This is a genomic window from Methylobacterium sp. C33D (assembly GCF_053345825.1).
Genome location: NZ_JBKFAV010000022.1, coordinates 1 through 54,972, shown reverse-complemented (window position 1 = coordinate 54,972; position 54,972 = coordinate 1). Strand labels below are relative to the sequence as shown.

Annotated in this window: 53 protein-coding genes; 24 read left to right on the top strand and 29 right to left on the bottom strand. The window is 72.6% G+C overall.

The features are described from left to right. Positions 1-225 precede the first annotated feature (225 nt). Together ACLBXO_RS18505 and ACLBXO_RS18500 are read left to right on the top strand one after the other, a co-directional pair. On the top strand, positions 226-1,050 hold the full coding sequence (locus tag ACLBXO_RS18505) for a 2-keto-4-pentenoate hydratase (RefSeq protein WP_447686249.1): 825 nt from the start codon (positions 226-228) through the stop codon (positions 1,048-1,050). Positions 1,051-1,151: 101 nt separating this feature from the next. Then, a complete protein-coding gene (locus tag ACLBXO_RS18500) occupies positions 1,152-1,388 on the top strand; it encodes a hypothetical protein (protein ID WP_331313681.1) in 237 nt (78 codons plus the stop codon). A gap of 27 nt (positions 1,389-1,415) precedes the next feature. Here the strand turns inward: ACLBXO_RS18500 and ACLBXO_RS18495 are convergent, their stop codons facing one another. Together ACLBXO_RS18495 and ACLBXO_RS18490 are read right to left on the bottom strand one after the other, a co-directional pair. Next, positions 1,416-2,123, bottom strand: coding sequence for a response regulator (locus tag ACLBXO_RS18495; protein WP_331313682.1), 708 nt, complete (start codon positions 2,121-2,123; stop codon positions 1,416-1,418). Continuing rightward, a complete protein-coding gene (locus ACLBXO_RS18490) occupies positions 2,120-2,647 on the bottom strand; it encodes a MarR family winged helix-turn-helix transcriptional regulator (protein WP_331313709.1) in 528 nt (175 codons plus the stop codon). Before ACLBXO_RS18490 ends, ACLBXO_RS18495 begins: the two co-directional genes overlap by 4 nt. A 216-nt stretch (positions 2,648-2,863) precedes the next feature. Between ACLBXO_RS18490 and ACLBXO_RS18485 the strand changes: the two genes are divergently transcribed. Next, entirely contained in the window at positions 2,864-4,231 is a 1,368-nt protein-coding gene (locus tag ACLBXO_RS18485; RefSeq protein ID WP_447686248.1) for an 8-oxoguanine deaminase, read from the top strand. Between the two features lie 157 nt (positions 4,232-4,388). On the opposite strand, the gene ACLBXO_RS18480 is transcribed toward ACLBXO_RS18485, so the two are convergent. The 4 genes from ACLBXO_RS18480 to ACLBXO_RS18465 all read right to left on the bottom strand — a co-directional run bounded on the left by ACLBXO_RS18480 (position 4,389) and on the right by ACLBXO_RS18465 (position 11,280). After that, entirely contained in the window at positions 4,389-6,062 is a 1,674-nt protein-coding gene (locus tag ACLBXO_RS18480) for a formate--tetrahydrofolate ligase (protein WP_447686247.1), read from the bottom strand. 229 nt (positions 6,063-6,291) lie between these two features. Then, a complete protein-coding gene (locus tag ACLBXO_RS18475) occupies positions 6,292-7,251 on the bottom strand; it encodes an OmpA family protein (protein WP_447686246.1) in 960 nt (319 codons plus the stop codon). A gap of 207 nt (positions 7,252-7,458) precedes the next feature. Continuing rightward, the gene (locus ACLBXO_RS18470; RefSeq protein ID WP_331313686.1) at positions 7,459-9,327 is read right to left on the bottom strand and encodes a tetratricopeptide repeat protein; all 1,869 of its coding nucleotides are present in this window, start codon (positions 9,325-9,327) and stop codon (positions 7,459-7,461) included. 279 nt (positions 9,328-9,606) lie between these two features. Continuing rightward, positions 9,607-11,280, bottom strand: a complete 1,674-nt coding sequence (locus ACLBXO_RS18465) for an electron transfer flavoprotein-ubiquinone oxidoreductase (RefSeq protein WP_447686245.1) — start codon at positions 11,278-11,280, stop codon at positions 9,607-9,609. Positions 11,281-11,517: 237 nt separating this feature from the next. On the opposite strand from ACLBXO_RS18465, the gene ACLBXO_RS18460 reads away from it, so the two are divergent. Both ACLBXO_RS18460 and ypfJ read left to right on the top strand, forming a co-directional pair. Further along, the gene (locus ACLBXO_RS18460) at positions 11,518-12,426 is read left to right on the top strand and encodes a uracil-DNA glycosylase (protein WP_447686244.1); all 909 of its coding nucleotides are present in this window, start codon (positions 11,518-11,520) and stop codon (positions 12,424-12,426) included. Positions 12,427-12,569: 143 nt separating this feature from the next. Then, complete coding sequence (ypfJ, locus tag ACLBXO_RS18455; protein WP_331313688.1) at positions 12,570-13,481, top strand: KPN_02809 family neutral zinc metallopeptidase; 912 nt, start codon at positions 12,570-12,572, stop codon at positions 13,479-13,481. A 145-nt stretch (positions 13,482-13,626) separates the two neighbouring features. Here the strand turns inward: ypfJ and ACLBXO_RS18450 are convergent, their stop codons facing one another. After that, on the bottom strand, positions 13,627-13,887 hold the full coding sequence (locus tag ACLBXO_RS18450; RefSeq protein WP_020094308.1) for a hypothetical protein: 261 nt from the start codon (positions 13,885-13,887) through the stop codon (positions 13,627-13,629). A gap of 194 nt (positions 13,888-14,081) precedes the next feature. Here ACLBXO_RS18450 and ACLBXO_RS18445 point away from each other — a divergent pair, with 194 nt between their 5' ends. Further along, complete coding sequence (locus ACLBXO_RS18445; RefSeq protein ID WP_331313689.1) at positions 14,082-15,704, top strand: ABC-F family ATP-binding cassette domain-containing protein; 1,623 nt, start codon at positions 14,082-14,084, stop codon at positions 15,702-15,704. Positions 15,705-15,901: 197 nt separating this feature from the next. Continuing rightward, positions 15,902-16,381, top strand: coding sequence for a hypothetical protein (locus ACLBXO_RS18440; RefSeq protein ID WP_331313690.1), 480 nt, complete (start codon positions 15,902-15,904; stop codon positions 16,379-16,381). Between the two features lie 79 nt (positions 16,382-16,460). Here the strand turns inward: ACLBXO_RS18440 and mnmE are convergent, their stop codons facing one another. Continuing rightward, positions 16,461-17,786: a tRNA uridine-5-carboxymethylaminomethyl(34) synthesis GTPase MnmE gene (gene mnmE, locus ACLBXO_RS18435; protein WP_447686243.1), complete on the bottom strand. Its 1,326-nt coding sequence runs from the start codon at positions 17,784-17,786 to the stop codon at positions 16,461-16,463. 123 nt (positions 17,787-17,909) lie between these two features. On the opposite strand from mnmE, the gene bla reads away from it, so the two are divergent. The 5 genes from bla (at position 17,910) to ACLBXO_RS18410 (ending at position 22,076) form a co-directional block, all read left to right on the top strand. Continuing rightward, positions 17,910-18,788: a class A beta-lactamase gene (gene bla, locus ACLBXO_RS18430; RefSeq protein ID WP_447686242.1), complete on the top strand. Its 879-nt coding sequence runs from the start codon at positions 17,910-17,912 to the stop codon at positions 18,786-18,788. Positions 18,789-18,799: 11 nt separating this feature from the next. Then, the gene (locus ACLBXO_RS18425; protein ID WP_447686241.1) at positions 18,800-19,309 is read left to right on the top strand and encodes an aminoacyl-tRNA deacylase; all 510 of its coding nucleotides are present in this window, start codon (positions 18,800-18,802) and stop codon (positions 19,307-19,309) included. A gap of 75 nt (positions 19,310-19,384) precedes the next feature. Next, complete coding sequence (locus tag ACLBXO_RS18420; protein ID WP_331313693.1) at positions 19,385-19,741, top strand: hypothetical protein; 357 nt, start codon at positions 19,385-19,387, stop codon at positions 19,739-19,741. A gap of 97 nt (positions 19,742-19,838) precedes the next feature. Continuing rightward, complete coding sequence (gene panC, locus ACLBXO_RS18415) at positions 19,839-20,687, top strand: pantoate--beta-alanine ligase (RefSeq protein ID WP_447686240.1); 849 nt, start codon at positions 19,839-19,841, stop codon at positions 20,685-20,687. Between the two features lie 102 nt (positions 20,688-20,789). Beyond that, positions 20,790-22,076 carry an OprO/OprP family phosphate-selective porin gene (locus tag ACLBXO_RS18410; protein WP_447686239.1) on the top strand — a complete coding sequence of 429 codons (1,287 nt, stop codon included), beginning with the start codon at positions 20,790-20,792 and terminating at the stop codon, positions 22,074-22,076. Between the two features lie 76 nt (positions 22,077-22,152). On the opposite strand, the gene ACLBXO_RS18405 is transcribed toward ACLBXO_RS18410, so the two are convergent. Continuing rightward, entirely contained in the window at positions 22,153-23,667 is a 1,515-nt protein-coding gene (locus tag ACLBXO_RS18405; protein WP_447686238.1) for an EAL domain-containing protein, read from the bottom strand. Positions 23,668-23,907: 240 nt separating this feature from the next. Here ACLBXO_RS18405 and ACLBXO_RS18400 point away from each other — a divergent pair, with 240 nt between their 5' ends. Both ACLBXO_RS18400 and ACLBXO_RS18395 read left to right on the top strand, forming a co-directional pair. Next, a complete protein-coding gene (locus ACLBXO_RS18400) occupies positions 23,908-24,780 on the top strand; it encodes a MipA/OmpV family protein (protein WP_419539324.1) in 873 nt (290 codons plus the stop codon). Positions 24,781-24,848: 68 nt separating this feature from the next. Continuing rightward, positions 24,849-25,070: a heavy-metal-associated domain-containing protein gene (locus ACLBXO_RS18395; protein ID WP_331313698.1), complete on the top strand. Its 222-nt coding sequence runs from the start codon at positions 24,849-24,851 to the stop codon at positions 25,068-25,070. A 133-nt stretch (positions 25,071-25,203) separates the two neighbouring features. On the opposite strand, the gene ACLBXO_RS18390 is transcribed toward ACLBXO_RS18395, so the two are convergent. Then, the gene (locus ACLBXO_RS18390) at positions 25,204-25,353 is read right to left on the bottom strand and encodes a hypothetical protein (RefSeq protein ID WP_331313699.1); all 150 of its coding nucleotides are present in this window, start codon (positions 25,351-25,353) and stop codon (positions 25,204-25,206) included. Positions 25,354-25,746: 393 nt separating this feature from the next. Between ACLBXO_RS18390 and mnmG the strand changes: the two genes are divergently transcribed. From mnmG to ACLBXO_RS18370, 4 genes are all read left to right on the top strand, one after another. Next, positions 25,747-27,648, top strand: a complete 1,902-nt coding sequence (gene mnmG, locus ACLBXO_RS18385; protein WP_447686237.1) for a tRNA uridine-5-carboxymethylaminomethyl(34) synthesis enzyme MnmG — start codon at positions 25,747-25,749, stop codon at positions 27,646-27,648. Further along, a complete protein-coding gene (gene rsmG / locus ACLBXO_RS18380; RefSeq protein ID WP_331313701.1) occupies positions 27,645-28,280 on the top strand; it encodes a 16S rRNA (guanine(527)-N(7))-methyltransferase RsmG in 636 nt (211 codons plus the stop codon). The genes mnmG and rsmG overlap by 4 nt, the downstream gene beginning before the upstream one ends. Beyond that, a complete protein-coding gene (locus ACLBXO_RS18375) occupies positions 28,277-29,134 on the top strand; it encodes a ParA family protein (RefSeq protein ID WP_012321019.1) in 858 nt (285 codons plus the stop codon). The genes rsmG and ACLBXO_RS18375 overlap by 4 nt, the downstream gene beginning before the upstream one ends. A 61-nt stretch (positions 29,135-29,195) precedes the next feature. After that, on the top strand, positions 29,196-30,089 hold the full coding sequence (locus tag ACLBXO_RS18370; RefSeq protein ID WP_447686283.1) for a ParB/RepB/Spo0J family partition protein: 894 nt from the start codon (positions 29,196-29,198) through the stop codon (positions 30,087-30,089). Positions 30,090-30,363: 274 nt separating this feature from the next. On the opposite strand, the gene holA is transcribed toward ACLBXO_RS18370, so the two are convergent. The 5 genes from holA to ACLBXO_RS18345 form a co-directional block, all read right to left on the bottom strand. Further along, entirely contained in the window at positions 30,364-31,401 is a 1,038-nt protein-coding gene (holA, locus tag ACLBXO_RS18365; protein ID WP_447686236.1) for a DNA polymerase III subunit delta, read from the bottom strand. Between the two features lie 6 nt (positions 31,402-31,407). After that, positions 31,408-31,953: an LPS assembly lipoprotein LptE gene (lptE, locus tag ACLBXO_RS18360; RefSeq protein ID WP_149313280.1), complete on the bottom strand. Its 546-nt coding sequence runs from the start codon at positions 31,951-31,953 to the stop codon at positions 31,408-31,410. A 158-nt stretch (positions 31,954-32,111) separates the two neighbouring features. Further along, positions 32,112-33,071 carry an AEC family transporter gene (locus ACLBXO_RS18355; RefSeq protein ID WP_331313702.1) on the bottom strand — a complete coding sequence of 320 codons (960 nt, stop codon included), beginning with the start codon at positions 33,069-33,071 and terminating at the stop codon, positions 32,112-32,114. Between the two features lie 107 nt (positions 33,072-33,178). Continuing rightward, positions 33,179-35,422, bottom strand: coding sequence for a TonB-dependent siderophore receptor (locus ACLBXO_RS18350; RefSeq protein ID WP_447686235.1), 2,244 nt, complete (start codon positions 35,420-35,422; stop codon positions 33,179-33,181). Between the two features lie 130 nt (positions 35,423-35,552). Beyond that, entirely contained in the window at positions 35,553-36,431 is an 879-nt protein-coding gene (locus ACLBXO_RS18345; protein WP_447686234.1) for an acid phosphatase, read from the bottom strand. A gap of 307 nt (positions 36,432-36,738) precedes the next feature. On the opposite strand from ACLBXO_RS18345, the gene ACLBXO_RS18340 reads away from it, so the two are divergent. Beyond that, the gene (locus tag ACLBXO_RS18340; RefSeq protein ID WP_447686233.1) at positions 36,739-37,602 is read left to right on the top strand and encodes a hypothetical protein; all 864 of its coding nucleotides are present in this window, start codon (positions 36,739-36,741) and stop codon (positions 37,600-37,602) included. Between the two features lie 34 nt (positions 37,603-37,636). Here the strand turns inward: ACLBXO_RS18340 and ACLBXO_RS18335 are convergent, their stop codons facing one another. The 4 genes from ACLBXO_RS18335 to ACLBXO_RS18320 form a co-directional block, all read right to left on the bottom strand. Beyond that, positions 37,637-38,491, bottom strand: a complete 855-nt coding sequence (locus ACLBXO_RS18335; protein WP_447686232.1) for an alpha/beta fold hydrolase — start codon at positions 38,489-38,491, stop codon at positions 37,637-37,639. Between the two features lie 26 nt (positions 38,492-38,517). After that, complete coding sequence (gene dapD / locus ACLBXO_RS18330) at positions 38,518-39,393, bottom strand: 2,3,4,5-tetrahydropyridine-2,6-dicarboxylate N-succinyltransferase (protein ID WP_447686231.1); 876 nt, start codon at positions 39,391-39,393, stop codon at positions 38,518-38,520. A gap of 36 nt (positions 39,394-39,429) precedes the next feature. Continuing rightward, positions 39,430-39,921: a cyclic nucleotide-binding domain-containing protein gene (locus tag ACLBXO_RS18325; protein WP_331315045.1), complete on the bottom strand. Its 492-nt coding sequence runs from the start codon at positions 39,919-39,921 to the stop codon at positions 39,430-39,432. A gap of 65 nt (positions 39,922-39,986) precedes the next feature. Next, positions 39,987-40,673: a response regulator transcription factor gene (locus ACLBXO_RS18320; RefSeq protein WP_043346856.1), complete on the bottom strand. Its 687-nt coding sequence runs from the start codon at positions 40,671-40,673 to the stop codon at positions 39,987-39,989. Positions 40,674-41,044: 371 nt separating this feature from the next. Between ACLBXO_RS18320 and ACLBXO_RS18315 the strand changes: the two genes are divergently transcribed. Next, entirely contained in the window at positions 41,045-41,602 is a 558-nt protein-coding gene (locus ACLBXO_RS18315; RefSeq protein WP_331315039.1) for a L,D-transpeptidase family protein, read from the top strand. Positions 41,603-41,619: 17 nt separating this feature from the next. On the opposite strand, the gene ACLBXO_RS18310 is transcribed toward ACLBXO_RS18315, so the two are convergent. Further along, positions 41,620-42,327, bottom strand: coding sequence for a YggS family pyridoxal phosphate-dependent enzyme (locus tag ACLBXO_RS18310; protein ID WP_331315052.1), 708 nt, complete (start codon positions 42,325-42,327; stop codon positions 41,620-41,622). Between the two features lie 268 nt (positions 42,328-42,595). On the opposite strand from ACLBXO_RS18310, the gene leuS reads away from it, so the two are divergent. Beyond that, positions 42,596-45,181 carry a leucine--tRNA ligase gene (gene leuS, locus ACLBXO_RS18305; protein ID WP_447686230.1) on the top strand — a complete coding sequence of 862 codons (2,586 nt, stop codon included), beginning with the start codon at positions 42,596-42,598 and terminating at the stop codon, positions 45,179-45,181. 203 nt (positions 45,182-45,384) lie between these two features. Here leuS and ACLBXO_RS18300 read toward each other — a convergent pair whose 3' ends face one another. The 3 genes from ACLBXO_RS18300 to ACLBXO_RS18290 form a co-directional block, all read right to left on the bottom strand. Then, positions 45,385-46,104, bottom strand: coding sequence for an ABC transporter substrate-binding protein (locus tag ACLBXO_RS18300; RefSeq protein WP_331315036.1), 720 nt, complete (start codon positions 46,102-46,104; stop codon positions 45,385-45,387). A gap of 81 nt (positions 46,105-46,185) precedes the next feature. After that, a complete protein-coding gene (locus ACLBXO_RS18295) occupies positions 46,186-46,956 on the bottom strand; it encodes a TerC family protein (RefSeq protein WP_331315034.1) in 771 nt (256 codons plus the stop codon). Next, a complete protein-coding gene (locus ACLBXO_RS18290) occupies positions 46,953-47,906 on the bottom strand; it encodes a lipid kinase (RefSeq protein WP_331315032.1) in 954 nt (317 codons plus the stop codon). The genes ACLBXO_RS18295 and ACLBXO_RS18290 overlap by 4 nt, the downstream gene beginning before the upstream one ends. A gap of 297 nt (positions 47,907-48,203) precedes the next feature. On the opposite strand from ACLBXO_RS18290, the gene ACLBXO_RS18285 reads away from it, so the two are divergent. The 3 genes from ACLBXO_RS18285 (at position 48,204) to ACLBXO_RS18275 (ending at position 51,577) form a co-directional block, all read left to right on the top strand. Beyond that, positions 48,204-49,091 carry a hypothetical protein gene (locus tag ACLBXO_RS18285; protein WP_447686229.1) on the top strand — a complete coding sequence of 296 codons (888 nt, stop codon included), beginning with the start codon at positions 48,204-48,206 and terminating at the stop codon, positions 49,089-49,091. 157 nt (positions 49,092-49,248) lie between these two features. After that, positions 49,249-50,532, top strand: a complete 1,284-nt coding sequence (locus tag ACLBXO_RS18280) for a nuclease (RefSeq protein WP_447686228.1) — start codon at positions 49,249-49,251, stop codon at positions 50,530-50,532. A 4-nt stretch (positions 50,533-50,536) separates the two neighbouring features. Continuing rightward, positions 50,537-51,577, top strand: a complete 1,041-nt coding sequence (locus ACLBXO_RS18275; RefSeq protein ID WP_447686227.1) for an aldose epimerase family protein — start codon at positions 50,537-50,539, stop codon at positions 51,575-51,577. A gap of 63 nt (positions 51,578-51,640) precedes the next feature. Here ACLBXO_RS18275 and ACLBXO_RS18270 read toward each other — a convergent pair whose 3' ends face one another. From ACLBXO_RS18270 to ACLBXO_RS18245, 6 genes are all read right to left on the bottom strand, one after another. Continuing rightward, a complete protein-coding gene (locus tag ACLBXO_RS18270; protein WP_447686226.1) occupies positions 51,641-52,072 on the bottom strand; it encodes a hypothetical protein in 432 nt (143 codons plus the stop codon). Positions 52,073-52,095: 23 nt separating this feature from the next. Continuing rightward, positions 52,096-52,368, bottom strand: coding sequence for a hypothetical protein (locus tag ACLBXO_RS18265; protein WP_447686225.1), 273 nt, complete (start codon positions 52,366-52,368; stop codon positions 52,096-52,098). Between the two features lie 88 nt (positions 52,369-52,456). Next, positions 52,457-52,882 carry a hypothetical protein gene (locus tag ACLBXO_RS18260; protein ID WP_447686224.1) on the bottom strand — a complete coding sequence of 142 codons (426 nt, stop codon included), beginning with the start codon at positions 52,880-52,882 and terminating at the stop codon, positions 52,457-52,459. A gap of 128 nt (positions 52,883-53,010) precedes the next feature. Then, positions 53,011-53,529: an Hsp20/alpha crystallin family protein gene (locus tag ACLBXO_RS18255; protein WP_447686223.1), complete on the bottom strand. Its 519-nt coding sequence runs from the start codon at positions 53,527-53,529 to the stop codon at positions 53,011-53,013. 171 nt (positions 53,530-53,700) lie between these two features. Beyond that, positions 53,701-54,183 carry an Hsp20 family protein gene (locus ACLBXO_RS18250; RefSeq protein ID WP_331316595.1) on the bottom strand — a complete coding sequence of 161 codons (483 nt, stop codon included), beginning with the start codon at positions 54,181-54,183 and terminating at the stop codon, positions 53,701-53,703. Between the two features lie 366 nt (positions 54,184-54,549). Then, a partial coding sequence (locus ACLBXO_RS18245) for a DNA translocase FtsK (protein WP_447686222.1) occupies positions 54,550-54,972 on the bottom strand: 423 nt, incomplete at its 5' end.

Below are 54,972 nucleotides of genomic sequence, written 5' to 3'. Positions count from 1 at the left end.
GCGCGGCGCGGCCGGCCGGAACGCCCGGGACGACCGGGCAGAGAGCGTCGCCTCGGGAGCACCGCCTCGGGAGCGCCATGCTCGGCCGCGAGCCGTTGGGGTCGCCGGGCGCGCGGGGACAAATCGCGCGTTCCCGACGGGAAGGACCCCGCGTAGGATCGACGGCGCCGCGATCGACGCGGCCCGGCGCGGGTGCCGCCCCGTCGGCCCTCGCGCCGTCCGCCGATGACCGAGCCGATCTCCGCCGCGGCCCATGCCCGCACGATCCTCTCCGCGCACGAGCATCGCCGCCCGATCGCGCCGCTGACCGACTGGGATCCGACCCTCGACCTGCCGGCGGCCTACCGGGTGGCCGAGGCGGTCCGAGTCCTGCGCGGGGAGCGCGGCGAGCGGCCGGTCGGCTACAAGATCGGCTTCACCAACACGACTCTGTGGGAGCGCTACGGCGTCCGCGCGCCGATCTGGGGCCACGTCTACGACACGACCCTGCGCGATCGCGCCGCCCTGTCGGGGCCGGTCCCGCTCGCCGCCTTCGTCGAGCCGCGGATCGAGCCGGAGATCGTGTTCGGGCTGGCGCGCGCGCCCGAGCCCGGCATGGATGCCGCGGCGCTGATCGCTTGCCTCGACTGGGCGGCGAGCGGCTTCGAGATCGTGCAGTCGCTCTATCCCGGCTGGCGCTTCGCGGCGCCCGACACCGTCGCGGCCTTCGGCCTGCACGGGCTGCTGGTGGTGGGCGAGCGGGTGCGGATCGCCCCGGACGCGCGCTCGGCCTGGCTCGGCGACCTCGCGGGCTTCACCGTCGACCTGCTGCGGGACGGGGCCGTCGCCGACCGGGGCGGCGGCCGCTGCGTGCTCGGGACGGGGCCGCTCGCGGCCCTCGCGCACCTCGTCGATGCGCTGGCTAAAGATCCGGTGGCCCCACCGCTCGCGGCCGGGGCTGTCGTCACCACCGGCACGCTGACGGACCCGCTGCCCGTCGCCTCCGGCCAGCTCTGGCGCGCGCGGCTCGACGGGCTGGGGCTTCCCGGCATCGACCTTGCCCTGAGCTGAAAGGCCCGGCACGGGTTATCGTGCCGGGATCGTTCCGTTTCCCGGTCGGCTCCGAGACTCGGGCATTGGTGAAGGTTAGCCGACATGCCAAATGCTGGACCATGCCTGGACGCCCGCGGCGACGCCACACCACCTTCCTCGTCTCCGTCACCGCGGAGGGCGCCGGCCCGGCGCCCGGCGCCGCGGTCTACGCGGTGATGACGCCCAGCGCCGAGGAGGCGCTGGCGGCCGTCCGCGCCCTCGCCGACCCGTCGGCCAGCCTCGCCATCGTGGGGAGCCTGTCCACCCGGATCGCCAAGGCCCTCAAGCTGAAACCCGACGCGCCGCGGGTGATCTGAGCCGCCCGGTGCCGGACCGCACGCGGCTCAGTCGACCGCCAGCCGGTAGCCGACACCCCGCACCGTCTGCAGGAAGACCGGGTTGGCGGGATCGACCTCGGTCTTGCGGCGCAGGCGGTTGATCTGCACGTCGACGGTGCGCTCGGCCGCGGCGCCGCCCGGACCGGCGAGCTGCTCGCGCTCGACATTGGCGCCGCCCGCCGTCGCCAGGATCGTGAGGATCTCGCGCTCGCGCTCGGTGATGCGGATCAGCTCGTCGTCCCGGCGCAGCTCGCCCCGGTCGATCCGGAACGCGAACGGCCCGAAGGTCACCGCCTCCGCGGAGCCCGCGCCGGGCCGCGCGCTGCGCTTGATGATGTTGTTGAGCCGCAGCGTCAGCTCCCGCGGCTCGAACGGCTTCGGCAGGTAATCGTCCGCGCCGATCTCGAGCCCCATCACCCGGTCGTTCGGGTTGGAGCGGGCGGTGAGCATCAGGATCGGCACCCGCGAGGTCTCGCGCACGCTGCGGGCGTAGTCGAAGCCGTTCTCGCCGGGCATCATGACGTCGAGCACCATGGCGTCGAACACGACGCTCTGGGCCCGGGCGCGCGCCTCCGCGGCGCTCGCCGCCGCGGTGACCCGGAAGCCCTGATCGGTGAGGTAGCGGGCGAGCAATTCGCGCAGGCGGCGGTCGTCGTCGACCACGAGGACGTGGGGCGCCTCGTCGGGCAGGTCGGACCGGGCAGGGTGGCTCACGCGGGGTCCTCCGCGCCGACGCGCCCCTCGGCCCCACCCCCGCGCCGCGCCATCAGGCGCTGGACCGCCGGCCGGTCCTCCGGCTCGATCATCGCCATCAGGAAGTCCTCCGGGGAACCCCGGGCATCCGGCGCCGCGAGCGCCCGGGCGAGGCGGCGGGCCTGGACCCGCGTGAGGTCGGCGGCGAGCCCGGCCCCGGCCGCGGTGCAGTAGAGGAGGCGCTGGCGCCGGTCGCTGGAACCGGGCTTCTGCGCGACGTAGCCCTGCCCGATCAGGTCCTTGAGCACCCGGTTCAGGCTCTGCTTGGTGATGCGCAGGATGTCGAGGAGCTCGGCGATCGTCAGGCCCGGGTAGCGGTCGACGAAGTGCAGCACCCGGTGGTGGGCGCGGCCGAACCCGTAATCGGCCAGGATCCGGTCCGGATCGCCGACGAAATCCCGGTAGGCGAAGAACAGGAGCTCGATCAGGTCGTCGCTGCCGAGGGCGGCCGGCGCGGCGCCCGGGACGGGTTTCGGCGCGAACATCTGCTCGCGCGGGGCTGTCCGTGTCACGGCGCGGCCGCTCCCAACGGGTGATAGGTCAGTCCCCGTGACGTTTCTCAAGGCGGCCCGGGCCCGTCAACCCTGGCCGGGGCGGCCGGGGCGCCGACCGCCGCGGATCCTCAAGCGTGATCCCGCGGGATTGCCGCCGGTCCGGCACCTCCGCTACGCAGGCCCCTCGGGCGACGGGAGCGGACGCGCATGGCCGAGGCAGCTGAACCGGGACCGGGCCGCCTCTGGATCCGCGATCCCCGCGCCATCCTGGCCGCGGGCGCCGGGGGCGGGATCGTCGTGGCGGGCACCCGGATCGTCGAGTGCGTGCCGGCGGGCGCGCGGCCCGCCGCGCCCGTGGACGCGACCTTCGACGCGTCGCGCCACGTGGTCATCCCGGGGCTGATCAACACCCACCACCACGCCTTCCAGACGCTGACCCGCGCCCATCCGCTGGCGATCAACAAGCCGCTCTTCCCCTGGCTGAAGGCGCTCTACACCGTCTGGGGGCGGATCACCCCGGAGGCGTTCCGGCTCGCCACCCGGGTCGCCTTCACCGAGCTGCTGCTCTCGGGTTGCACCACGGCGGGCGACCACCACTACCTGTTCCCGAAGGGGCTGGAAGCGTCGATGGACATCCAGGTCGCGGAGGCGCGGAGCCTCGGGATCCGGGCCGCCATCACCCGCGGCTCCATGAGCCTGTCCGACCGGGAGGGCGGTCTGCCGCCCGAGAGCCTGACCCAGGACGACGACACGATCCTCGCCGATTGCGAGCGGGTGCTGAACCTGTTCCACGACCCCGACCCCGGCGCGATGGTGCAGGTCGCGCTCGCCCCCTGCTCGCCCTTCGCGGTGACCGGGCGCCTGATGCGCGAGAGCGCGGCGCTCGCGGCCCGGCACGGGTGCCGGCTGCACACCCATCTCGGCGAGACGCGGGACGAGGACGCCTACTGCCAGGAGATGTTCGGCTGCCGCCCGGTCGAGTACCTCGAAGAGGTCGGCTGGCTGAACGACCGGGTCTGGCTCGCCCACGGCATCCACTTCGACGATGCCGAGGTCGCGCGGCTCGGCAGGGCCGGCGTGGGCGTCTGCCACTGCCCGACCTCGAACATGACGCTGGCCTCCGGGCGCTGCCGCACCTGCGAGCTGGAGGCGGCGGGCGCCCCCGTGGGCCTCGGCGTCGACGGCTCGGCCTCGAACGACAGTTCGAACCTGATGGAGGGCGTGCGCCACGCCCTGATGATCAACCGGCTGACCTACGGGGCGGAGGCCGTGACGCACCTCGACGCCCTGCGCTGGGCGACCGAGGGCTCGGCCGCCTGCCTCGGCCGCTCCGATATCGGCCGGATCGCGCCGGGCCGCGAGGCGGATCTCGCCCTGTTCACCCTGGACGAGCTGCGTTTCTCCGGCGCCCACGACCCGCTGGCGGCCCTGGTCCTGTGCGGCGCCACCCGGGCCGACCGGGTGATGGTGGCGGGTCGGTGGCGGGTGGTCGACGGGCAGCCGCTCGGGGTCGATACCGGGATGCTGCGCGAGGCGCATTCCCGGCTGGCGGTGGACCTGTTCGGGGACGCGTAGGGGCGGCCCGTGATCCGACCTGCTCCGTCATCGCGAGCGCCAGCGAAGCGACCCAGGGCAGCGCGCGATCTCCGGATGCGGTGTGTCCCTGGGTTGCTTCGCTCCGCTCGCAAAGACGAGCGGCGGGACCCGCCCGTGGACGAACCCCGCGCGATCCTCAGAACAGCCCGTCGATCTGGCCGTTCGCGTCGAGGCGAATCGTGTCGGCGGCCGGCACCCGGGGCAGGCCCGGCATGGTCATGATCTCCCCGCAGATCGCCACCACGAAGCCGGCGCCGGCCGAGAGCCGGACGTCGCGCACGCCGACGATGTGGCCCTCGGGGGCGCCCATCAGGGTCGGGTCGGTGGAGAACGAGTACTGGGTCTTGGCCATGCAGATCGGCAGGTGGCCGTAGCCGTCCTTCTCGAAGGTGGCGAGCTTTCCGGCGGCCTTGGTCTCGATCTGGATGTCGGCGGCGCCGTACAGCTTGGTGGCGATCGCCCGGATCTTGTCGGTGAGGCGGCTCTCGGTCTCGTAGGCGTGGCGGATCGGCGCCGGCTCGGCCTGGCTGAGCTTCACCACCGCGCGGGCGAGGTCCTCGGCGCCGGCGCCGCCCTCGGCCCAGTGGCGGCAGGTGATCGCCTCGACGTCGAGCCGCTCGCGGCACAGCTCCTTCAGCTTGGCGTGCTCGGCGTCGGTGTCGGCGTAGAAGTGGTTGACGCCGACCACCACCGGCAGGCCGAAGCCGCGCAGGTTGGTGACGTGCCGGGCGAGGTTGGCGAAGCCCTTCTCCAGGGCGTCGATGTTCTCGGCCCCGAGGTTCTTCTTGTCGACGCCGCCGTGCATCTTGAGGGCGCGGATCGTGGCCACCACCACCACGGCCGAGGGGGTCAGGCCTGCCTGCCGGCACTTGATGTCCAAAAACTTCTCGGCGCCGAGATCGGCGCCGAAGCCCGCTTCCGTCACCGTGTAGTCGGCGAGTCGCAGGCCGGCCCGGGTCGCGATCACCGAGTTGCAGCCGTGGGCGATGTTGGCGAAGGGTCCGCCGTGGATCAGCGCCGGGTTGCCCTCGAGCGTCTGCACGAGGTTCGGCTGCAGGGCGTCCTTGAGCAGCACCGTCATGGCGCCCGTCGCCTTCACGTCCTTGAGGGTGACGAGCTTGCGGTCGCGGGTCTCGGCGATGACGATCCGGCCGAGGCGCTCCTCCAGGTCGGCCAGGTCCTTGGCGAGGCAGAACACCGCCATCACCTCGGAGGCCACCGTGATGTCGAACCCGTCCTCGCGGGGGAAGCCGTTGGCGACGCCGCCCAGCGACTGGGTGATCTGGCGCAAAGCCCGGTCGTTCATGTCGACGACGCGGCGCCAGTGGATGCGGCGCACGTCGATGTTGAGCTCGTTCGCCCAGTAGACGTGGTTGTCGATCAGCGCGGCCGCGAGGCTGTGGGCCGCCGTGATGGCGTGGAAGTCGCCGGTGAAGTGCAGGTTGATCTGCTCCATCGGCACGACCTGCGCCTTGCCGCCGCCGGCCGCGCCGCCCTTCATGCCGAAGCACGGCCCGAGCGAGGGCTCGCGCAGGCAGATCATGGTCTTCTCGCCGATCCGGTTCAGGGCGTCGCCCAGGCCCACCGTGGTGGTGGTCTTGCCCTCGCCCGCGGGCGTCGGGGAGATCGCCGTCACCAGCACGAGCTTGCCGGGCTTCCGGCTCTCCAGCCCGGCGATGTAGCCGTGGTCGATCTTGGCGATGTGCTTGCCGTAATTGTGGAGCGCGTCATCCGGGATGCCGAGCTTCTCGGCGACCTGCGCGATCGGCTTCAGGGTCGCGGCGCGGGCGATCTCGATGTCTGACGGCATGGGCCTTCCTTCCCTGGTCGCGGGCACACTGCCCGCCCGCCGGCTCTTGCCGTGCGAATCTCCTGCCGTGCGGGACGCGGCGTGGCCGCCCGCGAACGGCCACGCACTGTGCGTCAAAGCCCGCGAAAATGCGCGTCGATTTTTATGAGCTGGCGGACAAAATACTCTTGTCGCTGCCGCTGTCCCCTGCTCACGCGCTGAGCGGTCCCGGATCGGCCGCGCGCGCCGCTCAGAACTTGACCAGCTCGACGCGCCGGTTCCGCGCCCGCCCCGCCTCGCTGTCGTCGGCGGCGACCGGGCTGGCGGCGCCGAAGCCCTTGGCCCGCAGCCGGTCCCTGGCGATCCCGGCCGCGACGAGCTTCGCCATGACCGCCTTGGCGCGGCCGTCGGACAGGGTCCGGTTGTGCGCGGCGGCCCCGGTCCCGTCCGTGTAGCCGTTGATGGCGAGCCGCAGGCCGGGATCCGCCCGCAGCAGGGCCGCCACCGCGTCGATCTGCGGGGCGGAGGCCGGCAGGATCTCGGTCCTGTCGGTGGCGAAGTTGACCTGGATCACCGCCCTCCCGGTCCTGTCGAGATCCTGCTTCAGCCGCTCGGCGGGCAGGAGGGCGGCGGTCTGGACGAACGGCTTCGTCTCGAGGATCGTCCAGGCCGCGCTGTTGCTGTCGGGCACGAAATGCACCCAGACCTCCCGGTCCGGCCGGCGGATCACCCAGGTCTGGGCCGGCGCGCTGTAGACGTTGCCCAGGCCCTCGTACATCCCGATCCGGATGTCTTCCGGCAGCGTCTCCGTCACGGAGCCGGGGATCCGGCCGTCGGCGATCTTCCGGCCGCCGGCCTGCGTCAGCAGGGCCTCGATGTTCTTCTTCAGCTCGTAGGCGGAGTAGGTCTTGCCGTCCTTGGGACCGATCAGGGACTGGAAGACCTTGCCCTCGACCTCGTGGAGCGCCGCGCCGGTCCAGAACAGGAAATGCCCGAAATCCCGCGTCTCGGGCGGGTTCACCGGCTGGTAGCCGTCGGGCAGCGCGAAGTAGGGAAAGCGACCGAGCGGCGCGTCCGAGACGGGAACGGAATCGAGCGCGAAGGCCTTCGGCGCCGCCGCCGCGTCCTGCGCCCGCGCGGGATCGGCCCCGAACCCGGACGCCGCGCAGGCGAGGGCCAGCAGGATACAGACAGGCTTCAGCGCTCTCACGACGCACTCCGGAACGTTGCGGAGGCGCGACGATAGCGGGCGCGGATCGGCGGGCAATTAGGTCGCCCGACCTACGGCCTCCGGGGCATCGCGCGCGATCGCGGGAGAGCGACGCGGGCGCCCGGAGCCCGGACAATCGACATATCTCCGGGACGGCGCGGCCGGAACGGCAGCCGCACCGCCCCGAGGCGGGACCGGGCGGGAGGCCTAGCCGCCCGACTTCTTGGCCTTGTCGGCGGAGCCCGGCGCCTCGTGCGGCTGGGGCGCGCCCTTCGGGAGTTCCGGATTGTCGGGGTTGTGCGGGGCGGCGACCGGGGCCGGCACCGTCTCGGCGGTGGCGGTGGGCTTCTCGATGTCGGGCAGCCCGTCCTTCAGCTTCGCGTTGATCTGCGCGAGGTCGTCCGGCTCGGGGTTCAGGTCCTTGGCGTGCTGCCACTGGAACTTGCCCTCGAGGCGCCGGCCCGAGCGCCAGTAGGCGTCGCCGAGGTGGTCGTTGATGGTCGGATCGCCGGGCTTCAGCTCGACCGCCTTCTCCAGCTCGCGCACCGCGTCGTCCCAGCGGCCGAGGCGGTAATAGGCCCAGCCGAGGCTGTCGACGATCATGCCGTCCCGCGGGCTCGCGTCGGCGGCCTGCTGCAGCAGCTTGAACGCCTCGTCGATGTTGATGTTCTGGTCGACCCAGGAATAGCCGAGATAGTTCATCACCTGCGCCTTGGCGGCGGGCTGGTTGGCCGGCACCAGCGACAGGGCCTTCTTCAGGTCGGCCTCGGCCTTCGGCCACTGCTTGGCGCGCTCGTAGGCGGTGCCGCGGAAATAGTAGGTCGTCCAGTAATTGGCCTGCGGCCGGTCGCCGATCAGGTCGATGGCGCGGGTGTAGGTGGCCGCCGCCTCCTCGTACTTCTTGCGGGCGCGCTGGACGTTGCCCAGCGCCGTGATGACGTCGATGTCGTCCGGGTGGGCCTTCATCGCCGCGTCGAGATGGGCGAGCGCCTCGTCGCCCTTGCCCATCTGCTCCAGGTTCAGGCCGATCTGGATGTCGGCGTTGAGCTTGAGCGGGGAATTGGCGGGGATCTGCGCGTAGGCCTCGTTGGCGCGCTCGGGCTGCTTCATCCGGTCCAGCGTGTCGGCGAGCGTCAGCCGGGCCAGCGCGTGGTCGGGGGCGAGGTAGAGGGCGAGCCGCAGGTAGATCACCGCGGGCAGCTCGTCGCCCTGCGTCGAGCCGGCCGAGCCCAGCCCGTACAGCACCTCGGCGGCGCCCTCCTGGGCGGTGCCGATCAGCCGGGTGAGCGGCTTGCCCGCCTTCAGCTTCTCGAGGGCGTCGCGCACCAGCGGGTGGCGCGGCGAGAGCTGGTCGAAGTCGGAATAGGCCTGGATCGCCAGGTCGGTGCGGCCGAGGCTGGCCTCCATCCGGGCGTAGGCGTCGACGATCCGCAGGGTGTTGTGGTCGGCGTCGTAGGCGGCCTTGAGGCGGCGCTCGGCCTCGGCGTTGTCGCCGGTCACCGACGCGATCAGGCCGGCGTGGTAGTCCCGGAAGGTGTTGTAGTAGCGCTCGCCCCGGAGCTTGTTGACCGTCTCCAGCGCCTTCTTGCCGTCGCCGGCGCCCGCGTAGGACCAGGCGGTGAGCAGCGTCGCGGTCAGGTCCGTGGCGGCACCCCGGCCGCTCCGGGAAAAGTTCTGGCGGGCGGCGGCCCACTGGCCGGCCTTGATCTGGCGCACCCCGAGGGAGAGGTTGGCCAGCCCGTTGGTCGGATCGCGGGCGATCAGCTTCTCGGCGGTGCGGAACGCGTCCGGCAGGGCCCCGTCGGCCAGCAGCGAGATGAAGGCGCGCTCGACGAGTTCCGCGTTGCGCGGGTCGGCCTTCACAGCCTCGCGGTAGAAGGTCGCCGCCGCCGCCGTGTCCCGCGACGCGCCCGCGATGTAGGCGGAGAGGAAGTTGCCCTCGAGCGAGTCCGCGGGCTCGTAGTCGAGCAGCGGAGTCGACTCCTTCGGCTGCGCGGCGAGCACGGTCTGCGGAAGCCCGGCAGCGAGCAGCAGGGCGAGCGCCGAAACGCTCCGGCGGGCGCGTGTCATCATCATGAACCGATCGCGGCTCCTGGGCGCCGGCCCGTCGGGGGCCGGGCGCGAGAATGGCGGGGCATCCCCGAAAAAACGTTGGGGACACTGAACCCATCCCGCCAGCCCCGCAAGGCGAAAGGATGGCGCGGGGGTTGAGGCCGGGTTGGTCGGCCGTCCCGTCATCGCGAGCGCAGCGAAGCGACCCAGGGCGGCGGGACGTCTGCCCACGGAGCGGTTCACCGGATTGCTTCGCTGCGCTCGCAACGACGTGAGCCTCGGCTCCTCGGCCGAGAGCAATCCTCACATGTTCGGGTAGTTCGGCCCGCCCGGACCCTCCGGCGTCACCCAGTCGATGTTCTGGTTCGGATCCTTGATGTCGCAGGTCTTGCAGTGGACGCAGTTCTGGGCGTTGATCTGGTAGCGCACGCCGTCGCTGGCGGCGGCGTCCTCCACCCACTCGTAGACGCCGGCCGGGCAGTAGCGGCCCGAGGGCCCGCCGTAGACGTCGTGCTCGGAGCGCTTCTGCAGCTCCAGGTCGCGGACCTTGAGGTGGGGCGGCTGGTCCTCCTCGTGGTTGGTGTTCGACAGGTAGACCGAGGACAGCCGGTCGAAGGTCAGCTTGCCGTCGGGCTTCGGGTAGACGATCGGCGTCACCTCCGAGAGCGGCTTGAGGCAGGCGTGGTCCGGCTTGCCGTGGGACAGCGTGCCGAACGGCGAGGCGCCGAGGATGCTGGTCGCCCACATGTCGATCCCGCCGAGCCCGACGCCGACCAGCGTGCCGTACTTGGACCAGAGCGGCTTGACGTTGCGCACCGCCTTCAGGTCCTGCCCGATCGGGCTGTCGCGCCAGCCGGCCTCGTAGGCGGTGAGCTCGTCGCCCGCGCGGCCGGCCTTCAGGGCGTCCGCGATGGCGTCGGCCGCCTGCATGCCGGACAGGATCGCGTTGTGCGAACCCTTGATCCGCGGCACGTTCACGAAGCCCGCCGAGCAGCCGACGAGGCAGCCGCCCGGGAAGACCAGCTTCGGCACCGATTGCCAGCCGCCCTCCATGATGGCCCGCGCGCCGTAGCCGATCCGCTTGGCGCCCTCGAAGGTCTCGGCGATCATCGGGTGGGTCTTGAAGCGCTGGAACTCCTCGAACGGCGACAGGGTCGGGTTCTCGTAGTTCAGGTGCGTGACGAAGCCGACCGAGAGCAGATGGTCGTCGAAGTGGTAGAGCCATGAGCCGCCGCCGGCCTTGTTGGGCAGGGGCCAGCCCATCGTGTGCTGCACGAGGCCGGGCTCGAACTTGCCGGGGGCGAGCTGCCACAGCTCCTTCACGCCGAGCCCGTACTTGAAGTGGTCGCTGTGGCGATTGAGTTCGAAGCGCCGGATCAGCCCCTTGGTCAGGTTGCCCCGGGCGCCCTCGCCGAACACCGTGTACTTGCCGCGCAATTCCATGCCGCGGGTGTAGTCGTCGCGCGGCTCGCCGGACCGGCCGATGCCGAGATCGCCGGTGGCGATGCCCGCCACGGCGCCATTGGCGTCGAAAAGCACCTCGGAGGCCGGGAAGCCCGGATAGATCTCGACGCCGAGCGCCTCGGCCTGGGCGCCCAGGTACTTGCACGTGTTCGAGAGCGAGCCGACGAAGTTGCCGTGGTTCGACATGAGCTTGGGGAAGAACAGGTTCGGCAGGGTGATGCCGCTGTTCTTGGTGAGCATCATGAACTCGTCGCGCTGGACCTCGGTCTTGAGCGGCCGCTCGGGGTCGGTGCGCCACTCGGGCAGGAGCCGGTCAAGGCCGATCGGGTCGATCACCGCCCCCGACAGGATATGGGCGCCGACCTCCGAGCCCTTCTCGACGACGACGACCGAGATCTCCTCGCCGATCTCGGCGGCGCGCTGCTTCAGGCGGATCGCGGTGGCGAGGCCGGCCGGGCCGGCGCCCACCACGACCACGTCGAAATCCATGCTCTCGCGTTCGGGCAGCGCCATCCTCGGGTTCCTTTTCTTGTTCCGGCGCCCGGTTCGTCGCCGGGCCGGCCTTCCTGATGCCGTCTCAAGCGATTCCAAGCTAGAAAGGCAAGTTGCCGACGCTCAAGCTCAAGGCAAAGTTCCCTTCGCCGCAGGGGACGGCGTCACAGCGCTGCGCCGCGCCGCGCTGTTCGGTCACGCAAGTCCTTGCCGCCCGGTGCGATTCGGCGCGTTGTCCACAGGCCCCGGCGATCCCACATGCTGAGTCCCATGCCGAGCCCCACCGACGCGCAAGCCGACCTGATCGCCTATCTCGACTTCCACGTGGAGGCCGGGGCCGACGCGGCGCTCGATGAGCACCCGCACGACCGCTTCAACGAGGCCGACGCGCCCGCGCCCACCCTGCGCGCGCCGCGCCGGGCGCCACCCCGGGCCGCCGCCGAGCAGCCCGTCAGCCCGGTCGCCAACACGCTCGTTCCCCCGCCCGGATCGCCGCCCCCGGGCATGGCCGCGCCCGCCGCGGCACCGCGCACCTTCGGCCGCGCTGCCAGCGCCCAGCCCGACGAGGCCGCGAGCGACGCCCGCGCCCGGGCGCGGCAGGCCAAGTCGCTCGACGAGCTCGAGCGGATTCTCGCGGATTTCGACGCCTGCCCGCTGCGCTTCACGGCCAAGAACCTCGTCTTCGCCGACGGCAGTCCCGAGGCGCGGGTGATGTTTCTCGGCGAGGCGCCCGGCGCCGACGAGGACCGGATCGGCAAGCCGTTCATGGGCCGCTCGGGCCAGCTCCTCGACAAGATGATGAAGGCGGTCGGGCTCGACCGGACGAGCGCTTATATCGGCAACATCGTGCCCTGGCGGCCGCCCGGCAACCGCAACCCGACTCCCCAGGAGGTGGCGGTGTGCCGGCCGTTCGTGGAGCGCCAGATCGAGCTCGTCGACCCGGACATCATCGTCTGCCTCGGCGCGCCCGCGACCCAGACGCTGACCGGCACCAAGGACGGCATCCTGCGGACCCGCGGCCGCCTCTTCCCGTACAAGTTGCCGAATCGCGAGGTGAAGCTGCTCGCCACGCTCCACCCGGCCTTCCTGCTGCGCCAGCCAGTGCAGAAGCGGCTGGCCTGGCGGGATTTCCGGTCCCTGCGCGCCCTCCTCGACGGGAAAGCTTGACCGGAGTGACGGAACCGGCTCTCCCCTCCCGTCATTAGAGCTTCGTTCCCGCTGCTGGCGCGCCAACGGCCGGACACGACGACGCACAGCAAACCGTGGGCTGCCCGGGGCGGCCGGCGCAGCATCGATGGCGGGACCCAACCATGCGCTGGGAAGATCTACGCAGCTCGGACAACGTCGAGGATCGGCGCGGTGAAGGGGGCGGCGGTGGCGGCATGGGGTTTCCCGGCGGCGGTGCCGGCGGGCTCGGCATCGGCACCATCGTGGTTCTGCTGATCATCAGCTACTTCACGGGCATCAACCCGGCGATCCTGATCGGCGGCGCCCAGCAGATCGGCGGCGGCGGCCGCGGCCAGCAGGAGCAGGTCGACCCGCAGACCCAGGCCAAGCGGCGGCAGGCGCCCACCGACGAGAGCGGCCGGTTCGCCTCGAAGATCCTCGGCAACACCGAGGACGTGTGGAGCCAGATCCTGCCGCAGCAGACCGGCAAGCAGTACACCCCGACGACGCTGGTGCTCTACACCGGCGGCACGCGCTCCGGGTGCGGTTCGGCCCAGGCCGCGATGGGCCCGTTCTACTGCCCGCTGGACAAGAAGGTCTATCTCGACACCGGCTTCTTCAAGGAGATGGCCTCGAAGTTCGGCGTGAAGGGCGACTTCGCCTACGCGTACGTGATCGCCCACGAGGTCGGCCACCACGTCCAGGACGTGCTCGGCATCCTCGGCAAGGTCCAGGCGCGCCAGCAGCAGGCCTCCAGCAAGACCGAGGCGAACGCCCTCTCGGTGCGGATCGAGCTGATGGCCGACTGCCTCGCCGGCGTCTGGGCCAAGAACTCCAACGACAAGTACGCAGAGCTCGAGCAGGGCGACATCGACGAGGCGCTGAACGCCGCCGCGCAGATCGGCGACGACGCGCTGCAGCAGCGCTCGCGGGGCTACGTGGTGCCGGATTCCTTCACCCACGGCTCCTCGGCCCAGCGCCAGCGCTGGTTCATGGCCGGCTACAAGAGCGGCCAGACCAAGGCCTGCGACACGTTCCGGACGGCCAACAACTGAAGGCGGACTCGGGCCTCACGAGCCGCCCCCGTCATCGTGAGCGCAGCGAGGCGACCCGGGGCAGCGTGACGTCACCGGATGGGGCGCCGCTGGATCGCTTCGCTGCGCTCGCAAGGACGCCGCGGTGAGATGCGGCGGGCGCGCCTCACCCCCGGCTCAGCCGCCGCGCGTTGGCCTGGACCTTACGCCGGTAGCTGCGGATCACCTTGCCGTTCGAGGCGCCCGCGGCGAGCATGAGCGCCGCCTCGCCGGCGGCCAGCATCTTCTCGGTCACCATGAGCTGCGCCTCGGCCTGGGCCGCCGGGCCGCCGAGGGCGAACATCGCCATGCGCTGCGCGATCACGCCCTGCGCCTCCAGCCCCAGCATGGCCATGTCCATGCCCGTCATCCACCAACCGAACAGCATCGCGATCCTCATGTTGCCCAGGGCAACGGCCGAGCCTCATCCCGGGTCCCGGGATGCGCCCAGGCCTGCGCCGGACGCAAGCGTTATCCCGCACTGCGGCACCCTGCCTTTGCGCCGCGTCGGTCGATGCCGTAAGCGGCCGGGACACTCCCGGACACCTTCCGGACAGCGACCTCCCGGACAGCGCCCGCCCCATGATACGCCTCGACAAGATCACCAAGCAGAACGGGCGGCAGCTCGTCTTCATCGAGGCCTCGGCCGCCCTGCAGCGCGGCGAGAAGGTCGGCCTGGTCGGCCCGAACGGGGCCGGCAAGACCACCCTGTTCCGGATGATCATCGGCCAGGAGCAGCCCGACGAGGGGCAGGTCGCCGCCGACCGGGGCATCACCATCGGCTATTTCAGCCAGGATGTCGGCGAGATGTCGGGCCGCAGCGTCGTCACCGAGGTGATGGACGGCGCCGGCCCGGTGAGCGCGGTCGCGGCCGAGCTCGCCGAGCTCGGCGCGGCGCTCGCCGACCCGGACCGCGCCGACGAGATGGACGCCCTGGTCGAGCGCTACGGCGAGGTCCAGGCCCGGTTCGAGGAGCTCGACGGCTACGCCCTGGAGGGCCGGGCCCGCGAGGTGCTCGACGGGCTGAGCTTCAGCCAGGAGATGATGGACGGCGACGTCGGCGCCCTCTCGGGCGGCTGGAAGATGCGCGTCGCGCTGGCCCGCATCCTGCTGATGCGCCCGGACGTGATGCTCCTCGACGAGCCGTCCAACCACCTCGACATCGAGAGCCTGATCTGGCTCGAATCGTTCCTGAAGGCCTATGACGGCGCCCTGCTGATGACCTCGCACGACCGCGAGTTCATGAACCGCATCGTCACGAAGATCATCGAGATCGACGCCGGCGCGCTCACCACCTACTCGGGCGACTACGCCTTCTACGAGGGCCAGCGGAAGCTGAACGAGGCGCAGGCCCAGGCGCAGTACGAGCGCCAGCAGGCGATGCTGGCGAAGGAGATCGCCTTCATCGAGCGGTTCAAGGCGCGGGCCTCCCACGCCGCCCAGGTGCAGAGCCGGGTGAAGAAGCTCGACAAGATCGAGCGCGTCGAGCCGCCCCGGCGTCGGCAATCGGTGGCCTTCGAGTTCCAGCCGGCGCCCCGCTCGGGCGACGACGTCGTGATGCTCAAGGGCGTGAACAAGCGCTACGGCAGCCGCACGATCTACGAGGGCCTCGACTTCTCGGTGCGGCGCAAGGAGCGCTGGTGCGTCATGGGCATCAACGGCGCCGGCAAGTCGACGCTCCTGAAGCTCGTCACCGGCACCACCGCGCCCGACGACGGCTCGGTCACGGTCGGCGGCAGCGTGAAGCTCGGCTACTTCGCCCAGCACGCCATGGACCTCCTCGACGGCGACCGCACGGTGTTCCAGACCCTGGAGGATTCCTTCCCGCAGGCCGGCCAGGGGTCGCTGCGGGCGCTGGCCGGCTGCTTCGGCTTCTCGGGCGACGACGTCGAGAAGCGCTGCCGGGTGCTCTCGGGCGGCGAGAAGGCCCGGCTGGTCATGGCGCTGATGCTCTACGACCCGCCGAACTTCCTGGTGCTCGACGAGCCGACCAACCACCTCGACATGGGCACCAAGGAGATGCTGATCGAGGCGCTCGCCAATTACGAGGGGACGATGCTGTTCGTGTCCCACGATCGGCACTTCCTGGCCGCCCTCTCGAACCGCGTCCTCGAGGTCACGCCGGAGGGCATCCACCAGTACGGCGGCGGCTACACCGAGTACGTGGCCCGCACCGGCCAGGAGGCGCCGGGCCTGCGGAGCTGAGGCGCCGCTCGCCATCGCGGGGGCAGCGCAGCGACCCCGGGGCAGCGCGCCCGCGGGAAGCGTGGCGCACCTGGATCGCGTCGCCGCGCGCGCGAGGAGGGCGGAGCGTTCCGGCCGGAAGCCCTGCGACCGGCGCGCCGCTATCGCCCCCCGTTGCCCCGCGCTAGGCTGCGCCGAAACGGCCCGGGTGAGACGCCGTGCGACGCCTGCTGAAGTTCCTCCACACGATGGGGTCCGCGGGGCTGCTGGGGGCCATGGCGTCCCTGGTCGTCATGCTGAGCCTGTCGCCCGCGCCGTCCGCCCTGGCGGGCTACGCGGCGACGCGGGGCGCGATGGGCGCCGTCGCCACATGGATCTTCCTGCCCGCCCTGGCGGTGACGCTGATGTCGGGCCTGCTGGCGATGGCGCTGAACCGCGCCTTCCTCAACGCCGGCTGGGCGTGGGTGAAGCTCGCCACCGGCGTCCTGATGTTCGAGGGCGGGCTGGTCTACGTCCAGGGCCCGATGAAGCAGGAGGCGGAGCAGAGCGCCCGCGCGCTGGCGGGCCTCGTCGATCCCGCGGGGCTGGCCGTCTCGCTGACCGGCGAGCGCGGCACCCTCTGGGTCCTGCTGGCGGTCGCGACCGCGAACGTGGCGCTCGGGATCTGGCGGCCGCGGATCCTGCGGATCCCCCGGTAGTGCCGCCGCACGGGACCGGGGGGCGGGCGACGGTCCCGCGCCCGGCCGGCCCTCAGGCAATGAGTTGACAGCTACAGACCTACTTCCCGATACAGAACCCGCTGAACAGCCGGTCGAGGACGTCTTCGACGCCGACATGGCCCGCGACTTCGCCCAGGGCCCGCACCGCGAGCCGCAGATCCTCGGCGGCCAGCTCCGGGAGACCGCCGGCACTGCCCGAGACCCGGTCGAGCTGCGCCACGCAGACCTCCAGCGCGGCCCTGTGCCGGGCCCGGGTGATCAGCGCGTCTCCGGTGCCGAGACCGTCCACGGCCGCGGCCTGGATGGCGTCGAGCAGGGCGCCCATGCCCGCCCCCGTATGGGCCGAGACCGTCACGTCGGCCCGGTCTCCCACCTGTTCTGAGCCGGCAAAGAGATCGGCTTTGGTCTGGACGATCAGGACCGGCGCGCGCGCCGGCCCGAGATCCGGAACCGCGCCGCCGGGGGGCACGAGCGCGACCACGAGATCGGCCGCGTCGATCCGCGCCCGCGTCCGCACGATGCCCTGCGCCTCGATCGGTTCCGCGGTGTCGCGGAGCCCGGCGGTGTCGACCAGGAGGACCGGCAGGCCGCCGAGGTCGAGCCGCACCTCGATCGCGTCGCGGGTCGTCCCCGGGCTGTCCGACACGATGGCCACGTCCCGCCGGCTCAGCGCGTTCAGCAGGGTCGATTTCCCGCTGTTGGGGGCCCCCGCCAGGACAACGGTGAATCCTTCGCGCAGGCGCTCGCCGCGCTGGCCGTCGCGCAGCGCCGCGGCGACCGCGTCGCGCAGGCGCGCGGCGCGGTCGAACAGCGCCGCGTCGAGGCCGGCATCGTCCACGTCCCCCTCGTCGGCGAAGTCCAGCGCGGCCTCGGCGGCGGCGAGGCAGTCGATCGCCTCCGCGCGCCACGCGGCCACCTGCCGGCTGAGCGCGCCGTCGAGCTGGCGCAGGGCCTGCCGGCGCTGGCCGTCGGTCTCGGCGTCGATCAGGTCGGCCACGGCCTCCGCCTCGGCGAGGTCCATCCGTCCGTTGAGGATCGCCCGCCGCGTGAACGCCCCGGGCTCGGCGGCCCGGCAGCCGGGAAGGCAGGCGAGGGTGGCGAGGACGCGCATCCGCACGGCCGCGCCGCCGTGCAGGTGCAGCTCGCCCATATCCTCGCCGCTGTAAGTGTCCGGCCCCGGAAACCACGCCACCAGCGCCCGGTCGAGCTCGGTGCCGTCGCGTGGATCCCGGAGGCGCCGCAGCGACAGCCGGCGCGGCGGCGGCAGGCGCCCGCCCAGGGCGACGAGCGCGTCGCGCGCGGCCGGGCCGCTGATGCGGATCACCGCGACGGCGGCCCGTCCGAAGCCGCTGGCCGGCGCGAAGAGCGTGTCGGTGTCGGTCATGATCCCACAGGGCCGCGCGGAGGAGCGGAGTTTCACGTGAAACACGCGTGGCCGCCCTATACCATCCCGACGTCGCGGTGCCGTGCCCGGATGCGCCGTCGCGATCTCGAACGGGGATTCGCCATGATCGTCTGGACCCGCCGCGCCTTCGGCCTCGGCCTGCTCGCCGCGCCGCTCGTCCGTCCGACGCGCGCCGCGGAGGCGGAGCCGGACTGGGCCGCCGTCGAGCGCCGGCTCGGCGGCCGCCTCGGGATCGCGGCCGCCGCGACCGACCGCGTCCTCGTCGCTTACCGCGCCGACGCGCGCTTCCCGATGTGCAGCACCTTCAAGGTTCTGGCGGCGGCGGCGGTGCTGGCGCGGGTCGATGCCGGCCGCGAGACCCTCGACCGGATCGTCACCTACGGTCCCGGCGACCTCCTGAGCTACGCGCCGGTGACTCGGAAGGCCCTGGAGGCCGGCGCCGGGACCGGGCGGATGAGCGTCGCCGACCTGTGCGCGGCCACCCTGATCTGGAGCGACAACGCTGCCGCCAACCTGCTCCTGGCGGATCTCGGCGGCCCCGATGCGCTGACCGCGTGGCTGCGCACCACCGGCGACGCCGTCACCCGCCTCGACCGGACCGAGCCGACCCTCAACACAGCGCTGCCGGGCGACCCGCGCGACACGACCACGCCGGACGCCATGCGGGCGACCCTGGGCCGGATTCTCCTCGGGACGACCCTGTCACCGTCCTCGCGCGACCGGCTGGAGGCCTGGATGGTCGCCTGCGAGACCGGCCGGAAGCGCCTGCGGGCCGGCCTGCCGCCCGACTGGGTCGCCGGCGACAAGACCGGGAGCGGCGACAACGGCACCGTCAACGACGTGGCGATCCTGCGGCCGCCGGGGGGCGCGCCGATCCTCGTGGCGGTCTACGTCACGGGATCGACGGCCTCCCCCGAGACCTGCGCGGCGGCCTACGCTGAGATCGGCCGCCTCGTCGCCGCGCGCGCCCATTCGACCTGACCGGACGAACCATGAAGACAGCCGCCAGAACGCCGTCCAAGACACCGTCCAAGACGACCCGCGCCACGCTCGCCCTCGACAGGGCCGGCATCCCGCACAGCCTCCACGTCTACGCGTACGATCCGGACGCGCCGCGCATCGGCCTTCAGGCCGCGGAGGCGCTCGGGGTGGATCCGGGGCGCGTGCTGAAGACCCTGATGGCGTCGGTGGACGGACGGACGGTGTGCCTGCTCGTGGCCTCCGACAGGGAGGTGTCGATGAAGCGGGTCGCCGCCGCCTTCTCGGGCAAGGCCGCCGCCATGCTCAAGCCAGCCGATGCCGAGCGGCTGACCGGCTACCATGTCGGTGGGATCAGCCCCCTGGGGCAGAAGCGCCCCTTCCCGACAGCGATCGACACCGGTTCCCTGACCGACCCGACGGCCGAGATCCACGTCAACGGCGGCGGCCGGGGCCTGCAGATCCGCCTGACCGAGGGCGATCTCGCTGCCGTCCTGGACGCCCTCGTCGTGCCGCTGACGTGATCCCGCGGTAATCGCTCGTTTACCCTGCCGTCGCACGGTGTCGCCTCTCGGCGGAGAAGGCGGCGCAGGGGCGGCATGCGGGAAACGGCGCGCAGGGCGATCACGGCGCTCGGACTCGTCCTGCTGCTCGCGGGACCGGGCCGCGCGGCCGATCTCGACATCCGTGGCGGCGTCGAGACGGGCGTGGGCGGCCCTCCCCGCTTCTTCCCGCGCAACGACGGCCTCGACCGCCGTCCGGTCTACGCCGTCCGGTCCCGCGCCGTGCCGGTGGGCTGCACGCCCCGGCGGGCGCCCGTGCCCACCAACGCGCCGGACGATCCGAGCTACGTCGGCTCCGAGTACGGCCTGGGGCATCCCAGCTACTACGGCTTCACGCCGCCGCCCGGCGTGGACGATCCCTTCGGACGCTCGCTCCTGCCCTACTGCCCGTGACGCCGACCGGGGCGGCGGGGATCGTGACCGGACTGCCGGATTCCACCGCCCCCCATCATGCTCTAGACCGGCCCTGCCCTCCCCCGGAGCCCGTGCCGTGTCCGAGTCGACCTTCCAGTCCTTCCGCGACCTCGAAGCCCTGCGCGGATGCGTGGCCGCGTGGCGCGGGGCGGGCGAGCGCGTCGTCCTGATCCCCACCATGGGCGCGCTGCACGACGGGCACCTCGCCCTCGTGGCCGAGGCGCGGCGGATCGGCCGCCGGGCGGTGGCCAGCATCTTCGTCAATCCGACCCAGTTCGGCCCGAACGAGGATTTCGCCCGCTATCCCCGCGACCTGGACGCGGACCTGGCCCTGCTGGCGCGGGCCGGCGCCGACGCCGCCTGGACGCCCGGCGTCGAGACCATGTACCCGCCGGGCTTCGCCACCCGGATCGAGGTCGCCGGCCTGACCGAAGGTCTGTGCGGGCCGTTCCGCCCCGGCCACTTCGCGGGCGTCGCCACGGTGGTGACCAAGCTCCTCAACCAGGTCCGGCCGGACGTCGCCCTGTTCGGCGAGAAGGACTTCCAGCAGCTCCGCGTGCTCCAGCAGGTCGCGGCGGATCTCGACCTCGCCGTGGAGATCCGCGGTGTGCCGACCGTGCGCGAGCCCGACGGCCTCGCGCTGTCGTCGCGCAACCGCTACCTCTCGGCCGAGGAGCGGGCCGTCGCCCCGAAGCTCCACGCCGTCCTGTCCGAGATCGCCTCCGCATCCCGCAACGGCACCCCCGTGGCCGGCCGGATCGCCGCCGGGCGGGCGGCGCTGGAAGCGGCGGGGTTCCGCGTCCAGTACCTCGCGGTCTGCGACGCCCGGACCCTGGTCCCGGTGGAGCGGGTCGACGGCCCGGCCCGCGTGATCGCCGCGGCCTTCCTGGGTCGGACCCGGCTGATCGACAATCGCGCCGTCTAGGCCGCCCGCGGTCGTGGCCGCCGGGCCACGGCGCGCGGATTTCCGGCTTTGACTGCGCCAGGTGATTGGCGCCGCCCGGCCGACCTGTTCTCTGCTGCTCCCGTGATCGGAACGCGCACCGCACCGGCCGTCCTGGCCATGTCCCTCGCCCTGGCGGGTCCCGCCGGCGCCGGCGAGGACGCGTTCGAGGGGATGGCCGGCCCCTCCGGCGAGCGCCTGCGCTACGACGCGAAGGGGCTCACCCTCACCTTTCCCGAGCCCGACGTGAAGCTCCAGATCGGCGGGCGGCTGCACATCGACGGCGGCGCGGCAGGCTTCAGCCGGCCCGACCTGCCCGAGGCCTTCCCCGACAACGTCGCCGTGCGCCGGGCCTGGATCGAGCCGACGCTCACCGTCGGCCGCGACTGGGTGATCGCCTTCCAGTACGATTTCGCCGACCCGATGCTGCCGATCAACGACGCGCTGGTCGCCTGGAAGGGGCTGCCGGACACGATCCTGACGCTCGGCAACATGAAGGAGCCCTTCAGCCTGGAATGGCTGCAGAGCAACAACGACACGCTGTTCGCCGAGCGCTCGGCGGCCAACGCCCTCGTGCCGGAGCGCCGGTTCGGCCTCGCGGCCGGGCATCAGGGCGCGATCTGGACCGCGGTGGCCGGCGTGTTCGGCAACGCCGCCAGCAGCGGCATCGACGGGGACGGCGTCGCGGTCGCGGCCCGCGCGACCGTCGCGCCGATCATGACCGCCGACGAGACCCTGCATCTCGGGCTCGCGGGGGCCTTCCGCAGCCGGTCCCGCTCGGACGGTGCCTTCAGCTTCTCCAGCCCCGCCGGCGCCTCCCTGTTCGAGCGTCCCCTGGTGGATACCGGCGATCTCCCCGACGCCGCCAGCGTGTCGCGCCTCGGTGCCGAGCTGGCCTATCGCCGCGGCCCGCTCCTGGTGCAGGCGGAGTACATCCGGGCCGCGTTGCAGCCGTTCCGCGGTCCCGGCCAGCCCGGCACCGCGCTCGATTTCCAGGGCGGCTACGTCGAGGCGGCCCTGGTGCTCAACGGCGAGGGCCGCGCCTACGCGCTGACGCCGCAGAGCGGCACGACCTACGCGACCTTCCGGGGCGTGACGGTTCCGGAGGCGCAGCGGCTCTCCCGGGGCGGGATCGGCGTGTTCGAGCTGGCGGTGCGCTACAGCGCCGTCGACCTGGACGCGCGGGGCTTCCGCGGGGGCATGGAGCGGGACGTGACCCTCGGCCTGAGCTGGTATCCGGAGCCCAACCTGCGGTTGATCGGCAACGTCGTCCGCGGGCGCGTGCGGCCCGGGGAGGCCCAGTCCGAGACCCTGGGCACCCGCCCGTTCACGGTCGACACGGTGATCGCGCGCCTGCAGATCTACTGGTGACGCGCCCCGCTGGGGCGGCTCCAGTCCCGGCCGCGGCCCCGGACACGACCGGTCACACGACCGGTCACACGGCCGGTCACACAGCCCTGCGCAGGACCGACCGGAACGGGCGCCGTTCGGGCTCCGGCGGGGGTGTCGGCTCCCCGGCGGGCGGCGCCGCCAGGACCTCCGCGCGCACCGGCCGGGGCGCCGCGAAGGCCGTCCCCTGCGCGAACGGCACGTCGAGGTCGATCAGGTCCGGGACATCGGCCTCGTCGGCGACGCCCGTGGCGACGACGCGGATCCCGGCCCGGGCCAGGGCCGGCGCGGTGTCCTCGACGGCGAGGTCCGACAGGCTGCCGCGGGTGGCACCGGGCCGGAGCAGCATCTCCGCCGGCACCTTGACCTGCCCGATGCCGAGCGCGGCGAGTTCGGCGGCGTCGAAGCGGAGATCGTCCGGGCGGTCGAGGCTGAAGCCGATCCGGCCCTGCAGGGGCGCGAGCAGGCCCCGCTGGCCAGCATCGAGCCGGCGCCAGCTCTCCTGCGGCAGCGCGATGGTCAGGCCCGCCAGGGCCGGGTCGTCGGCGGCCGTGCGGGCCAGCTCGCGCAGGAGGCCTGGCTCGAACAGCGACAGCGGCGACAGCCCGTAGGTCAACAGGGTCTCGCTGCCGCGCCGGGCGAGGTGGCGGGCCACGATCGTGGCCCGCTGGAGCATCCGGCGGTCGAGTTCGGTGGTGCGCCCGTAGCGCTCCAGCACCGGCAGGAACATCTCCGGCTCGGCCGGCGTCGCGCCGGGGCCGCCGATCCGCAGCCGGGCCAGCGCCTCGTAGGCCACCACCTTGCGCTGCGGCAGGGTGACGACCGGCTGCAGGTGGATCTCGAGACCGTCCCCCTCGAAGGCGGCGATGATCGCGCCCTCGTCCGCGGGCGCGGCCGTGGGCCGGGGCGGGATCGGCCGCGGGGGGATCGGCCGCGCCGGGACGGACGGGGCCGGGGCGGGCTGCGGCCGGGGCGGGACCGGCTCGAGGGGCGTGCTCCGGCCCTGCGGAGGCGGCACCGGCACGGGCGGCGGCGGGGCAGCGTCGGCGTCCGGAAGGGCCGTGGCGGGCGCAGCGGGCAGCGGCCGGGGCGTCTCGGCGGGCCTGGTCTCGGGCGCGATCTCCGGCCGGGCCTTGAGGCCCGCGATCTCGGCGTCCTGGGCGCTCACGACCGTCGTGAGGTCGCGGACGATCCCGCTGAGCAGCCCGAACTCGACGGTCAGCTCCTCGATCTGGGCGCGCAGGGCGGCCTCCGCGGTCTCCGGCCGCGGCTGGGCCGCCGCGGTCGCGGCCGCCGTCTCGACCTTGAGCAGGCGCCGGGACAGCAGATCGACCTCGCCGGACAGCTTCTCGCAGCGCGCCTTGAGGGTGGCGATGCGGGTCAGGGCGAGACCGCCCGCAACGGCGGCCGCGGCGCCGAGCGTCAGGGCACTCCAGAGCGGCAGGAACACCGCGAGCGGCCCGAACACGACGAGCCCGAGAAGGCCGACCGTCAGCAGCCCCGCGTACCGGCCGAGGACCGGGACCATCGTCTGAACACCTGCCAGGAACGCGCGCCGGTCGCCGGGGGACATCCCGAGCGATCCCCACCGGGCGCGAACCGAATCGCAGGATCATTGGCCGCCCGCACCCCGCCCGGCAAGGCTCGGGGACCGCGATGGCGCGCCGTGGCCTGTTAATTCCGGGCGGTGTGACGCCCGCGCCCGCTGGAACGTTGCGGATTCGTCACGGCGCGCCCGATTGCGGGGCGATCCGGGGAGGGTTGCGCGGCTAGCGAATGCGGACCGGATGAAAAAGGATCATAAAGCGTGGCCATGACGTCCGTGCCCCCGCGTACTCCCCGATTTCGCGCCGTTCTCGGCGCCGGCGCGCTCCTCGCGGCCTTCGGCACGACGGCGCCGCGGGCCGCGGATCTCGGCGCGGATCTCCCGCGCACCACGCCGACCTTCGCGATGGTCGATCCCAACACTTGGATCGTCACGCTGAGTGGCTCGATCCAGGCCGTGCCGCGCTATCCGGGCGCGAGCGACTACACGGCCGTCGGCTACCCCTCGATCGATATCCGCCGCGTCGGCGAGCCGCGCCGCTTCTCGACGCCGGATGACGGGTTCAGCTTCTCGCTCTTCGACACCGAGTCGTTCCGCATCGGCCCGACCGCGCGCTTCGTGCCGGGGCGCTACTACGGCGACGACCGGCGCCACCTGTACGGTTTCCGCGACGCCCGCTTCGCCGTGGAGCCCGGCGTGTTCGCGGAGTTCTACCCGGTCTCGTTCATCCGGACCCGCGTCGAGCTGCGCCAGGGCGTCTACGGGCACCACGGGACGGTCGGCTCGGTGGCGGCCGACTATCTGATCCCGGCGGAGAAGTTCCTGTTCTCCATCGGGCCGCGCCTCAACGTCGGCGATGCCAGCTACGCGCGGAAGTATTTCGGCGTCTCGCCGATCGAGGCGGCGCTGAACGGGCGCGTGACGCCCTACGACCCGCGCAGCTTCTACTCGGCGGGCGTGCTCGGCGGTGTGACCTACACGCAGAGCGAGACGTGGTCGTACACGGCCTATGCCGGCTACACCCGGATCCTGGGCGCCTCCGGCGACAGCCCGCTGGTGCGGCGCCCGTTCGGCAACCCCAACCAGTATCAGTTCGGCCTGCGCATCGATTACGCCTTCCGCATGCCGGCGCTGTTCTGAGCCGACACCCGGCTTGCGCCGGGCCGGCCGGGTCCCGACATCCCCGGGAGACGATCGAGGAGGCCCGGATGGACGTGACGCGCGCCGACCTGCTGATGCGGGTCGAGGGCATGACCTGCGAGGGCTGCGCCGCCGCGGTGACCCGCACGGTGAAACGGATCGATCCCGCGGCCGACGTGCAGGTCGACCGGGACGCCGCGCGCGTGGCGATCCGCACGGACGCGCAGGCGCTGACCATCGCCGAGGCCCTGACCAGGGCCGGCTACACCGCGACGGCCATGACCGGCTGAGCCGCGTCTCCTCCGGGCCTGCGGGCCGTAGAGGCCGGAGCGCCCCGCGCAGAGCCGACGCTACCCTCGCGCGCGGCGCGCGTCGGCCGGGCCCGCGATTCCGGACGGCGCGCCGGACGACGGACCCTCCCGCTCAGGAGCGGCTCAGGAACATCCCGGTCAGGAGCAGGGCGAAGGCCGCGAGGCCGAACAGGCCCTCCTTGCGCTGGGTGCGGTCGAGGAAATGGGCGGCGGCGCCGGCCGCGCAACAGGCGGCGCCCAGGCCGATTGTCAGCGACGACATCTCGAGTCTCCTCCTCGCGCGTCGCTCCGCGGCGCGGCGAAAACAGTCCCTCTCGTGGGCCTGCCGGACGGCGTTGTCCGTTCAGGATTGAGTCACGGCGGAAGATTTGCACGGTCCGGACGGACTGGCAAGGGATGACGGCCAAGTCCTCGCCGGGCCTTCGTCAGCAACGCGCGCGCGAACAACAGATCTTCGCGTCGCGGGCGCGTTGAATACCGCATTCAGATGGGCCCGATCGGGGCGGGCCGGCGGGGCGGGACGCGTTGACCGCCGCGCCCGCGCGCGCTTAGACCTCCCGGCAGATCCGCCGGTCCCCGCGCGCGCACCGCGCACGGTGCGTGCGCGCCGCCCGCACCCGCGGCGGGATGTCTGCGAAAGGCTGCTCGGTACCCGATGCTCACCCCCTCCTCCGCCCGGTTCGACGTCGCGGTCGTCGGCGGCGGCCATGCCGGCGTCGAGGCCGCCGCCGCCGCGGCGCGCTGCGGCGCGCGCACCGCGCTGGTCACCCACGATCCCGCGACGATCGGGGCGATGTCCTGCAACCCGGCGATCGGCGGCCTCGGCAAGGGCCACCTCGTCCGCGAGGTCGACGCCCTGGACGGGCTGATGGGCCGGGTCGCCGACGCGGCCGGCATCCAGTTCCGCCTGCTCAACCGACGGAAGGGTCCGGCAGTGCGCGGGCCGCGCACCCAGGCCGACCGCAAGCTCTACGCCGCCGCCATGCAGGCCGCCGTCGCCGCGACCGCGGGACTGACCGTGGTGGCGGGCGCCTGCGAGGATCTGGCCTTCGACGCCGAGGGCCGGCTCCGCGGCCTCGTCCTGGCCGACGGCCGCACCCTCGCCTGCGGCGCGGTGGTGCTGACCACCGGCACCTTCCTGCGCGGCCTGATCCATATCGGCGAGCGGCAGATCCCGGCAGGCCGCGTCGGCGAGGCGCCGGCGGTCGGGCTGGCGCGGACGCTCGACCGCCTCGGCCTCCGCCTCGGGCGCCTGAAGACCGGGACGCCCCCGCGCCTCGACGGGCGGACCATCGACTGGTCCGGCCTGGAGATGCAGGAGGCCGACGCCGAGCCGGTGCCGTTCTCGACGCTGACCGAGCGGATCACGACGCCGCAGATCCGCTGCGGCATCACCCGGACGAGCCGGGAAGTCCACGACCTGATCCGTGCCAACCTGCACCGCTCGCCGATGTATTCCGGCGGCATCGCCAGCCGGGGTCCGCGCTACTGCCCGTCGATCGAGGACAAGGTCGTGCGGTTCGGCGACCGGGAGGGGCACCAGATCTTCCTGGAGCCCGAGGGGCTCGACGACCCGACCATATACCCGAACGGCATCTCCACGGCGCTGCCGGAAGAGGTGCAGCGCGACCTCGTCCGCCTGATCCCCGGTCTGGAGCGGGCCGCGATCCTGCGGCCGGGCTACGCCATCGAGTACGACTACGTCGATCCCCGCGAGCTCGATGTCGGCCTCCAGGTGAAGCGCCTGCCGGGCCTGTTCCTGGCCGGCCAGATCAACGGCACGACAGGCTACGAGGAGGCGGCCGGCCAGGGGCTGGTCGCCGGCCTCAATGCCGCCCGGCACGCGGGCGGCCTCGGCGTCGCGGGCTTCGACCGGGCCGAGTCGTATCTCGGCGTGATGATCGACGACCTCGTGACCCAGGGGGTCAGCGAGCCGTACCGGATGTTCACCTCGCGCTCGGAGTACCGGCTGTCCCTGCGGGTCGACAACGCCGACGCCCGGCTCACGCCGCGCGGGATCGCGCTCGGCTGCGTGGGCGGAGCCCGGGCGGCCCATTTCGCGGCCGGGCAGGCGGCGCTCGACGCGGCGCGCGCCCGCCTCGACGCGGTGAGCCTGACGCCCAGCCAGGCCGCGGCGCACGGGATCGTCCTGAACCGAGACGGCATCCGCCGCACCGGCTTCCAGCTCCTCGCCTACCCGGAGATCGGCTGGTCGGACCTGGCGGCGGTGTGGCCGGACCTCGCCGAGGTCGCCCCGCTGATCGCCGACCGGATGAAGACCGACGCGACCTACGCGGTCTACCTCGACCGGCAGGACGCCGACATCGCGGCCTTCCGACGGGACGAGGCCGTGCGCCTGCCGGCGGGGCTGGACTACGCGGAGATCAGCGGCCTCTCGAACGAGATGCGGGTGAAGCTCGAGACCGTACGCCCCGGGACCCTGGGACAGGCGGCGCGGATCGAGGGCGTGACGCCGGCCGCCCTCACCCTGCTGGCCGCCCACGCGCGGCGCGGCGCGCGCGCGACCGCCACCGCCGCGGACCGGCACCCGGCATGAGCGATCCGGATCGCGCCCGTATCCTCGCGGCAGCCGGTGTTTCACGTGAAACAGCGGAGCGGCTCGACCTCTACGTGGCGCAGCTGCGGCGCTGGCAGCCGATCAAGAACCTCGTCGGCCCCGCGACGCTGGCCGAGGTCTGGAGCCGCCACATCGACGACGCGCTGCAGCTCCTCGACCTCGCACCGGAGGCCCGCACGTGGCTCGATCTCGGCTCCGGCGCGGGCATCCCGGGCCTGATCCTGGCCATCGCCGGACGGGACCGCGGCGTCCGGGTCGACCTCGTCGAGAGCAACGCGCGCAAATGCGCCTTCCTCACCGAGACCGCCCGGCTGACCGGCGCCCCGGCCCGGGTGCGCAACGCCCGGATCGAGGCGGTGATCGGCGACTACGTCGGGGCCGACGTGGTCTGCGCCCGCGCCCTCGCCCCGATGGTTCAGCTCCTCGCCTGGACCGAGCCTCTGTTGAAAACGGGCACCACCGGCCTGTTTCCGAAGGGGCGGGACGTACAAGCCGAATTGACCCAGGCCGGCGCGCAGTGGAGAGTCGTTAACGACCTCGTGCCGAGCCGGACCGATTCCGATGCCCGGATCGTGCGCGTCACTGCCCTCGCCGCCCCGAGCCACCGATGAGCGAAGCGATCCTCGGCGATCCCGCCGACCGGTCCATGGATTCATCCATGCGACGCCCTCTGCGCGTTCTGGCGCTCGCCAACCAGAAGGGCGGCGTCGGCAAGACCACGACGGCGATCAACCTCGGCACCGCCCTGGCGGCGATCGGCGAGGACGTCCTGGTCATCGATCTCGATCCGCAGGGCAACGCCTCCACGGGTCTCGGGATCGACCGCGCCAAGCGCCGGGTCTCGACCTACGAGGTCATGGCCGGCGAGGCCTCGCTGGCGCAGGCCGTGGTCCCCACCGCCGTGCCGCGGCTGTCGCTTGCGCCCTCGACCATGGACCTCCTCGGCCTGGAACTGGAGCTGGCCACCCTCCCCGACCGGGCGCACCGGCTGCGCGGCGTCCTGAAGAGCCTGACCCAGGCGCCGAGCCTGAGCCGGATCAGCTACGTCCTGATCGACTGCCCGCCCTCGCTCAACCTGCTGACCATCAACGCGCTGGCGGCCGCCGACGCGGTGCTGGTGCCGCTGCAGTGCGAGTTCTTCGCCCTGGAGGGCCTGAGCCAGCTGCTACGCACCGTCGAGCAGGTCCGCGGCGCCCTGAACCCGAAGCTGACGATCCAGGGCATCGTGCTGACGATGTTCGACCCGCGCAACAACCTCTCCGCCCAGGTCGTGGCGGACGTGCGCGGCTTCATGGGCGACAAGGTCTACGAGACCGTGATCCCCCGCAACGTCCGGATCTCCGAGGCGCCCTCGCACGGGAAGCCGGCGCTGCTGTACGACCTGAAATGCGCCGGCAGTCAGGCCTACCTGCGCCTCGCCTCGGAGGTGATCCAGCGCGAGGGCCGAGTTCCGGCCGCGGCCTGACGGGTTTGAGTCCCCCTCCCGGTTCGAGGGGCGAGTGTGGAGCGTGACACGGGTGGCGATCATGGCGGAGGAGGGGGCGAAGCCTCGACTGGGGCGCGGGCTCGCGGCGCTGATCGGTGACTTCAATGAGGCCGGGAAAGCCTCGGCCAAGGCCGAGGAGCAGCGCCGGGTTCCGATCGAGTTCCTGCGCGCCAACCCGCGCAACCCGCGCCGGAGCTTCGCCGAGACGGAGCTGTCCGAGCTGGCGGCCTCGATCGGCCAGCGGGGCATCATCCAGCCGATCGTGGTCCGCCCGATCGGCGACGTGCCCGGGACCTTCGAGATCGTGGCCGGCGAGCGGCGCTGGCGGGCCGCCCAGCGCGCCGGCCTCGACGAGGTGCCGGTGGTGGTGGTCGAGATCGACGACCGCGGCTCCCTGGAATTCGCCATCCTGGAGAACGTCCAGCGCACCGACCTCAACGCGATCGAGGAGGCGTCCGGCTACGAGCGCCTGATGAAGGATTTCTCGTACACCCAGAAGGAGCTGGCCGAGATCCTCGGCAAGAGCCGCAGCCACCTCGCCAACACGCTCCGGCTGCTCAACCTGCCGCTGTCCGTGCAGGAGCGGGTCACCGCGGGCGAGCTGACCGCCGGCCACGCCCGCGCGCTGCTGGCCGTCCGCGATCCCGAGGCGATGGCGCGCCGCGTCGTGGCCGAGAGCCTGTCGGTCCGCGACGTGGAGGCGATCGCCTCCGCGGAGGCAGCCCCGGCCGAGACCCCCCGCCCCGGCCGCCCGCGCCTCTCGGCCGAGCGCCCCGCGACGGTGCGCGACCTGGAGCTGCGGATCCACCGGGCGCTCGGCGTCCCGGTCTCCTACAAGCCGAAGGACGCCGACTCGGGCGAGATCCGCATCCGCTACGAGACCCAGGACGAGCTGCAGGCCCTGCTCAACCGGTTCAAGGTCTCGGACGCCTGAGGAACCGTCCCCGCCGGGTGGCCCCGCCTCAGCGGGCCCGGCGCGGGCCCGATATGAGCGCGGTCAGCAGGCCGCGGCGCGCGGTGGCAGAGGGTGTGGTGTCTCGCTCAGGCCAGCCGGTCCGGGCCGGGCGATAGAGCGCCGACATCGCGCGTCTGTGTCCGCGCGGTTCCTGTCGCAGCCGTCCCGAATGCGGGCCTCGCCGGACGCGGACCGGCGCGCCGTCACCCTCTCCCGCGCGGGCGAGGGCACCCGCGCCCCGGATGGCACGGCCTCAGCGACGCCGCCGCGCCCCCGCCTCCGCGACCCGCAGGAGGGCCGCCGAGGCCAGCGCGTGGGCCAGGTCGGGCTCGGCCCGCCGGCAGGCCAGGACGGCCTCCTGCAGGGCCGCCACGGCCTGCCGGAGGGTCCCGGGCGGCCACGCGCCGAGTTGGCCCTCGATGCTGGCCCTGCGCTTGAAATGCAGGCCCCGCCACGTCGCCACCATCGCGGCGGGCGTCTTGTCGGGATTGTCGAGCCGGGTGGCGAGCAGCGTCAGGGCGTGCCGCAGCGCCGAGCCCAGCACCGCGCCCGGGTCGAGGCCCTCGTGCCGGAAGCGGCGGTAGTCGCGCTCCACCGCGTCGCGGCGGCCGTCGAAGGCGGCGTCGATCAGGGTGTTGAGCACGCTCGCCGCGACGTCGCTGGTCACGGCCTCGACGTGCTCGAGGGTCACGGTCCGGTCCCCCTCCCCCGCGGCGTAGAGGGCGAGCTTCTCGATCTCCATCAGGCTCGCCCGGCGGTCGCCGCCGAGGCTGCGGGCCAGGACCTCCCGGGCGGCCCGGTCGATGCGCAGGCCGCGCTCCTGGAGGGTGCGCTCGATCAGGTCCGACAGGGTCCGCTCGTCGTCGGCGTAGCAGGGGATCGCGAGGGCCTTGGGGGAGCGTTCGCAGAGCGTCCGGAGCGGGTTGCTCTTGGCGAGGTCTCCGGCCTCCACGACGATGCGGGCGTCCGCGACGGTCGCGCCCAGCACCGCCTCGACGGCGGGCGCGTAGTTGCGGGTGCCGGGCCGGACCCAGATCGACCGGCGGCCGCCGAACAGGCCCATCGTCCCGGCCTCGTCGCACAGCCGGCCCGGATCGGCGGCCAGGGCGTCGCCGTCGATCCGCACCAGCGCGAAGGGGTCGGCCGGATCGGCGACGAAATCCTCGGCGAGCTTGCGGGCGCGCTCGGTCACCAGACCGGTATCCGGCCCGAACACCAGGATGACGGGGATGCGCGGATCGGGCCCGCGCCGGATCAGCCCCTCGATCTCGCCGGCCTTGACCGCCGTCACGTCGGGCTACGGCTTCGTCGAGAGCACGGCCGCGAGCCGGCTCTTGATCTGATCGGACAGCACGCCCGCCAGGCGGATCTCGGCGTCCCGCGCCGCCCGCTGGCTGGCGAAGCGCTGGACCGAGCGGTCGTAGGTGGCGGTCGAGGTGGCGACACCCTCGGTGTAGACCTTGGTGCCGCTCATGTCCTCGAGGCTGTACTTGATGTTGGCCACCAGCGTGCCGGCCTCGGCGCGGCCGGTGGTGGAGGAGACGATCGGGGTCTGCACGATCTCGGAGCCCGAGAGCTTCAGCCGGTAGCGCTTGGTCGCCGGGTGACCGGACCCGTCGAGGTCGAAGACCAGCTCGCTGCGCAGGTAGTGGCCGAGGCGCTCCTGGCCCTGGGCCATCGCGACGTCGTCGACCTGGACCGAGGCGAGCAGCGCCTGGACGGATTCCCCAGAGGCGGTCGGCCCGTAGAGCGGCCGGAAGCAGGCCGAGAGGCTCAGCGCCAGGCCGGTCGCGCAGGCGAGGCGGGCGATCCGCCCCGCGATGGAAACTCCCGAACCCACCATCCGCCGTCGTTCCGCCCCTGCCTGTCGGATCGTTCTAGCGCGGACACGGCGTTCCGCGCCACGACGCTACGGGGCAAACGTTACGATTCCTCTGCGGCAAGAGCGTGATCGTCCGGTTTCCGAATGTGAGGCCGCGGCCGTCCGGGGGCCGGTCCATCTCAGGCGATCGCCGCGAGATAGGCCGAGACCGTGACGACGGCCAGCATCGTCGAGACCAGCACCACGGTGGCGGTCAGGTCGGCCTCGCGCCGGTAGAACTCGGCCAGCATGAACGGACCGGTGCCGGTGGGCAGGGCGGCCATGAGCACGGCGGTGTGCAGCAGGAGCGGGGGCAGGTCGAACAGGTAGCGGCCGAGCCCGTAGGCCAGGACCGGGTGCAGCGCGAGCTTGAGGCCGACGAGCAGCGCGGCGGTGCGCCCCTGCCCGCCCCCTGCGCGACGGGGCTGGGCCAGGAACAGGCCGAGCGCCACCAGGGCGCAGGGCGCCGCCGCGCCGCCGAGGAGCTTCAGGAACGTGGCCACCGCCTCGGGCACGGTCAGCCCGGCACTCGGCACCAGGGCGCCCAGCGCCGGCGCCACCAGCAGCGGGTTGCGCAGGAGGGAGCGGAGCACCGTCCACCAGACCGGCCGGCGGGGCCCGCCGCTCCGGCCCGACGCGGCCGACTCGCGCCGCAGCCCGGTCTCGATCAGCACGATCGCCACCGCGAAGACGCCGCAGACCGTGAGGATCGCCGCCACCGTGGTGGGCGCCAGCGCCTCCGGCCCGAAGGCGACCAGCGCCAGGGGGAAGCCCATGAAGCCGGTATTGGCGTAGCCGGCGTTGAGCCCGTCCACCGCGGCGTCGGCCAGCGGCCGTCCCGCCCCACGCCGGATCAGCACGGTGAGGGCGAAGACCCCGAGGCTGCTGAGCCCGAAGGCGCCGATGAAGCCGGGCTTCCAGATGGCGCTCCAGTGGGCGTGGGCGGTCACGTCGAACAGCAGCGCGGGAAGGGCCAGGAAGACCACGAACCGGTTGAGTTCGGTGGTGGCGGCGGCCCCGAGCACGCCGATCCGCCGGGCCAGCCAGCCGGCGAAGATCAGCGCGAAGATCGGCAGCACGACCAGCAGGGTCGAGAGCATGGCGGGTCCGGGTCGGAGGACGATGCTCCGGCCTTAGGACGGTTTCCGATCCCGGCTCCAGTGCCGCGGGCGGGGATCTGCCATGCCGCGGACCCCGCCCGTGGAAGCTACCAGCGGTAGATCAGGCTGCCGATGACCGTCGCGGGCGCGCCGCGGTAGCAGAAGCCGGCCTGACAATTGTAGTAGTCGCGATCGAAGATGTTGAACGCGTTGATCTGCGCCCGGAAGCCTTTGTACTTCGGATCGAGCGCCGCGAAGTCGTAGGCGACGAGGGCGTCGACCAGCGTCACGGTCGGGTTGCGCACCGTGTTCTCGTCGTCGGCGAAGCTGTTGGCATTGAACCGGATGCCGCCGCCGATCGTCAGGCCGCGCAACGCGGAGGACGGCGGGAACAGGTAGGTCAGGAACGACGCGAAGGTGTCGCCCGGGATGCCGGAGAGCTGGTTCCCGTCGATCGCCGCGCCGGTGACGGCCGAGGTCTGCTTCACGAAGCGGAAGTCGAGATGGGTGTAGGCGAGCGTCAGGTTGGTCCCCGGTGCGAAATTCGCCGTCGCCTCCATCTCGAAGCCGCGCGAGTTGACCTCGCCGGTCGCGACTTGGTTCGCGAAGTTGGTCGGATCCTGGCGCAGGATGCTGGTCTGATTGATGTCGAACCCGGCGATGCCGGCGCTGATGTTCGTGCCCGGGATCAGGTACTTCACACCGGCCTCGATCTGATCGCCGGTGGCCGGACGATAGGGGCGGCCGGTGACGGTGTTGACGCCGACCTGGGGGGTGAAGGTCGTCGCGTAACTCGCGTAGGGCACGAGGCCGGGCGCGAGCTCGTAATTCAGGCCCGCCCGGTAGGTGAAGGCGCTGTCGTTCTGGCTCTGCGGACCGGCGACCACGCCCCGGGTCACGCTCGCCGTATCGGAGGCGACCCAGTCCTGCCGCCCGGTCAGCGTCAGGACGAACTTCCCCCACTTCGCCTGTTCCTGGAAATAGACGCCGACCTGATCCTGCGCCTGCCGCGAGGAGCGATCGATGCTGGGGCGCGCGATCGGCTGGCGACCGTAGTTCAAGGTGAGCAGGTTGAGGTCGGGCGCGACGCCGAAACCGGCGACGCTCGAGAAGTCGTAGTGGTAGTAGTCGATGCCCGCCAGCAGCGTGTGGGCGACCGGGCCGGTATAGAGGTGGCCCTCGAGCTGGGTATCGACCGCGAAGGAGGCCAGGGACTGCTTGAACAGGCCGGTGGAGCGCTGTGCGCTCAGACCCGTCACACTGTCGACCTGCGTGTACGAGAAGTTGGCGTCGACACCGGAATAGCGGAAGTTCTGCCGCAGGATCAGGTCCGGCGAGAATCGGTGTTCGAAGGCGTAGCCGATCCGGTGCTGATCCGTCCGGTAGGTGTTGAGCGCGCCGTCGCCCGAGTAGATCCGCGACACGCGGAAGCCCGGGAAGTTGTAGAAGCTCGCGTTGCCCGGGACGTTCGACTCCTGGAACTCGGTCAGCAGCGTGAAGGTCGTGTCGGCTGTGGGGCGCCACGTGAAGGCGGGCGCGATCGTGAAGCGGTCGTCCCGGACGCCGGGGCCGGGCAGGAACGTGTTGGATTGCCGGGCCACGCCGGTCAGGCGGAAGGCCATGGTGCCGTCGGATCCCTCCACCGGGGCGCCAATGTCGAAATTGCCCTGGTAGCGGTCGAAGTTGCCGCCCTGGAACCAGACCTCGCCGAACTGGGCGAAGACCGGCCGCTTGCTGGTCACGTCGACGATGCCGCCGGGCGAGCCCAGGCCGTAGAGGCCGGAGGCCGGCCCGCGGAGGATCGTCAGGGCTTCCGTCCCGTAGGGTTCGATCCGCGGCACCGCGAAGCCGACGCCGGTCTGGCGCAGGCCGTCGCGGAAGATGCCGTCGTAGGTCTCGGCGAAGCCGCGGATGTAGAACGCGTCGGCCCGCGGGTCGAAGCCGAACACGTTGCTGGACACGCCGGGCGTGTACGCCACCGCCTCGTTGAGGCTCTGCACGTTGCGGTCGTTGAGCTGCTCGCGGGTGACCACGGAGACCGATTGCGGCGTCTCGAGCAGGGGCGTGTTGGTCTTCGTCGCGGTGGGGCTCACCCGCGCCACGTAGCCGGTGACGCCGGAGGGCCCGCCGCCGCCGCCGCTGGTGGCCGCGCTGCCGCCGTCGCCGCCGCTGACATTGCCGCCGCCGCTGCCGGATCCCGTCGGGGCCGCGACGGCCGGCCGGGCGGCCTCCACGGAGATCTCGTTGAGCTGGACGGCGGCGCCCTCCGCGGCAGCGGCCTGAACGAAGGCGACGGTGGTCAGCGCGGTGGTGGCGAGGAGCAGGCCGGACTGAGCGGAGCGAAGCGACATCGGAGACCCACGAACACGCCGCGACGCGGCGCCCGACGTCCACGTACCACCAATCACGGTCTCTCGATCAAGCCGAAAACGTGTTGTAAATCACACACTTAGAAGCGTTCAAATCTGGAACGGTTCGAGCCTAGAACTCCAGCGGCGGCTCCCGCAGGGCGGTAGCCTCCCGGGTGCAGGCGGCCTGATCGGGCGCCGGTCCGGCGCCGCCCAGGGCGGCCCGCAGCTCGGCGCGGGCCTTGTCGAGGTCGGCCCGGAAGGCCGCGTCGCCCATCAGCGCGGCGAAGACCGCGGTTCCGGTCAGGCGTCCCGCCGCCACGTCGCTGAGCCAGTGCACGCCGCAGACGATCCGGCTCTCGCCGTAGGCCCGGCCGCGGGCCAGGATCGGGGTCGCCTTCTCGGGCACCAGGGATGCCAGGATCAGCGCGTAGGCCCAGCCCTGCGTGGCGTGGCCGGAGGGGTAGCTGAAACTGTCGGCCAGGGCCTGGCTGCGCTGCACGCAGATCGGCGCCTCGTTGCCGACGAACGGGCGCAGGCGGCGGTAATGCACCTTGGGCCCCCGCGTCGCCCGGGCGAGGTCGAGGCGGGCGCGCTCCAGGAGGTTGATCACGGCCGGCACCCGCGCTTGGTCGATCCGGGTGCCGAGCACGCAGGCGAAATTCTCCAGCACGGCGGCGGCGCCCTCGGACACGTCGTTGGCGGCCAGATCCCAGCGGGGCGTCCCTTTGAGGGCGCGGGTGCTGTTGAAGGCCGCCCGGTCGGCCCTGTCGAGGGGCGCGTCGTGGGCCGGCGGGGAGGGCAGGAACTGGACGGCGTCCGGCACCGCCGCGTCGGCCAGGTAGGGCTTCACGGCCGGCTTGCCGGGCTTCAGCGTGTCGGCGCCGAGGGACGGGGCCGCGGGCGTGCCCGGGGGCACGGGGCGAGGGGAATCCTCGGCGCGGGCCGCGACGGCCAGAAGGAGGGTGAGGGCGGCCGGGGCGAGGAGGGGCAGGGACGGCGTGCGCAGCATCGGATCCGGGACTCTCTCGGATGGAATCTGCGGGGCGCGCCCGCTGCCGGAGGAACGGCTCAGCCGGCCCGTTCAGTCCCTGCACAGGCGGCTCGATCTGTCCAGCGCGCGGCGGCCGGGGCGCCTTATGAACCGCTGCATGTTGTAGGTGCGCATTCCGATCGGCGCGGAGTGCGAAGCGTCGTCAGAGCACGGCGATGGCCGGGGAAACGCGCGTCGACGACCTCGGATGCAAGCCCGAGGCAAGTTTGCTCGGCAACAGTGACCGGTAGATGTTCTATCGCGGGCAGCGCAAAGCGGCACTCTGATGATTGACACCCGGGAGGAGGATCACCGCCGCGAAGAACTCGGGTCTCTCTACGTCATCACGGCGCATGAATTCAATCATGTCGCGAGATCGACGCCGATAGACAGGAGGTTCTTCGACAGGGACCTCCCTGCGAGATTCTATTTCGTCGATAGACACGGCGCGCCCCGCGATTTCCGAAGCGCGTACATCGAGGAACGCATCCTCAATCCCAGCATCATCGACGCCGGGAGCCGATTCATCGCGGAATGGTCGTTCCTTCTCACCGAATTCGAGAAGCCTTTCGCGCAGTATCCGTTCTTCGTCGTGTCGTCACGGTTCTTCGAGAAGAATCTGTCCCTACCCCTGGAGCTTCAGACGGTGCTGGCGTTCGCCTTCCCGTGCCTGAAGTGTTACGGATGGGGATATCTACCTTCGTACGATCGAAAGGCCAATTTTCAAGATCTTCAGCTCTACAAGCAAGTTGGCTATCTCGGCATCAAGGATGAGGGCATCGCTTTTCTCGACGGGCTGTACGGCGTGCGCTTCGTCGATCAGTACCGCATGATCTCCGACTTCTTCTGCAACTATATCGGATTCCAATCGCGGGAACATCTGATCGAGTACGTCAAATTCTATCTCCCATTGATACGAAGATTTTTTGACGCAGACTGGAACATCGTTCGACAGCCCGAACTCTACGTGCGCAGAACAGGAACGTATCGGAACGAGAAGCCATTCACCTTTCTTCTGGAAATGGCGTCCCATCTGTTCTTCTACAAGAACAATCTCAGGTTCTGTGGCGTCAGCTACGACGGCATTCACGAAGTCGACGAGCGCGAAACAATCATGAGGCCGATCATAATGTGGGATCAGGCGGGATGACCGGCTGGAACCTTTCCGGGAGTCCTCGAACGGATCAGCCTTCCCGGATCGCGGCGGCCACGGCGTCCGGATGCTCCTCGTGCGGGCTCAGGGCGCCGGGGATCGCGGCGCCGGTCACGCCGCCCTGGGCGACGAGGGCGTCCATCTCGGCGCCCGAGCGCCGCGGGGCGCCCGCGGGGCGCAGCACCAGGGTCGGCGGCAGCCCGTCGCCGAACAGGGCCAGGAAGGCCTCGCGGCTGCCCACCGGGTCGAGGCCGCCGGTGACGAAGGCGGCTGTACCGAAGCGGCCGTTGCGCTGGCGGGTGATGGCGTGCTTGTCGCGGATCACCGCCGGGGTGACCCGAGCCGCGTCGGCGTAGACGTGGGCGCGCATCATCCGGCCGATGATCGGCGGGCTGATGTTGATCCGGTAGAGCGCCTCGCCGAGGATCGGGGCCTCCACGGCCCGGCGGATGCGCGGGAACCAGTGCGCCCGCCCCGGCATCGCGGTGGGCAGCGGCCCCCGCCAGGTCGGCGCCACCAGGACCAGCCGCTCGAAGGCCCGCGGATGGCGCCGCGCCGCCGCGACGAGGTAGCCGGCGGCGTGTCCGGCCGCGACGCCGAGGGCGTAGGGACCGGGCGCGGCGGCCAGCAGGGCGTCCAGGAAGGCGTGGAAGGTCGCCGGGGCGAGGGGAACCCGCGCCCGCGGCCGGGCACCGAAGCCCGGCCAGTCGGGGATGAGGCAGCGGTACGCCGTCCCGAGGCGGCCGGCGAGGCCGCGCATCTCGGCCCGCGCCGAGATGGTCGAGAGGGCCGGGAGCAGGAGCGCGTCCGGCCCCGCCCCGATCCGGTCGCAGGGGGTCGGCACCGTCCGGCCCGCCACCGTGAGGGTCAGCTCAGACGTCTCCATCGCGCGCCCGCCAGCGTCCGGATGTGTCAGGTGCGCAGCAGCTCGTTGATGGCGGTCTTGGACCGCGTGCCGGCATCGACGCGCTTGACGATCACCGCGCAGTAGAGCCCCGGGCCCGGCGTGCCGTCCGGCAGCGCCTTGCCCGGCATCGTGCCCGAGACGACCACCGAGTAGGGCGGCACCCGGCCGTACATGACCTCGCCGGTGGTCCGGTCGACGATCTTGGTGGAGGCGCCGATATAGACGCCCATGGACAGGACGCTGCCCTGGCCGACGATGACGCCCTCCGCCACCTCGGCGCGGGCGCCGATGAAGCAGTCGTCCTCGATGATCACCGGGTTGGCCTGGAGCGGCTCCAGCACGCCCGCGATGCCGGCGCCGCCCGAGATGTGGCAGTTCTTCCCGACCTGCGCGCAGGAGCCGATCGTCACCCAGGTGTCGACCATCGTGCCCTCGCCGACATGGGCGCCGAGATTGACGAAGCTCGGCATCAGCACGGCGCCCGGGGCGATGTAGGAGCCGCGGCGGACGAAGCAGCCCGGCACGGCGCGCAGGCCCGCGGCGCGGAACTCGGCCTCGCCCCAGCCGGCGAATTTCGACGCGACCTTGTCCCACCAGGGCGCGCCGCCGGGGCCGCCCTCGATCGTCGCCATGTCGTTGAGGCGGAAGGAGAGCAGCACCGCCTTCTTCAGCCACTGGTTCACCACCCAGTCATGGTTGCCCGACTTCTCGGCCACGCGCGCCTGGCCCGAATCGAGCAGCTCCAGGGCCGCCTCGACCGCCTCGCGCACCGCCCCCTTGGTGGCGGTCGACACGTTGGCGCGGTCTTCCCAGGCGGCTTCGATGGTCTGGGCGAGATCGGAAGGGGCGAGATCGGAATGGGGCTTGCCGGCCTGGGACATGGAACGGGTCAGAACTCTTGCGGCGGGAGCCCGTGCTTACAAGCGGTCACCGGAGCTGTCACCTGAGGAGATGCCGTCGATGACCTCGAGCAGCGCGCGCACCTGATCGAGATCGGTCACCAGCCCGGCGAGGTCGTCCGCCAGGGTGTCGTGGACGGCCTGCGCGGCGGCGGGGAATTCCTCCAGCACGCGGCGCATCAGCATCGGGGTGATCCGCATCACCGCGGCGCTGCCCTCGGCCCGGGCCTCGGTCGGGCGCGTCCCGCGCACGAACAGGGCGAGCTGGCCGATCAGGGCCGAGCGCCCGGCCCGCACCGGCTCGGCCGCCGGAACCCGGGGCTCCAAGCGGATCGTGCCCGCCATCACCACGAAGCCGCCATCGGCCGGGTCGCCGCGGGCGAAGAGCAGGTCGCCGTCCGCGAGGTCGCGCCGCTCGGCCGCGAAGGTCAGCAGGCGCAGGGCGTCCCGGTCGAGGAAGCCGAACAGCGGCGCGGCCGCGAGGATCGCGATATCGTCGTCGAGCCCCAAGAACGCCTCACCACCCTGCGCATACGCGAACCCGCCGGATCGCCTACACGTAAAGCTTCAAATCGTCAGGGCAGCAACTTGTATCCGCCGCCCTCCGTCACGAGGATCGCGGCGGTCGCGGGGTTCGGCTCGATCTTCTGGCGCAGCCGGTAGATATGCGTCTCCAGCGTGTGCGTGGTCACCTGGGCGTTGTAGCCCCAGACCTCGGCCAGCAGGGTGTCGCGGTTCACCACCGCCCGGCCCGCCCGGTAGAGGAAGCGCAGGATCGCGGTCTCCTTCTCGGTGAGCTTCAGCTTCGAGCCGCGCTCGCCAACGAGGAGCTTGGCCCCCGGGCGGAACGTGTAGGGTCCGATCTGGAACACGGCGTCCTCGGAGGCCTCGTGGCTGCGCAGGTGCGCGCGGATCCGGGCCAGCAGGATGCCGAACTTGAACGGCTTGGTGACGTAGTCGTTGGCGCCGGCCTCCAGCCCCTCGACGTGGTCCGCCTCGGAATCCTGGGCGGTCAGCATGATCACCGGGCCGCGGAAGCCGCCGGCGCGCATCCGGCGCACGGCCTCGCGCCCGTCGAGGTCGGGCAGGCCGACATCCATGACGGCGAGGTCGATCCGCTCGGCGGCGACCCGCCGGATCGCGTCCGTGGCGTTGGCCTCGGTGAAGACCGTGAACTCGTCGCAGAGATCGAGCTGCTCGGTCAGGGTATCGCGCAGGATCGCGTCGTCGTCGCAGATCAGCAGGCGGTAGGCGTTCGGCATCGTCCGGGCCCCAGTGCGTGCTGCGGGCGGGGCGAGGGGCCGCCTGCCGGATGCAGCATGCGAAGATGTCAGATCGCGGCAGGATCGCGCGACGACCCTACCCAGGCTTGTGTTTCCGCATCCTTTCGCCACCGTGACAAGCGCGCCGGCGAACGGGCTGCGGGATCGGGGCACGCCGCTCCGGGATCACGGCGCCGGTCCCCGCGGCGGCGGGCTGGCTGGCTCCCGAATCCCGGCTCGGCGGCCCGGGTTCGACCGAGAGATAGGGCACCCTTTGTGGCCGGAAGTTGCCTTGCGCGCAATTTTTCACCGGTTCGGAGTACCGATCCCGGGCATAAGACCCCGGGACCGGACACATTCGGGAGGCAGACATGCGGCGGCCGAGCGGGGGACCCATCCGCATGACCCTGGGGGAGATCCGCGTCCGCGCCCTCGTCGGGGACCGGCGGCGCGGGCAGCTCCTCGTCGGCCCGACGGTGATTCCCTGCGCCCTCGGCGCGGGTGGGATCGTCGGCGACAAGCGCGAGGGCGACGGCGGCTCGCCGCGCGGGCGATTCCGCCTGCGCGGCGGCGCGTACCGGCCCGATCACCTCGCGATCCGGCCGCGCACGCTGCTGCCGCTGCGCGCGACCCGGCCCGAGGACGGCTGGTGCGACGATCGGCAGGACCGCCGCTACAACCGGCCGATCCGCCTGCCGGCCCCTGGGGTCAGCGCGGAATCGATGTGGCGGGGCGACGGCCTCTACGACGTGGTGATCGACCTCGATTACAACCGCGCCCCGATCCGGAAGGGGCGGGGCTCGGCGATCTTCCTGCATGTCGCCCGGGACGGCTACCGTCCCACCGAGGGCTGCGTCGCCCTGGCCCGGGCCGACCTGCTGCGGCTGCTCGGGCGCCTCGGGCCGCGGACGCACCTGCGGATCGGCTGAGGCCCGGGCGCGCAGACTCAGGCCTTGCGGGTCCGGGCCCCGAAGATCGCGGTCCCGACCCGGACATGGGTGGCGCCGAGCTGGATCGCCGCCGGGAAGTCCGCGCTCATGCCCATCGAGAGGATCGGCAGGTTGTGCTCCTTCGCCAGCCGGGCCAGCAGGGCGAAATGGGCCGAGGGCGGGTCGTCCGCGGGCGGGATGCACATCAGGCCCTGGATCGCCAGCCCGTGGGTCTCCTGGCACTCCGAGAGGAGGGTGGCGAGCTGGTCCGGGAGCACGCCGCCCTTCTGCGGCTCCGCGCCGGTGTTGACCTGGATGAGCAGCTTCGGGGTCCGGCCGGACCGCTCGATCTCCTTGGCCAGGGCCGCCGCGAGCGACAGCCGGTCGAGGGAGTGGATCACGTCGAACAGCGCCACCGCCTCCCGGGCCTTGTTGGATTGCAGCGGCCCGACGAGGTGCAGCTCCACGTCCGGGAAGCGGTGGCGGAGGGCCGGCCACTTCGCGGTGGATTCCTGGACGTAGTTCTCGCCGAAGACGCGATGGCCGGCCTTCAGCGCCGGCAGGATACCCTCGGCCGGGACGGTCTTGGAGACCGCCACGAGCTGGACCTCGGCCGGGTCGCGCTCCGAATCCTCGGCCGCGCGGGCGATGGCGGCGCGCACCTCGGCGAGGCCGGCCGCGACGTCGGCCTGACCGACGGGGAGCTTGTCGGTCCTCTGTCCCATCCCGTCGGTCGGCGGGGCATTCGGGCCGGTCGTCGCGTCGTCCATGGCGTGCCTGTCCTGTCGCTGCCGGGCGCCGGTCTGCGCGGTATGAGCCTCGGCGCGCGTCGTCGTCGCGCCGCATCCCCGCCGACCTATGCGTTCGCGCGCCCCGCGCAAGCCCGAATCGCGCGCCGCGTTGACCGGCTGCGGCGCAGATATGCTATCGCGGCGCGACCGTGCCGTGGTCATCCTTCGGAATGACCGACGAGCCCCTGACGCAGCCGGATCCATGACCGCCAGCACCGCCCCCCAGCCCGTCGAGCGCTACAACGCCAAGGATGCCGAGCCGCGCTGGCAGGAGGCCTGGGCCGAGAAGCGGCTGTTCGAGACCGACAATGCCGACGGCCGCCCGAAATACTACGTGCTCGAGATGTTCCCCTACCCGTCGGGGCGCATCCACATGGGCCACGTCCGCAACTACGCGATGGGCGACGTGGTCGCCCGCTACAAGCGCGCCCGCGGCTTCAACGTGCTGCACCCGATGGGCTGGGACGCCTTCGGGCTGCCGGCCGAGAACGCCGCCATGGAGCGCAAGGTCAACCCGCGGGACTGGACCTACGCCAACATCGCCTCGATGCGCGACCAGCTGAAGGCCATGGGCCTGTCGCTCGACTGGAGCCGGGAGATCGCGACCTGCGACCCCGACTACTACAAGCACCAGCAGCGCATGTTCCTCGACTTCCTGGGCAAGGGCCTCGTCACCCGCCGCACCGCCAAGGTGAACTGGGACCCGGTGGACCACACGGTGCTGGCCAACGAGCAGGTGATCGACGGGCGCGGCTGGCGCTCCGGCGCGCTGGTGGAGCAGCGCGAGCTGACCCAGTGGTTCTTCAAGATCACCGACTTCGCCGAGGATCTGCTGACCGCCCTCGACGGGCTGGACCGCTGGCCGGAGAAGGTCCGGCTGATGCAGAAGAACTGGATCGGCCGCTCGGAGGGCTTGGAGGTCCAGTTCGGCCTCGCCCGGCCGGTGGCCGGCGCGGCCGATTCGGTGACCGTCTACACGACCCGGCCCGACACGCTGTTCGGCGCCAAGTTCCTGGCGATCGCCGCCGACCATCCCCTGGCGGCCGCGCTGGCCGAGGGACGGCCGGAGCTGCAGACCTTCATCGAGGAGTGCCGCCGCACCGGCACCGCCCAGGCCGCGATCGACACCGCCGAGAAGCACGGCTTCGACACCGGCCTCACCGTCCGCCATCCCCTGGACCCGTCCTGGGAGCTGCCGGTCTACGTGGCGAACTTCGTGCTGATGGAGTACGGCACCGGCGCGGTGTTCGGCTGCCCCGCGCACGACCAGCGCGACCTCGATTTCGCCAACAAGTACGGGCTCGGCAACACGCCCGTGGTCTGCCCGGAGGGGCAGGATCCGGCGACGTTCGTGATCACCGACACCGCCTATGTCGAGGACGGGCGGATGATCAACTCGCGCTTCCTGGACGGGATGAGCACCGGCGAGGCGTTCGAGGCCGTGGCGCGTCGCCTGGAAGGCGAGGGGGTCGCCAGGCGCAAGGTCCAGTTCCGCCTGCGAGACTGGGGCGTCTCCCGGCAGCGCTACTGGGGCTGCCCGATCCCGATCATCCATTGCGACAGCTGCGGCCCGGTCCCGGTGCCGGTCGCCGACCTGCCGGTGAAGCTGCCCGAGGCGGTGTCGTTCGACCAGCCCGGCAATCCGCTGGAGCGGGACGCCGCGTGGCGCAACGTGCCCTGCCCGCATTGCGGTGCCCCGGCCCGGCGCGAGACCGACACGATGGACACCTTCGTCGACTCGTCCTGGTACTACGCGCGCTTCACCGCGCCCTGGCTGGCGGACGCCCCGACGGACCGGGCGGTGGTCGACCGCTGGCTGGCGGTGGACCAGTATATCGGCGGCATCGAGCACGCGATCCTGCACCTGCTCTACGCCCGGTTCTTCATGCGGGCGATGCGCGAGACCGGCTGGGCCGGCGTCGCCGAACCCTTCGCCGGCCTGTTCACGCAGGGCATGGTCGTCCACGAGACCTACAAGGACGCGGCCGGCGCCTGGGTGCCGCCGGCCGAGATCCGCTTCGCCACCGAGGAGGGCGAGCGCCGCGCGTTTCACGTGAAAACTCAGGCGCCGATCGCGATCGGCCCGATCGAGAAGATGTCGAAGTCGAAGAAGAACGTGGTCGACCCCGACGACATCATCGCGAGCTACGGGGCCGACACGGCGCGCTGGTTCATGCTGTCCGACTCGCCGCCCGAGCGCGACGTGATCTGGACCGAGGAGGGCGTGCAGGGCGCGGCCCGCTTCGTCCAGAAGGTCTGGCGGCTGGTCAACGCCGCCGGGCAGGCGGCGGGCGACGGCGCCGCGGATCTCGCCCTGCGCAAGGCCGCCCACCGGGCGCTCGCCTCCGTGCAGGACGATATCGAGCGCCTGCGCTTCAACCGCTGCGTCGCCCACATCTACACCCTGGCCAACGCCCTGGAGGACGGGTTGCGCGGGCCGGTCTCGGCCGGCGCCGCCGAGGAGGCCGCCGGCATCCTTGTGCAGCTCATCGCCCCGATGATGCCGCACCTCGCCGAGGAGTGCTGGTCCGTGCTCGGCCGCGGCGGCCTCGTGGCCCAGGCGCCCTGGCCCGAGACCGAGGCGGGGCTCCTCGTCGAGGACGAGATCACCCTGCCGGTCCAGATCAACGGCAAGAAGCGCGCGGACGTGACCGTGCCCCGCGACGCCGACGCCAAGGCCGTGGAGGCCGCGACCCTGGCGCTGGAGGCCGTCCAGAAGGTGCTGGAGGGCAAGACGCCGCGGAAGGTGATCGTGGTGCCGGGGCGGATCGTGAACCTCGTGGTGTGATCCGACGCCCGGTTGATGGCATCGATCTGACCGTCTTTGCGAGCGGAGCGAAGCAACCCAGCAGCAGGACGCCCACCGAGGTCGCGCAACCCTGTGTCACTTCGCTTCGCTCGTGACGACGGAGCGCGTGACGCCTGCCCGAAGGTCTCACCCCCGGTGAAGGCGCCGCCACTGGGAGCCAGGCTCGGCGATCCGGGTCGCCTCTACGGCGCGGCCAGATCCGGATCCTGTCCGCTGGCCTCCAGGCCGCGCCGCACCAGCCCGTCCCGCTTCGCCCGCGCGACGAAATCCGCGAGATACGCGGCGCCCGCCGGATGCCCGACCGGCATTCCCATCGCCTGCGGGATCTCCATGAAGTGCCCCGGCAGCAGCCGCACCTCCGGGTGGGCCGCCGCGTAGGCGGCGAGGGGCTGGTGCACGCCGGCCGCGACGTCGAGCCCGTCCCGGGCGAAGGCCGTGACCGCCTCGGCCGAGGTCGGGGCCCGCACCAGGGTCGCATGCTGCAGGGCGCGGCTCAGGAACAGGTCGTAGGCGCTCCCGCGCCCCACCGAGACGCGCACGCCGTCGCGGTCCACCGCCTCCGGGGAGCGGATCGGCGAGGCGGCCGGCACGAGGTAGCTGCCGGCGATCAGCACGTAGGGCTCCGTGAAGGCGATCCCCTCCGCCCGCTTCGGGTCGATCGCCAGGAAGCAGATGTCCCAGGTCCCGGAGCCCGCCGAGCCCGAGACCGCGCCGGCCCCCGGGAACGTCACGAACGCCACCGGCACGCCGAGCCGGGCCGCCAGCGCCCGCGCGAGGTCGACCGAGACCCCCGCGGGGCCGTCGGCGCCGCCCTGGGCCAGGACCGGGTTGCCGAGGTTGATCGCCGCCCGGAGCGTGCCGGTGGGGGCGAGGTCGTGCAGGACCGTCGGGTCGGGCGCCATGGGTCTCGTCTCCGCGTGCGCGGCGGTGGGGAGGAGCAGGAGAAGGAGGGCCGCGCCGATCCGCATGAGAGTCGCTCCGCCTCAGGCGCGCCGCGCCGGCCCGCTCGACGCGGAGGCCCCCTCCCGGTCGGCGCGGCGGCGCCGGCGGGCCAGCATGTTGAGGCCCTCGACGCCGGCCGAGAACGCCATCGCGGTGTAGATGTAGCCCTTCGGCACGTGGGCACCGAACCCCTCGGCGATCAGCGTCATGCCGATCATGATCAGGAAGCCGAGGGCTAGCATCACCACGGTGGGGTTCCGGGCGATGAAGGCCGAGAGCGGCTCGGCGGCGACCAGCATCACCACCACGGCGACCACCACCGCCACCATCATCACCGGCACGTGCTCGGTCATGCCGACCGCCGTGATGATCGAGTCGATCGAGAAGACGAGGTCGAGGAGTAGGATCTGGCCGATCGCCGCGCCGAAGCCGATCGTGCCCCCGGTCACCCCCGCGGTCTCGGGCTCCGGATCCACCGTGTGGTGGATCTCCTTGGTCGCCTTCCAGAGCAGGAACAGACCGCCGCCGATCAGGATCAGGTCGCGCCAGGAGAAGGCCTGGCCCAGCACAGAGAAGACCGGCTCGGTCAGGTGCACGATGAACGCCACGGTGCCGAGCAGCCCCAGCCGCAGGATCAGCGCGAGCCCGATCCCGATGCGCCGCGCCCGGGTCTGCTGCTCGGCCGGCAGCTTGTTGGTCAGGATCGAGATGAAGATCAGGTTGTCGACGCCGAGTACCACCTCCATCACCACCAGGGTGGCGAGCGCGGCCCAGACGGCGGGCTGGCCGGCGAGCTGGATCAGGTCGGTCACAGGCGGGGCGCCTCGCTGGTCGGAAACAGGCGGCTGCCGAGGGTGGAGAGGTCGAAGGGGCTCGGACCGCGCACCGGCTCGGGCGCCAGGACCTGCAGGATCTTCGGGAAGATCTTGAAGTGGGCGGGCGTGTGCGTGGTCAGCTCGCCGTCGGTGTTCACCGGCCGGGGCCTGCGGGTCGAGAGCCGGATCTCCTGCGCGTGGAACGCCCGCACGTCGGCCGCCCGCCCCTGCGTGCCCCGCCGCAGGGCGGGCAGCAGCGCGAGGAGCCGCCACCAGTGATTGATCTCGAGGCTGTAGAAATCGAGCTTGCCGTCGTCGACCGAGGCGCTCTCGGCCACGGTCATGCCGCCGCCGTAGTGCCGGCCGTTGCCCACCGAGACCTGGATGGTGGTGACCTTCTCGACCACCCCGTCGTGCTCGATCGTCACCGTGAAGGGCCGGACCCGGCGCAGCACCCGCACCGCCGCCACCGCGTAGCCGAGGACGCCCCAGGTCTTCTTCGATTCGGCGGTCAGCTCGCCGGCCAGCTCCGCCGAGAAGCCGATGCTCGCCACGTTGAAATAGTAGTGGCCGTTGACCCAGCCGAGATCCACCGGCCGCGCCTGCGCGGTGGGGATGAAGCGGGCCGCCGCCAGGGGGTCGAGCGGCAGGTTGAGGGAGCGGGCGAGGTCGTTGGCCGTGCCGAGCGGCAGGATCGCGAAGGGCAGGCCGCTCGCCACAAGGGCCGGCGCGGCGTAGTTCATCGTGCCGTCACCGCCGCCCAGAATCACGAGGTCGACCGCGCCGGCCCGCTCGCGGATCACGTCGCGGCAATCGGCCTCCGGCGGCGGCTCCTCGGGCTCGATGCCGCCCGCCCGCAGGATTCCCCGCACCTCGTCGAGATCCAGGGCGCCGTTGCGCGCCTTGGCGTTGCAGAGCAGCAGGGCCCGGCGCGGGTGCGTGCTCATCGCGCGCTCCCGGGAAGCGGGCGGGCGGGCGACTCGGTCTCAGGTCGGGCCAAGGGATCCTCGGTGCACGGCGGGGGGCTGGAACGCGGTATCGGAACCCGGGAACGGCCAAAGGCCAAGGCTGTCCCCGACTTGGTACCCAAACGCACGAACGCAACCCCATCATCCCCGCAATCCCGGGCTGGTCGACGGCGCGGAGTTCGGCAGGATGTGGGCGCGCCCGAGCCCTTCGTGGAACCCCCGACCCACGCGGGCGCGTTCTCCATGATGCCCGCCCCGGCCGCCAGGAAGGCACCGATGTCCGCCACACGTCCCGCCCGTCCCCAGGCCCTCGCCCTCGGCGTGCTCCTGCCGTTCGCCCTCGCGGGCGGTGCCGCCGCCCAGAGCGCCTGGGTGGACCCGCCGCCCCGGGCCGCCGCGCCGGCAAAGGGCTCGGCGCAGTCTCCGGGGAAGGAATCGACGAAGGAGGCCGCGACGGCGCCCGCGAAGGCCGCCGATCCGCGGGGGCAGGACGCGGTCGCTGCCCAGGCGAAGGCCCGGCCCGAGAGCCCGCGCGCCGCCGAGCCTGTTCGGCAGGCCGCCAGGCCCGAGCCGGGCGAGGACGCCCTGCCGAAAGCGGCGGCGACGCGCGCTCCGGGCCCGAAGCGGGCGGCCGCCCTGGAGCGCCCGCCGGCCCGGGAGCCCCTGCACCACGCCGCGCGCCACCCGCACCGGCTGGCCGAGACGCCGGCCGCGGTCGCCCCGGCGCCGGGCGCGTCGGCCGAGCGCGCCGCTGCCGCCCGGGCGCTGACGACCAGCTACCTCGCCACCGTCTCGGGCTCGAGCGACACCATGGTCGGGGCCGCGACCCGGTACTACGCGACCCGCGTGCGCTTCTACGGGCGGCCGATCGGCACGGCGGCCCTCGTCGCGGAGAAGCGCAGCTTCGTCCAGCGCTGGCCGGAGCGGCGCTACGAGCCGCGGGCGATGCGCGCCGCCTGCGACGCCGAGACCTGCACGATCCGCGCGCTCGTCGATTTCCGCACCGCCAATCCGGGGCGCGGCGCCGTCTCCAGCGGCGAGGCCGAGCTGGTCCTGGAGGTGGGCTTCGCCGGCACGCGGCCTTACATCCTCGGCGAGACCGGTCGCGTCCTGCGGCGGAGCATCCAGGCCGGAACCCTGGCCGCCTCGCCCGGCAAGGCGTAAGAGCCCCGCATCGCGGCGGGCACGGGTCCGCGCGGGGCGCGTCGCGGGATCGGTCCCGGTGGTCGGGCGTCCCGTGGAGCGCCCGCTGGCGGACTTCGTCAGGAGGCGCGATCGGGCCTCCTTCACGCCGCGCGACGGTGATGCCGGGATCGAGGGAATGACGTCTTCAACGGTGATGGAGAAGCAGGAGGCGGAGCCGGCACGGCCGGTCCTCGACAGTCCCGGCCGCCTCGCCCTGCGCGAGACGATCCGGGCCGAGATCGCGCGCGCCCGCCCGCGCCCCGTCGCGGTCCGGACCCTGGAGCTGCTGGCCGAGGCCGCCTGCGCCCCCGACGAGGCCGGGACCGGCCTGCGCGTCCTCGACCGCCGGGGGGCCGTGCGGCGCCGGGACGGCACGTCCGAGCCCATGACCCTCGCGGACCTGATCGCGGACCTGCGCGCGCGCCACCCCGCCCTGTTCCTGCCGCCCGAGCCCGAGCCCGAACCGGCCCCGCGGACCGCGGAGGACGCCCGGGATTCGTCCCTGCTGAGCGGCGCCTACGAGATGAAGGCCGCGACCGCCCGCTTCGTCGGCACGCAGTCCGAGCGGGCGCGCTCCCTGGCGGAGCGCTCCTCCGAGCAGGGCCGCGCGCTGGCGCAGACCGCAGCCGGCCGGTTCGCCAGCCTGCGGACGACCCTGCGCGGCCGCTTCGCCCGCCCGGCGGCCGCGCCCGCCGGCGCGGAGGCCGGGGCGGCCCAGGGTGCGGATCCGGCCGCGGCCTGGAACAGCGGTCCCGGACGGTTCGGCGAGACGCTGCGCGACGGCCTCGGTCACCTGCGCGACCGCCTCGGCCTCGGTGCGGACGAGTCCGACGACGGCGCGCGCCGGCAGCGCCGCCTGCTCCTGGGCGCCGTCGCCGGCACCCTGGTGGCGGTGCTCGCCGCCGGGCTCGTGCTGGACCGCTCCGCGCCCGAATCCGGACGCCCCGCCGCCCCGACCGCGTCCCGCGCGGAGCCCCGCACGGAGGCCCCGAGCGGCGCCGCGCCGAGCGCGCGGCCGGCGAGTCCCCCGGCCTCCGCACCCGACACGGTGACGCCGCCCCCGGAGACCGGCGGCGATCCCGAGCCCGACGCGCCGCTGCCGCCGAACGCCGTGACCGGACAGGCCCAGGTGATCGATACCGCGACCCTGAAGGTGGGCGGCAAGGTCGTGCACCTGTTCGGGGTCGAGTGGGTCCGTGGCGGCCAGGCGGAGGAGCTGGCCCGGTACATCGGCAACCGGTCGGTGACCTGCCAGCCGGCCCCCGGCAGCGCGAACATGAACTGCCTCGTCGACGGGCGCGACCTCTCCGAGGTGGTGCTGTTCAACGGCGGCGGCCGCGCCTCCCCGGAGGCGAGCCCCGAGCTGGTCGCGGCCGAGGACCACGCCCGGAGCGAGCGGCTCGGCGTCTGGAAGCGCTAGCCGGATGCCGGCCGAACCGTTCGGCACGACGGCGGATGGCCGGCCGGTCGGCCGCCACACCCTGTGCCGCGGCAGCCTGCGCGTCGCCGTGATCGAGTACGGCGCGGCCGTCACGGCGATCGAGGTGCCCGACCGCGCCGGCCGGCCGGCCAACGTCGTGCTCGGCCTCGACACCCTGGCGGGCTACGAGACCGTGAGCCCGAGCTTCGGCGCGATCGTCGGGCGCTACGCGAATCGCATCGCGGGCGGGCGCTTCAGCCTCGACGGGCACAGCTACCGATTGCCGGTGAACGAGGCCCCCAACACCCTCCACGGCGGCCCGGAGAATTTCGGCAAGCGCCTGTGGCGGGCGGAGCGCTCCGACGCGGCGCGCCTCGTCCTGAGCCGCCGCTCGCCGGACGGGGAGGAGGGGTTTCCCGGCAATCTCGATGTCCGCGTCACCTACAGCCTGCCCGAGGACGGCGTGCTGCGCGTCGACTACGCCGCCGTGACCGACCGGCCCACGGTCCTGAACCTCACGAACCACAGCTACTTCAACCTCGCCGGCGAGGGGGCGGGCAGCGTCCTCGGCCACGTCGTGCAGGTCGAGGCGGACGCCTTCGCGCCGACCGACGCGACCCAGATCCCCACCGGCGCGCTGCTGCCGGTCGCCGGGACGCCGTTCGACTTCCGCGCGCCCCGGGCCCTGGAGGCGCGGATCCGCGCGGGGGACCCGCAGCTCGCCTACGCCAAGGGCTACGACCACACCTTCGCGCTGCGCGGCCCCGCCGGGACGCTGCGGCCGGCCGCCACCTGCGTCGATCCCGGCAGCGGGCGGCGGCTCGACGTCCGGACCACGCAGCCGGCGCTGCAGCTCTACAGCGGCAACAACCTCGACGGGCGGCTGATCGGGCCGTCCGGGCGGATCTACCGCTCGGGCGACGGCGTCTGCTTCGAGACGCAGGGCTTCCCGGACGCGCCGAACCAGCCGGCCTTCCCCTCCGCGGTCCTGCGGCCGGGCGAGACCTTCGCGGCCGCCACGGAGTTCCGGTTCTCCGTCGTGTGACCGCCGCGGCGCGCCACCTCCTCCGACGGGCGGTCACGCCGTCCCTCGCCCTCGCGCGCCCGCTCAGGCCGCCGCGCGTTCGACGGACCGCGGCGCCGGGACCGCGGCGGCCGGCGCCGCGGGATCCGGGCGCCACGGCTCGCCGAGCGCCAGGAGGGCGGCCTTCACGGCGTCGAGGCGCGACGGCTCGCCCTCGGCCATGCCTTCGGCGGCGGCGACGTCCTTCAGGTACTCGTCCCAGGCCCAGCGCCGCAGGATCTCGCGCTTGCAGCTCGGCAGCAGCCGGGGATGGTCGCGCAACGCGGCCGGGGTGTCGAACACCGCGGCCGGATTGACCAGGGCGCGCTCCAGGTCGGGCAGGCGCGCGGGCATCGCGCGGGAGACCCGGTGCGCGCGCCAGACCCGCAGGGTCGGCGCCCGGCGGCCGGCGCGCCGCGGTGCGCCCGCCGGACCGGGCGCGGTGTCGTGTCCGATTCCGATCGTCCCATCCAGCATGGTTGCCTCCCTGTGGGACGCGCTCAGCCGCCGAGGAGGCCGAGGCGCGCCGCCGATTGCACGCCGAAGCTCATCGCGAAGGACAGCAGGGCCGCGTCCCAGGCGGTCAGGTGCGGGGCGTCGGCCGGCGGCCCGGCCTGCGTGATCGCCCGGCCGAGCCACGCGAAGCCCGACAGGCTCAGCAGGGCCGCCAGCACCCAGGGCAGGGCGGGCGCCGGGCAGGGTGCCGCCAGGGCGAAGCACAGGGCCGCGGACTGGAGCCAGCGGCCCAGCACGGTGCCGTCGGTGGTCCGCACTTGCCCTCCGCGCCGGCGGCGCCGCGACCGGGGCGGGAGCCTGTGCCCACCCCGCAGGTCGAAGGTCGTCATCGCGCGCCTCCCCGGCTCAGTTCAGCAGGGGCTCCGGTCCGGCCGGACCGCGCCGCCAGCGCCGGATGAGCGCCGCGGGGACGGGCGGCCTGCGCGGCGGCGGGGCTGCGGGCGCGGGCGGTGACGAGCCCTCGTCGAGCGCCTGGAGCGCCTCCAGGATCGTGCCGAGGGGCACGGGCTCGGCCCGGCAGCCCGGCAGGCAGCGCAGCGTCGGGCAGGACTCGACCGCGCGGGCGTCCGATGCCCAGGAGGCCAGGATCGCCCGCTTCTCGGCCCGCGACAGACCGGGATAGCGCAACACCTCCCGGGGATGGCGGAAGACGTCGCCCGGTGCCACGAAGGCCTCGAACGGCTCGACCGCCTGCGGCCGCAGGCTGGCGGCCGCAACCGGACCGAGGCGCCCGATCTCGGGATGGACAGGGTTCATATCGATCGGTTGCATGCGACCCTCCTCATCGTGAGCAAAGGCTGGGGCGACCGGCGGCCCCGATCGGGCCCGCCGGCCGTCGCGTCATGCGTTCCGGCCCGCGACCGCGTATGCGGCTGCCGTCGGTGCCGGCTCAGGACCGGCTAATGCTTGGCGGCCGGCGCGCCGTTGCCGTTGATGGCGATGCGCCGGCGCCGCTCCGGCGCCTCGGCGGCGCGCGGCAGCGTCACCGTCAGGACGCCGTTGCGGAACGTCGCCTCGGCCTTGTCCTCCTCCACCGGCACGGGCAGGGCGATCGACCGCTCGAAGCGGCCGTAGCTGCGCTCGGAATAGCCGCGGGCCCTGTCGGTGGTCTCCGCGCGCTTCTCGCCCTTCAGGGTCAGGACGCCGTCGGCGATGAGCAGTTCGACGTCCTTCTCGTCGAGCCCGGGAAGCTCGGCGGACACGCGCAGCGCACCGTCCGCCTCGGCCAGCTCGACATGGGGCCAGCCGAGGCCGCGGCCCGCGGCGCTCGGCACGCCGCCGAACCCGCTGAAGACGTCGTCGAACAGGCGGTTCATCTCCCGGTGCAGCGTCAGGAACGGGCTGGCCGGCTCCTGCGAGAGGGCGGTCGGCGCCGGGGCAGGGGTGCGGTTCCAGGAAATCAGATCTCTCACGCTCATGGTCCTCGCTCCATCGAATGCGGTGCAGTCGTGGGAACGGGCCCGCGGGTCCGCGGACCCGTGAGGGATGTCATCCGTGTCGCGGTGGCGTGCCCGGGCGCGCCGCCCGGGCAACCGGGTCAGGCGGCCCGATCAGGCGGCCCGATCAGGCGGCCCGATCAGGCGGCCCGATCAGGCGGCCTTGGCCTCGCGGGCGATCTGCGCCGGAGCGTTGTCCTGGCCGGACGCGGCCGTCGTGCCGCCGATGGCGATGCGGCGGGGCTTCAGCGCCTCCGGCACCTCGCGCTTCAGCGCGACGGTGAGCAGGCCGTTCTCCAGGGACGCGCCCACGACCTTCACGTGCTCGGCAAGATTGAATGTCTGGCGGAAGGTGCGGGCCGCGATACCGCGGTAGAGGTAGTGCTTCTCACCCTCCTGGGCGGCCTTCTGACCCGAGACGAGGAGCGTGGTGTCCTGCTGGGTCAGCTCGATCTCGTCCGGTGTAAAGCCCGCGACCGCCATGGTGATGCGGTACTGGTCCTCGGCCACCTTCTCGATGTTGTAGGGCGGCCAGGCTGCCGACGGCTCGACACGGTCAGCTTGGTTGAGCAGCTCGAACAGGCGGTCGAACCCGATGGACGACCGGAACAGGGGCGAAACGTCGTACGTCCTCATAACCACATCCTCCGATGAGCAACGTGACTACAAGCAGCGCCGGACACCGTGTCCGGCGCCCTCCGTGCGAGCCCGTTTCCAGGCCTCGCACGCGCGTAACGTGCGGGCGAGAAGCGGGTTCCGCGCCGGGCGAAATTTCTTCGCGAGGGGGGCCGGCCGAATACGGTGATCCGACCCGCGCGGCCTCTCTCGCTGAGTTGCGGGTTGCACGGGCTCGGTCGGCTCGCCCGTCAGGTGAGCGCGCGCGGGTCCCCGCTCCCGTGGGGGGCGGGGGCAGAGGCGGGCCGCGCTCCGTCACGGGCCGCAGCGCGAACGCGTGTCGTGCCGAAGGGGAGAGGGTGCCGCGGACGCGGCGGGCCCTCGCTCTCAGCCGACCGCCTCCTCCACGAGGATCTCGCGTTTGCCGGCATGGTTGGCCGGGCCGACGATGCCCTCGACCTCCATGCGCTCCATCAGCGAGGCGGCGCGGTTGTAGCCGATCTGCAGCCGGCGCTGGATGTAGCTCGTCGACGCCTTCTGGTCGCGCAGCACCACCTGGACGGCCTGATCGTAGAGGTCGCCGCCGGCCTCGCCGAAGGAGCCCTGGTCGAACACCGCGCCGTCGAGTTCGAGCTCCGCCGCGCCGGCCTTGCCCTTGGCGCCCTTCTCGGGCGCGCCCTCCTCGTCGTCGGCGGTGACGGCGTCGAGGTAGCTGGGGCGGCCCTGGCGCTTGAGGTGGGCGACCACGCTCTCGACCTCGCTGTCCGAGCAGAACGGCCCGTGCACCCGCGTCGTGCGCCCGCCCCCGGC

Excerpts from the sequence above, each read along its gene's own strand:
- ACLBXO_RS18320 (WP_043346856.1), bottom strand. The coding sequence starts at position 40,673 with ATGCCGAACGCCTACCGCCTGCTGATCTGCGACGACGACGCGATCCTG.
- ACLBXO_RS18370 (WP_447686283.1), top strand. The coding sequence starts at position 29,196 with ATGGCGGAGGAGGGGGCGAAGCCTCGACTGGGGCGCGGGCTCGCGGCG.
- ACLBXO_RS18490 (WP_331313709.1), bottom strand. The coding sequence starts at position 2,647 with ATGTTCGCGCCGAAACCCGTCCCGGGCGCCGCGCCGGCCGCCCTCGGC.
- ACLBXO_RS18375 (WP_012321019.1), top strand. The coding sequence starts at position 28,277 with ATGAGCGAAGCGATCCTCGGCGATCCCGCCGACCGGTCCATGGATTCA.
- ACLBXO_RS18280 (WP_447686228.1), top strand. The coding sequence starts at position 49,249 with ATGACGTCTTCAACGGTGATGGAGAAGCAGGAGGCGGAGCCGGCACGG.
- ACLBXO_RS18470 (WP_331313686.1), bottom strand. The coding sequence starts at position 9,327 with ATGATGATGACACGCGCCCGCCGGAGCGTTTCGGCGCTCGCCCTGCTG.
- leuS (WP_447686230.1), top strand. The coding sequence starts at position 42,596 with ATGACCGCCAGCACCGCCCCCCAGCCCGTCGAGCGCTACAACGCCAAG.
- mnmE (WP_447686243.1), bottom strand. The coding sequence starts at position 17,786 with ATGACCGACACCGACACGCTCTTCGCGCCGGCCAGCGGCTTCGGACGG.
- ACLBXO_RS18445 (WP_331313689.1), top strand. The coding sequence starts at position 14,082 with ATGATACGCCTCGACAAGATCACCAAGCAGAACGGGCGGCAGCTCGTC.
- ACLBXO_RS18275 (WP_447686227.1), top strand. The coding sequence starts at position 50,537 with ATGCCGGCCGAACCGTTCGGCACGACGGCGGATGGCCGGCCGGTCGGC.
- ACLBXO_RS18345 (WP_447686234.1), bottom strand. The coding sequence starts at position 36,431 with ATGCTGCGCACGCCGTCCCTGCCCCTCCTCGCCCCGGCCGCCCTCACC.
- ACLBXO_RS18485 (WP_447686248.1), top strand. The coding sequence starts at position 2,864 with ATGGCCGAGGCAGCTGAACCGGGACCGGGCCGCCTCTGGATCCGCGAT.
- ACLBXO_RS18500 (WP_331313681.1), top strand. The coding sequence starts at position 1,152 with ATGCCTGGACGCCCGCGGCGACGCCACACCACCTTCCTCGTCTCCGTC.
- ACLBXO_RS18285 (WP_447686229.1), top strand. The coding sequence starts at position 48,204 with ATGTCCGCCACACGTCCCGCCCGTCCCCAGGCCCTCGCCCTCGGCGTG.
- ACLBXO_RS18395 (WP_331313698.1), top strand. The coding sequence starts at position 24,849 with ATGGACGTGACGCGCGCCGACCTGCTGATGCGGGTCGAGGGCATGACC.
- ACLBXO_RS18260 (WP_447686224.1), bottom strand. The coding sequence starts at position 52,882 with ATGCAACCGATCGATATGAACCCTGTCCATCCCGAGATCGGGCGCCTC.
- mnmG (WP_447686237.1), top strand. The coding sequence starts at position 25,747 with ATGCTCACCCCCTCCTCCGCCCGGTTCGACGTCGCGGTCGTCGGCGGC.
- ACLBXO_RS18465 (WP_447686245.1), bottom strand. The coding sequence starts at position 11,280 with ATGGCGCTGCCCGAACGCGAGAGCATGGATTTCGACGTGGTCGTGGTG.
- ypfJ (WP_331313688.1), top strand. The coding sequence starts at position 12,570 with ATGCGCTGGGAAGATCTACGCAGCTCGGACAACGTCGAGGATCGGCGC.
- ACLBXO_RS18315 (WP_331315039.1), top strand. The coding sequence starts at position 41,045 with ATGCGGCGGCCGAGCGGGGGACCCATCCGCATGACCCTGGGGGAGATC.
- ACLBXO_RS18350 (WP_447686235.1), bottom strand. The coding sequence starts at position 35,422 with ATGTCGCTTCGCTCCGCTCAGTCCGGCCTGCTCCTCGCCACCACCGCG.
- rsmG (WP_331313701.1), top strand. The coding sequence starts at position 27,645 with ATGAGCGATCCGGATCGCGCCCGTATCCTCGCGGCAGCCGGTGTTTCA.
- ACLBXO_RS18340 (WP_447686233.1), top strand. The coding sequence starts at position 36,739 with ATGATTGACACCCGGGAGGAGGATCACCGCCGCGAAGAACTCGGGTCT.
- ACLBXO_RS18310 (WP_331315052.1), bottom strand. The coding sequence starts at position 42,327 with ATGGGACAGAGGACCGACAAGCTCCCCGTCGGTCAGGCCGACGTCGCG.
- ACLBXO_RS18255 (WP_447686223.1), bottom strand. The coding sequence starts at position 53,529 with ATGAGCGTGAGAGATCTGATTTCCTGGAACCGCACCCCTGCCCCGGCG.
- ACLBXO_RS18270 (WP_447686226.1), bottom strand. The coding sequence starts at position 52,072 with ATGCTGGATGGGACGATCGGAATCGGACACGACACCGCGCCCGGTCCG.
- ACLBXO_RS18400 (WP_419539324.1), top strand. The coding sequence starts at position 23,908 with ATGACGTCCGTGCCCCCGCGTACTCCCCGATTTCGCGCCGTTCTCGGC.
- dapD (WP_447686231.1), bottom strand. The coding sequence starts at position 39,393 with ATGTCCCAGGCCGGCAAGCCCCATTCCGATCTCGCCCCTTCCGATCTC.
- ACLBXO_RS18480 (WP_447686247.1), bottom strand. The coding sequence starts at position 6,062 with ATGCCGTCAGACATCGAGATCGCCCGCGCCGCGACCCTGAAGCCGATC.
- ACLBXO_RS18390 (WP_331313699.1), bottom strand. The coding sequence starts at position 25,353 with ATGTCGTCGCTGACAATCGGCCTGGGCGCCGCCTGTTGCGCGGCCGGC.
- ACLBXO_RS18425 (WP_447686241.1), top strand. The coding sequence starts at position 18,800 with ATGAAGACAGCCGCCAGAACGCCGTCCAAGACACCGTCCAAGACGACC.
- lptE (WP_149313280.1), bottom strand. The coding sequence starts at position 31,953 with ATGGTGGGTTCGGGAGTTTCCATCGCGGGGCGGATCGCCCGCCTCGCC.
- ACLBXO_RS18290 (WP_331315032.1), bottom strand. The coding sequence starts at position 47,906 with ATGAGCACGCACCCGCGCCGGGCCCTGCTGCTCTGCAACGCCAAGGCG.
- ACLBXO_RS18450 (WP_020094308.1), bottom strand. The coding sequence starts at position 13,887 with ATGCTGTTCGGTTGGTGGATGACGGGCATGGACATGGCCATGCTGGGG.
- ACLBXO_RS18405 (WP_447686238.1), bottom strand. The coding sequence starts at position 23,667 with ATGTCCCCCGGCGACCGGCGCGCGTTCCTGGCAGGTGTTCAGACGATG.
- ACLBXO_RS18335 (WP_447686232.1), bottom strand. The coding sequence starts at position 38,491 with ATGGAGACGTCTGAGCTGACCCTCACGGTGGCGGGCCGGACGGTGCCG.
- ACLBXO_RS18505 (WP_447686249.1), top strand. The coding sequence starts at position 226 with ATGACCGAGCCGATCTCCGCCGCGGCCCATGCCCGCACGATCCTCTCC.
- ACLBXO_RS18300 (WP_331315036.1), bottom strand. The coding sequence starts at position 46,104 with ATGGCGCCCGACCCGACGGTCCTGCACGACCTCGCCCCCACCGGCACG.
- ACLBXO_RS18355 (WP_331313702.1), bottom strand. The coding sequence starts at position 33,071 with ATGCTCTCGACCCTGCTGGTCGTGCTGCCGATCTTCGCGCTGATCTTC.
- bla (WP_447686242.1), top strand. The coding sequence starts at position 17,910 with ATGATCGTCTGGACCCGCCGCGCCTTCGGCCTCGGCCTGCTCGCCGCG.
- ACLBXO_RS18460 (WP_447686244.1), top strand. The coding sequence starts at position 11,518 with ATGCTGAGTCCCATGCCGAGCCCCACCGACGCGCAAGCCGACCTGATC.
- ACLBXO_RS18250 (WP_331316595.1), bottom strand. The coding sequence starts at position 54,183 with ATGAGGACGTACGACGTTTCGCCCCTGTTCCGGTCGTCCATCGGGTTC.
- ACLBXO_RS18420 (WP_331313693.1), top strand. The coding sequence starts at position 19,385 with ATGCGGGAAACGGCGCGCAGGGCGATCACGGCGCTCGGACTCGTCCTG.